At 71.7% G+C, this 50655-nt stretch carries 49 protein-coding genes and 1 pseudogene; 35 read left to right on the top strand and 15 right to left on the bottom strand.

Annotation, left to right across the window (positions count from 1 at the left end; all coding sequences use genetic code 11):
• Nucleotides 1–127 precede the first annotated feature (127 nt).
• The 5 genes from ACFP3U_RS31185 to ACFP3U_RS31165 all read left to right on the top strand — a co-directional run bounded on the left by ACFP3U_RS31185 (nucleotide 128) and on the right by ACFP3U_RS31165 (nucleotide 5555).
• Complete coding sequence (locus ACFP3U_RS31185; RefSeq protein ID WP_380229090.1) at nucleotides 128–964, top strand: ABC transporter ATP-binding protein; 837 nt, start codon at nucleotides 128–130, stop codon at nucleotides 962–964.
• On the top strand, nucleotides 961–2172 hold the full coding sequence (locus tag ACFP3U_RS31180; protein WP_380229089.1) for an ABC transporter permease: 1212 nt from the start codon (nucleotides 961–963) through the stop codon (nucleotides 2170–2172). The genes ACFP3U_RS31185 and ACFP3U_RS31180 overlap by 4 nt, the downstream gene beginning before the upstream one ends.
• A 17-nt stretch (nucleotides 2173–2189) precedes the next feature.
• Nucleotides 2190–2846 (top strand): hypothetical protein, encoded by a 657-nt coding sequence (locus ACFP3U_RS31175; protein ID WP_380229088.1) that lies wholly within the window; start codon nucleotides 2190–2192, stop codon nucleotides 2844–2846.
• A 336-nt stretch (nucleotides 2847–3182) separates the two neighbouring features.
• Nucleotides 3183–3938, top strand: a complete 756-nt coding sequence (locus ACFP3U_RS31170) for a response regulator transcription factor (protein ID WP_380229087.1) — start codon at nucleotides 3183–3185, stop codon at nucleotides 3936–3938.
• Between the two features lie 24 nt (nucleotides 3939–3962).
• Nucleotides 3963–5555 (top strand): sensor histidine kinase, encoded by a 1593-nt coding sequence (locus tag ACFP3U_RS31165; protein WP_380229086.1) that lies wholly within the window; start codon nucleotides 3963–3965, stop codon nucleotides 5553–5555.
• Between the two features lie 35 nt (nucleotides 5556–5590).
• Here ACFP3U_RS31165 and ACFP3U_RS31160 read toward each other — a convergent pair whose 3' ends face one another.
• Nucleotides 5591–6274 carry a DNA-binding response regulator gene (locus ACFP3U_RS31160; protein WP_380229085.1) on the bottom strand — a complete coding sequence of 228 codons (684 nt, stop codon included), beginning with the start codon at nucleotides 6272–6274 and terminating at the stop codon, nucleotides 5591–5593.
• A gap of 57 nt (nucleotides 6275–6331) precedes the next feature.
• Here ACFP3U_RS31160 and ACFP3U_RS31155 point away from each other — a divergent pair, with 57 nt between their 5' ends.
• A complete protein-coding gene (locus ACFP3U_RS31155; protein ID WP_380229084.1) occupies nucleotides 6332–7249 on the top strand; it encodes an oxidoreductase in 918 nt (305 codons plus the stop codon).
• Nucleotides 7250–7349: 100 nt separating this feature from the next.
• Nucleotides 7350–8723 (top strand): oxygenase MpaB family protein, encoded by a 1374-nt coding sequence (locus ACFP3U_RS31150; protein WP_380229083.1) that lies wholly within the window; start codon nucleotides 7350–7352, stop codon nucleotides 8721–8723.
• A 9-nt stretch (nucleotides 8724–8732) separates the two neighbouring features.
• On the opposite strand, the gene ACFP3U_RS31145 is transcribed toward ACFP3U_RS31150, so the two are convergent.
• Nucleotides 8733–9557 carry a nucleotidyltransferase domain-containing protein gene (locus tag ACFP3U_RS31145; RefSeq protein ID WP_380229082.1) on the bottom strand — a complete coding sequence of 275 codons (825 nt, stop codon included), beginning with the start codon at nucleotides 9555–9557 and terminating at the stop codon, nucleotides 8733–8735.
• Nucleotides 9558–9906: 349 nt separating this feature from the next.
• Between ACFP3U_RS31145 and ACFP3U_RS31140 the strand changes: the two genes are divergently transcribed.
• The 6 genes from ACFP3U_RS31140 to ACFP3U_RS31115 all read left to right on the top strand — a co-directional run bounded on the left by ACFP3U_RS31140 (nucleotide 9907) and on the right by ACFP3U_RS31115 (nucleotide 17868).
• Entirely contained in the window at nucleotides 9907–11451 is a 1545-nt protein-coding gene (locus ACFP3U_RS31140) for a cytochrome ubiquinol oxidase subunit I (protein ID WP_380229081.1), read from the top strand.
• A 31-nt stretch (nucleotides 11452–11482) separates the two neighbouring features.
• Complete coding sequence (cydB, locus tag ACFP3U_RS31135; protein WP_380229080.1) at nucleotides 11483–12526, top strand: cytochrome d ubiquinol oxidase subunit II; 1044 nt, start codon at nucleotides 11483–11485, stop codon at nucleotides 12524–12526.
• 4 nt (nucleotides 12527–12530) lie between these two features.
• Nucleotides 12531–16007 (top strand): thiol reductant ABC exporter subunit CydD, encoded by a 3477-nt coding sequence (cydD, locus tag ACFP3U_RS31130; protein WP_380229079.1) that lies wholly within the window; start codon nucleotides 12531–12533, stop codon nucleotides 16005–16007.
• A gap of 71 nt (nucleotides 16008–16078) precedes the next feature.
• The gene (locus tag ACFP3U_RS31125; RefSeq protein ID WP_380229078.1) at nucleotides 16079–16726 is read left to right on the top strand and encodes an AAA family ATPase; all 648 of its coding nucleotides are present in this window, start codon (nucleotides 16079–16081) and stop codon (nucleotides 16724–16726) included.
• Nucleotides 16727–16834: 108 nt separating this feature from the next.
• Nucleotides 16835–17284 carry an AAA family ATPase gene (locus tag ACFP3U_RS31120; RefSeq protein ID WP_380229077.1) on the top strand — a complete coding sequence of 150 codons (450 nt, stop codon included), beginning with the start codon at nucleotides 16835–16837 and terminating at the stop codon, nucleotides 17282–17284.
• On the top strand, nucleotides 17281–17868 hold the full coding sequence (locus ACFP3U_RS31115; protein WP_380229076.1) for a DUF4276 family protein: 588 nt from the start codon (nucleotides 17281–17283) through the stop codon (nucleotides 17866–17868). Before ACFP3U_RS31120 ends, ACFP3U_RS31115 begins: the two co-directional genes overlap by 4 nt.
• Nucleotides 17869–18197: 329 nt before the next feature.
• Here ACFP3U_RS31115 and ACFP3U_RS31110 read toward each other — a convergent pair whose 3' ends face one another.
• Entirely contained in the window at nucleotides 18198–18419 is a 222-nt protein-coding gene (locus tag ACFP3U_RS31110; protein ID WP_380229075.1) for a DUF397 domain-containing protein, read from the bottom strand.
• Nucleotides 18416–19273, bottom strand: coding sequence for a helix-turn-helix domain-containing protein (locus tag ACFP3U_RS31105; protein ID WP_380229074.1), 858 nt, complete (start codon nucleotides 19271–19273; stop codon nucleotides 18416–18418). The genes ACFP3U_RS31110 and ACFP3U_RS31105 overlap by 4 nt, the downstream gene beginning before the upstream one ends.
• Nucleotides 19274–19628: 355 nt before the next feature.
• Here ACFP3U_RS31105 and ACFP3U_RS31100 point away from each other — a divergent pair, with 355 nt between their 5' ends.
• The 5 genes from ACFP3U_RS31100 (at nucleotide 19629) to ACFP3U_RS31080 (ending at nucleotide 22828) form a co-directional block, all read left to right on the top strand.
• On the top strand, nucleotides 19629–20150 hold the full coding sequence (locus ACFP3U_RS31100; RefSeq protein WP_380229073.1) for an ATP-binding protein: 522 nt from the start codon (nucleotides 19629–19631) through the stop codon (nucleotides 20148–20150).
• A 523-nt stretch (nucleotides 20151–20673) separates the two neighbouring features.
• Nucleotides 20674–21144 carry an NUDIX domain-containing protein gene (locus ACFP3U_RS31095; protein ID WP_380229091.1) on the top strand — a complete coding sequence of 157 codons (471 nt, stop codon included), beginning with the start codon at nucleotides 20674–20676 and terminating at the stop codon, nucleotides 21142–21144.
• Nucleotides 21145–21210: 66 nt separating this feature from the next.
• Nucleotides 21211–21348, top strand: coding sequence for a hypothetical protein (locus ACFP3U_RS31090; RefSeq protein ID WP_380229072.1), 138 nt, complete (start codon nucleotides 21211–21213; stop codon nucleotides 21346–21348).
• A gap of 133 nt (nucleotides 21349–21481) precedes the next feature.
• Nucleotides 21482–21646: a hypothetical protein gene (locus tag ACFP3U_RS31085; protein WP_380229071.1), complete on the top strand. Its 165-nt coding sequence runs from the start codon at nucleotides 21482–21484 to the stop codon at nucleotides 21644–21646.
• Complete coding sequence (locus tag ACFP3U_RS31080) at nucleotides 21647–22828, top strand: methyltransferase domain-containing protein (RefSeq protein ID WP_380229070.1); 1182 nt, start codon at nucleotides 21647–21649, stop codon at nucleotides 22826–22828.
• A 133-nt stretch (nucleotides 22829–22961) separates the two neighbouring features.
• Here the strand turns inward: ACFP3U_RS31080 and ACFP3U_RS31075 are convergent, their stop codons facing one another.
• Nucleotides 22962–23222: a GntR family transcriptional regulator gene (locus ACFP3U_RS31075; RefSeq protein ID WP_380229069.1), complete on the bottom strand. Its 261-nt coding sequence runs from the start codon at nucleotides 23220–23222 to the stop codon at nucleotides 22962–22964.
• A gap of 162 nt (nucleotides 23223–23384) precedes the next feature.
• Between ACFP3U_RS31075 and ACFP3U_RS31070 the strand changes: the two genes are divergently transcribed.
• From ACFP3U_RS31070 to ACFP3U_RS31010, 13 genes are all read left to right on the top strand, one after another.
• Nucleotides 23385–23849 (top strand): hypothetical protein, encoded by a 465-nt coding sequence (locus tag ACFP3U_RS31070; RefSeq protein ID WP_380229068.1) that lies wholly within the window; start codon nucleotides 23385–23387, stop codon nucleotides 23847–23849.
• The gene (locus ACFP3U_RS31065) at nucleotides 23849–23995 is read left to right on the top strand and encodes a hypothetical protein (RefSeq protein ID WP_380229066.1); all 147 of its coding nucleotides are present in this window, start codon (nucleotides 23849–23851) and stop codon (nucleotides 23993–23995) included. The genes ACFP3U_RS31070 and ACFP3U_RS31065 overlap by 1 nt, the downstream gene beginning before the upstream one ends.
• Before the next feature lie 108 nt (nucleotides 23996–24103).
• On the top strand, nucleotides 24104–25918 hold the full coding sequence (locus tag ACFP3U_RS31060; RefSeq protein WP_380229065.1) for a sensor histidine kinase: 1815 nt from the start codon (nucleotides 24104–24106) through the stop codon (nucleotides 25916–25918).
• Between the two features lie 234 nt (nucleotides 25919–26152).
• A complete protein-coding gene (locus ACFP3U_RS31055; protein WP_380229064.1) occupies nucleotides 26153–26611 on the top strand; it encodes a YegP family protein in 459 nt (152 codons plus the stop codon).
• Nucleotides 26601–27008 carry a hypothetical protein gene (locus ACFP3U_RS31050; RefSeq protein ID WP_380229063.1) on the top strand — a complete coding sequence of 136 codons (408 nt, stop codon included), beginning with the start codon at nucleotides 26601–26603 and terminating at the stop codon, nucleotides 27006–27008. Before ACFP3U_RS31055 ends, ACFP3U_RS31050 begins: the two co-directional genes overlap by 11 nt.
• A gap of 419 nt (nucleotides 27009–27427) precedes the next feature.
• On the top strand, nucleotides 27428–28489 hold the full coding sequence (locus ACFP3U_RS31045; protein ID WP_380229062.1) for a PstS family phosphate ABC transporter substrate-binding protein: 1062 nt from the start codon (nucleotides 27428–27430) through the stop codon (nucleotides 28487–28489).
• A gap of 203 nt (nucleotides 28490–28692) precedes the next feature.
• On the top strand, nucleotides 28693–29292 hold the full coding sequence (locus tag ACFP3U_RS31040) for a hypothetical protein (protein WP_380229061.1): 600 nt from the start codon (nucleotides 28693–28695) through the stop codon (nucleotides 29290–29292).
• A 315-nt stretch (nucleotides 29293–29607) separates the two neighbouring features.
• On the top strand, nucleotides 29608–32277 hold the full coding sequence (locus tag ACFP3U_RS31035; protein ID WP_380229060.1) for a hypothetical protein: 2670 nt from the start codon (nucleotides 29608–29610) through the stop codon (nucleotides 32275–32277).
• A 161-nt stretch (nucleotides 32278–32438) separates the two neighbouring features.
• Nucleotides 32439–33458, top strand: a complete 1020-nt coding sequence (gene pstC, locus ACFP3U_RS31030) for a phosphate ABC transporter permease subunit PstC (RefSeq protein ID WP_380229059.1) — start codon at nucleotides 32439–32441, stop codon at nucleotides 33456–33458.
• A gap of 83 nt (nucleotides 33459–33541) precedes the next feature.
• On the top strand, nucleotides 33542–34831 hold the full coding sequence (gene pstA, locus ACFP3U_RS31025) for a phosphate ABC transporter permease PstA (protein WP_380229058.1): 1290 nt from the start codon (nucleotides 33542–33544) through the stop codon (nucleotides 34829–34831).
• A gap of 38 nt (nucleotides 34832–34869) precedes the next feature.
• Complete coding sequence (locus tag ACFP3U_RS31020) at nucleotides 34870–36801, top strand: phosphate ABC transporter substrate-binding protein PstS (RefSeq protein WP_380229057.1); 1932 nt, start codon at nucleotides 34870–34872, stop codon at nucleotides 36799–36801.
• Nucleotides 36798–37706: a sortase gene (locus ACFP3U_RS31015; RefSeq protein WP_380229056.1), complete on the top strand. Its 909-nt coding sequence runs from the start codon at nucleotides 36798–36800 to the stop codon at nucleotides 37704–37706. The genes ACFP3U_RS31020 and ACFP3U_RS31015 overlap by 4 nt, the downstream gene beginning before the upstream one ends.
• A 23-nt stretch (nucleotides 37707–37729) precedes the next feature.
• Nucleotides 37730–38647 carry a phosphate ABC transporter ATP-binding protein gene (locus ACFP3U_RS31010; protein ID WP_380229055.1) on the top strand — a complete coding sequence of 306 codons (918 nt, stop codon included), beginning with the start codon at nucleotides 37730–37732 and terminating at the stop codon, nucleotides 38645–38647.
• Nucleotides 38648–38680: 33 nt separating this feature from the next.
• On the opposite strand, the gene ACFP3U_RS31005 is transcribed toward ACFP3U_RS31010, so the two are convergent.
• Nucleotides 38681–39520 (bottom strand): HAD family hydrolase, encoded by an 840-nt coding sequence (locus ACFP3U_RS31005; RefSeq protein ID WP_380229054.1) that lies wholly within the window; start codon nucleotides 39518–39520, stop codon nucleotides 38681–38683.
• Nucleotides 39521–39685: 165 nt separating this feature from the next.
• Here ACFP3U_RS31005 and ACFP3U_RS31000 point away from each other — a divergent pair, with 165 nt between their 5' ends.
• Nucleotides 39686–39862, top strand: coding sequence for a hypothetical protein (locus ACFP3U_RS31000; RefSeq protein ID WP_380229053.1), 177 nt, complete (start codon nucleotides 39686–39688; stop codon nucleotides 39860–39862).
• A 25-nt stretch (nucleotides 39863–39887) separates the two neighbouring features.
• On the opposite strand, the gene ACFP3U_RS30995 is transcribed toward ACFP3U_RS31000, so the two are convergent.
• The 7 genes from ACFP3U_RS30995 to ACFP3U_RS30965 form a co-directional block, all read right to left on the bottom strand.
• Nucleotides 39888–40325 (bottom strand): hypothetical protein, encoded by a 438-nt coding sequence (locus ACFP3U_RS30995; protein WP_380229052.1) that lies wholly within the window; start codon nucleotides 40323–40325, stop codon nucleotides 39888–39890.
• A 133-nt stretch (nucleotides 40326–40458) separates the two neighbouring features.
• Nucleotides 40459–42108 carry an alpha/beta hydrolase gene (locus ACFP3U_RS30990; RefSeq protein WP_380229051.1) on the bottom strand — a complete coding sequence of 550 codons (1650 nt, stop codon included), beginning with the start codon at nucleotides 42106–42108 and terminating at the stop codon, nucleotides 40459–40461.
• Nucleotides 42105–42410 (bottom strand): WXG100 family type VII secretion target, encoded by a 306-nt coding sequence (locus ACFP3U_RS30985; RefSeq protein WP_380229050.1) that lies wholly within the window; start codon nucleotides 42408–42410, stop codon nucleotides 42105–42107. The genes ACFP3U_RS30990 and ACFP3U_RS30985 overlap by 4 nt, the downstream gene beginning before the upstream one ends.
• Nucleotides 42411–42828: 418 nt before the next feature.
• Complete coding sequence (locus ACFP3U_RS30980; protein ID WP_380229049.1) at nucleotides 42829–44055, bottom strand: hypothetical protein; 1227 nt, start codon at nucleotides 44053–44055, stop codon at nucleotides 42829–42831.
• A gap of 151 nt (nucleotides 44056–44206) precedes the next feature.
• Nucleotides 44207–45019, bottom strand: coding sequence for a hypothetical protein (locus ACFP3U_RS30975; protein WP_380229048.1), 813 nt, complete (start codon nucleotides 45017–45019; stop codon nucleotides 44207–44209).
• A 94-nt stretch (nucleotides 45020–45113) separates the two neighbouring features.
• Nucleotides 45114–45989, bottom strand: a complete 876-nt coding sequence (locus ACFP3U_RS30970; RefSeq protein ID WP_380229047.1) for a hypothetical protein — start codon at nucleotides 45987–45989, stop codon at nucleotides 45114–45116.
• Nucleotides 45986–46531 (bottom strand): RNA polymerase sigma factor, encoded by a 546-nt coding sequence (locus ACFP3U_RS30965; protein WP_380229046.1) that lies wholly within the window; start codon nucleotides 46529–46531, stop codon nucleotides 45986–45988. The genes ACFP3U_RS30970 and ACFP3U_RS30965 overlap by 4 nt, the downstream gene beginning before the upstream one ends.
• An 87-nt stretch (nucleotides 46532–46618) precedes the next feature.
• On the opposite strand from ACFP3U_RS30965, the gene ACFP3U_RS30960 reads away from it, so the two are divergent.
• The 3 genes and pseudogenes from ACFP3U_RS30960 (at nucleotide 46619) to ACFP3U_RS30950 (ending at nucleotide 48956) form a co-directional block, all read left to right on the top strand.
• Nucleotides 46619–47536 carry a serine/threonine-protein kinase gene (locus ACFP3U_RS30960; protein WP_380229045.1) on the top strand — a complete coding sequence of 306 codons (918 nt, stop codon included), beginning with the start codon at nucleotides 46619–46621 and terminating at the stop codon, nucleotides 47534–47536.
• 57 nt (nucleotides 47537–47593) lie between these two features.
• Nucleotides 47594–47833 (top strand): annotated as a pseudogene (locus ACFP3U_RS30955) (LLM class flavin-dependent oxidoreductase); the annotation flags it as partial.
• A gap of 190 nt (nucleotides 47834–48023) precedes the next feature.
• Nucleotides 48024–48956 carry a hypothetical protein gene (locus ACFP3U_RS30950; protein ID WP_380229044.1) on the top strand — a complete coding sequence of 311 codons (933 nt, stop codon included), beginning with the start codon at nucleotides 48024–48026 and terminating at the stop codon, nucleotides 48954–48956.
• Nucleotides 48957–49072: 116 nt separating this feature from the next.
• Here ACFP3U_RS30950 and ACFP3U_RS30945 read toward each other — a convergent pair whose 3' ends face one another.
• Complete coding sequence (locus tag ACFP3U_RS30945; RefSeq protein ID WP_380229043.1) at nucleotides 49073–49798, bottom strand: nucleotidyl cyclase domain-containing protein; 726 nt, start codon at nucleotides 49796–49798, stop codon at nucleotides 49073–49075.
• 14 nt (nucleotides 49799–49812) lie between these two features.
• Nucleotides 49813–50343, bottom strand: a complete 531-nt coding sequence (locus ACFP3U_RS30940; protein WP_380229042.1) for a Pycsar system effector family protein — start codon at nucleotides 50341–50343, stop codon at nucleotides 49813–49815.
• Nucleotides 50344–50655 lie beyond the last annotated feature (312 nt).

Here is a 50655-nt window from a genome sequence, read left to right as displayed (position 1 = left end):
CGCCCCGGCCATCAGGGCCATCCGGACGCGGTTGCGGCGCGGAGGTGGGCGGCGCCGGCGGCGGTGGCGGCGGTGGCGGCGGTGTCGGCGGTGGCGGCGCGGGCGGCGGCCGGGGCGGTGGCCGCTGATGCCCCGCCGCTCCCTCCCGGCCCACGCGGCGCGCCCGGCCCCTCCGGGCCCGGCCCGCCCGGAGGCGGTCCCGCCGGTGATCCGGATCCGCCGCCTCACCAAGTCCTACGGCCACGGCGACGCCACCGTGCACGCGCTGCGCGGCCCGTACGACCCGGACACCGGCGCCCCGCTGGGCGTGGACCTGGACATCGAACAGGGCGACTACGTCGCCGTGATGGGCAGCTCCGGCTCCGGCAAGTCCACGCTGATGAACATCCTCGGCTGCCTCGACGTGCCGACCGGCGGCCGCTACCTGCTGGACGGCATCGACGTCGGCCACCTGGACGAGCAGCAGCTCTCGCTGGTGCGCAACCGCAAGATCGGCTTCGTCTTCCAGTCCTTCAACCTCGTCCCCCGCACCACCGCGCTCGCCCAGGTCGAGCTGCCGCTCGCCTACGCGGGCGTCCGGGCCGGGGAGCGCCGCCGGCGGGCGCTGGCCGCGCTCTCCCTGGTCGGCCTGGCCGGACGCTCCGGGCACCGGCCCAACCAGCTCTCCGGCGGCCAGCAGCAGCGCGTCGCGGTGGCCCGGGCGCTGGTCACCGCGCCCGCGATGCTGCTCGCCGACGAGCCCACCGGCAACCTCGACAGCCGCTCCACCGAGGAGGTGCTCGCGCTGATCGACGGCCTCAACGCCACCGGCCGCACGGTCGTGCTGATCACCCACGAGGACGAGGTCGCCCGGCACGCCAAGCGGGTGCTGCGCCTGGTGGACGGCGTGATCGTCTCGGACGTCCGGCAGGCCCCGGTGGACGGGCCGCCGCCCGCCGCGGACCGGGCGGAGGTGCCCGCGTGATCCTCTGGCAGATCCTCCGCTTCGCTGTCGGCGGCCTGGCCGCCAACAAGGTGCGGTCCGCGCTCACCATGCTGGGGGTGCTGATCGGCGTCGCCTCGGTGATCCTGCTGCTGGCCGTCGGCAACGGCTCCTCGGCCGCGGTCAAGGAGTCGATCACCTCGCTCGGCACCAACGCGCTGACCGTCACCTCGGGCTCCTCCCTCGGCGGCGCGCGCTCCGCGAGCACCACCAAGAAGCTGACCGTCGCCGACGCCAAGGCGGTGGCCACCGAGGCCGACCCGCACGCCGTCCGGTCGGTGGCGCCGGTGGTGACCACCAGCGGCACCGTCCTGTACGGGGACATCGCGTACAGCCCGGGCTCGATCGTCGGCACCTACCCGGCGTACTTCGAGACCGCCAACCAGCGGATCGACCACGGCGAGTACTTCACCCAGGACGACGTGCTGGGCTCCCGCAAGGTGGCGGTGCTCGGGGCGACCACCGCGAAGCAGCTGTTCGCCGACGCCGACCCGGTCGGCAAGTCGATCACCGTCGGCGGTACCCCGCTCACCGTGGTCGGCGTGCTCAAGGCCAAGGGCGGCACCGGCTTCACCGACCCGGACGACGTGCTGATCGCGCCGCTGCCGACCGTGCAGAACGCGTTCACCGGCTTCGGCTCGGTCAACCAGATCCTGGTGCAGGCGGCCTCGGCGGACAGCACCGCGGCGGCCCAGTCGGAGATCACCCGGATCCTGCTCGGCACCCACGCGATCACCGACCCGACCAAGGCGGACTTCCGGATCAGCAGCCAGGCCTCGCTGCTCAGCGCCCGCGAGTCGACGACGAAGACCTTCACGGTGCTGCTCGGCGCGGTGGCCGCGATCTCGCTGCTGGTCGGCGGGATCGGCATCACCAACATCATGCTGGTCACCGTCACCGAACGGACCAGGGAGATCGGCATCCGCAAGGCGCTCGGCGCCCCGCGCGGCGTCATCCTCGGGCAGTTCCTCACCGAGGCCACCCTGCTGTCGGTGGTCGGCGCCGGGCTCGGCGTACTGGCCGGGATGGCCGGCTCGCACTTCCGGATCGTCGGCATCGAGCCGGTGGTGATCCCCGAGTCGGTGTTCGGCGCGTTCGGCATCGCCGTCGCCATCGGCCTGTTCTTCGGCAGCTACCCCGCCAACCGGGCCGCCTCGCTGCGCCCGATCGACGCCCTCCGCCACGAGTGACCAAGGACCGCAGACCCATGAGCGACGAGATCGATCCGCGCACCCCCGCCGAGCAGGTCGCCCTGCTCTCCACCGCGCCGGACGCCCGGGACGTCACCGCCGAGCTGGCCGCGCCCCCGCGCCGTCGGCTGCCCTGGGTGCCGCTGGTGCTGGCCGGCGCGGTGATCGCCACGGCGGCCTTCGCCGGCGGCGCCTGGTACCAGCGGGACCAGGCCCCCGACCGGGCGGCCGGCCGTTCCGGCCGCACGGCCGCCGACGGGACGCAGCAGCCGCGGGCCGGGGCGACCGGCTTCGGCGGCGGTGGCAACGGCAGCCGCCGCAACGGCCAGGGCGGCGCGGGCCAGGGCGGTGGCGCCGGCCAGGGCGGTGGCCAGGGAGGCTTCACCCGGGGCACGGTCAAGGCCGTGGACGGGACGACCGTCTACCTGACCGACGCCAACGGCAACACGATCAAGGTGACCACCGGCGACTCCACCAAGGTGCAGCTCAACAAGGAGGGCAAGGTCGGCGACCTCCAGCCCGGCCAGAGCGTCACCGTGGTCGGCACCCCGGCCGACGGCGGCTACGCCGCGACCCAGCTGGTCGAGGGCGGGGCCGGCGGTTCCGGTGGGGCCGGGTTCGGCGGCTTCGGGGGTGGCCCCGGTGGGGGCTCCAGGACGGCGTCCGGCGGCTGAGGAGCCGCCCGGACGTCCGCGCGGCCCGGCCCCGTTCCCCCGGGGGGCCGGGCCGCGCATCCCCCCGCCGACCTGCGCCGGAGCACCACTGTCGACCCGCGCCGGAGCACCGCCGCGGCCGTACGCAGACCCGCGCCGGAGCACCGCCGCGGCCGTGCGCACACCATCGAGGCCGGGCCTGTGGGTCTCTCCGTACAAAACCGCCCGATAAGGTGTTAATCCAACATTCATCGATGGCCCATAGCCTCCCCGAGCTAGCCTCAAGCTGAACGCCATCGTCCGACCGGGAGGCGAACCCCCGTGCAAGGCACTGTGTCGACACCAGGAACATCGGCGGTGAACAGCGGCGGCCAGGGGGAGGCCTACCTCCTGGTTGTCGACGACGAACCGAACATCCGCGAGCTGCTGTCCGCCTCGCTGCGCTTCTCCGGCTTCCGGGTGGCCTCCGCCGCCAGCGGCGCCGAGGCGCTCGAACTGATCGCCGCCGACCGCCCCGACCTGGTCGTCCTGGACGTGATGCTCCCCGACCTCGACGGCTTCACCGTCGTCGAGCGGCTCCGCGAGCAGACCAGCCGCGGCCTCATCTCCGGCCCCGGGCACGGCCACCCCGGCGACCACCTGCCGGTGCTCTTCCTCACCGCCAAGGACGGCGTCGGCGACAAGGTCCAGGGCCTCGCCGCGGGCGCCGACGACTACGTGACCAAGCCGTTCAGCCTGGAGGAGCTGATCGCCCGGATCCGCGCCATCCTGCGCCGCTCCGGCGGCCCGGCCGAGGACGGCCGGCTGATCGTCGCCGACCTCGTCCTCGACCCGATCGCCCACGAGGTCACCCGGGGCGGCATCGTCGTCGCGCTCTCCCCGACCGAGTTCAAGCTGCTGCACTACCTGATGGCCAACGTCGGCCGGGTGGTCTCCAAGGCGCAGATCCTCGACCACGTCTGGGCGTACGACTTCGGCGGCGACCTCTCGATCGTCGAGTCCTACATCTCCTACCTGCGCCGCAAGCTCGACTCCGGGCCCAGCCACGGGCCCAAGCTGATCCACACCGTGCGCGGCATCGGCTACGCCCTGCGCCGCCCCCCGCAGAGCTGACCGCCCGACCCCCCCGCCGCCCGGATGCCACTCCCGTTCCCCCGCCGCGCGACCGCGCGCCCCGCCGCCCGCCCGTTCGGCCGCCCGTTCGGCCGCCTGTCCGGCCGTCTGTCCGGCCGCCCGCTCAGCCGGCTGTCGCTGCGCGCCCGGCTGCTGGTGCTCGTACTCGCCCTGGTCACCACCGGGCTGGTGGTCAGCGACACCGTGGTGCTCGGCACCGTCCGGCACCAGCTGGTCCAGCGGATGGACGAGCAGCTGGAACGCTTCGGCGAGCCGCTGGCCCGCCGCGCGCCCAGCCGGCTCAGCTGGTCGGAGACCAGGCCGCAGCCCTCGGTCACCGGCAAGCGCGCCCCGCAGTACCTGGCCACGCTGCCCAGCCAGTACCTGGTCCAGTACCTGTCCGCCGACGGCAAGGTGCAGTTCGTGGTGCGCCAGCCGATGTCCGAGACCGACCCGGCGCCGCAACTGGACGGCTTCGACCCCGCCACCGTCGACCCCGACAGCCCCATCGACCTGCCCGACCAGCGCGGCCGGCGCAACTGGCGGGCGATCGTCCTGCCGGTCCAGCGGCAGACCGCGCCGGCCAGCGTCTTCGCCGCGCCCGTCGCCACCCCCGCCTTCGTGATGGTCGCCGTCTCCCGCGAGGACATCGACGGCACCGTCTCCCGGCTGCGGACGGCCTTCCTGGCGATCGGCGGCGCCGTCCTGGTGCTGATCGGCGCGCTCGGCTTCTTCGCGGTCCGCACCGGGCTGCGGCCGCTGCGCCGGATCGAGGAGGGCGCCCAGCGGATCGCCGCCGGCGAGCTCTCCCACCGGATGCCGGTGCTCCCCGCGCACACCGAGGTCGGCCGGCTCTCCGTCGCGCTGAACGGCATGCTGGCGCAGATCGAGGCCGCGTTCGCCGCCCGGGCGGAGTCCGAGAGCCGGATGCGGCGGTTCGTCGCGGACGCCTCGCACGAGCTGCGCACCCCGCTGGCCGGGATCCGCGGCTTCGCCGAGCTCTACCGGATGGGCGCCCTGCCCACCGACGCCGACGTCCGGCGCACCATGGGCCGGATCGAGAACGAGGCGGTCCGGATGGGCGCCCTGGTCGAGGACCTGCTGGTGCTCGCCCGGCTGGACGAGGAGCGCCCGCTCGACCTCGCCCCGATGGACCTGCGCACCCTCGCCGCGGACGCCCTGCACGACCTCACCGCGCTCGACCCGAGCCGACCGGTCGCCCTCACCGGCCCGGCCGGCAGCGGCCCGCCCGGCCCGGCGCCCGTCCTCGGCGACGAGGCCCGGCTCCGCCAGGTGGTCACCAACCTGGTCGGCAACGCCGTGAAGCACACCCCGCCCGGCACCCCGGTCCGGATCGGGGTGGGCGCCGAGGGCGGCCTCTGCCTGCTGGAGGTCGCCGACTCCGGCCCCGGTCTCACCGCGGACCAGGCCGCCCTGGTCTTCCACCGCTTCTACCGGGTCGACGCCTCCCGCAGCCGCCACGACCAGCGCGGCGGCGCCGGCCTGGGCCTCGCCATCGCCACCGCCCTCACCCACGCCCACGGCGGCGCCCTCACCCTCCACACCACCCCCGGCACCGGCGCCACCTTCCGCCTGGAACTCCCCCACCAGCGCTGAAACCCCGTACGGCGAGGAGGCGGTGGTGCCGGGGATCACCGGGGGGCGGCGGGGGTGACCTCCTCCTCGGCCAGGAGGCGCTGGGCGAGGAGGCCGGCCTGGAAGCGGGAGCCGGCGCCGAGGGTGGTCATGAGGTCGGCGACGCGGCGGCGGTAGGTGCGCAGGGAGACGCCGAGGAGGCGGGCGCCGGTCTCGTCGGTGTGGCCGGCGGCGAGGGCGCGCAGGGTGTCGCGGGCCTGGTCGGACAGCGGGGGCGGCGGGGCGGTGCAGTCGGCGAGGTCGGTGGCGGTCTCCCAGGTGGCGCGGAACAGCGAGCGCACGCCGTCGACGACCTCCGGCGTCCGCACCACGGTGTACGTGCGGACGCCCCGCACCGGTGCGCCGGCCAGGATCGCGGTCTGCCGGTCGATGATGATCGCCTCGCGGGTGATCGGCCCGTCGGAGATCCGGACCTCGATGCCGGAGGCGGCGATCCGCCGCAGCCGCCGGTGCGACTCGGGGTCGGCGAGCGCCCGCCGGGTGTACAGCTTGCGCATGGTCAGGCCGGGGACGAGGTGCGGCCGCTTCCCCTCGCTGAAGGCCGCGTTGACGCCCGCGGACCAGGTCATCAGATCGGTGGCGGCGACCAGGAACTCCTCGTGGGAGGCGACGAAGAGGTGCCCGGCCCGCTGAACGAGCTCGCGCTCGCCGTGCAGAGTGATGATCCGATCAGTACTCATGGCAGCAAACTGCCAGATCGGTCGGCGCCCGGGCGAGTCGGGCCGAGGCTTGGGGCCATGACGACGACTCCCGCATCCCCCGCGTCCCCGGCATCCCCCGCCTCCCCCTCCGCCGCGGCGGCCGGCACCTTCCTCCTCGGCGGCGAGCTGCCGGTGTCCCGGATGGGCTTCGGCGCGATGAAGCTGCCCTCCCGCGACTGGGACGGGCCCGCCTGCGACCCCGAGCAGAGCCTGCGGGTGCTGCGCCGGGCCGTCGAGCTGGGCGTCGACCACATCGACACCGCCTGGTTCTACTTCTTCCGGGACGTCTCCGCGAACGGCCTGATCCGCCGGGCCCTGCACCCCTACCGGGACGAGCTGGTGATCGCCACCAAGATCGGCCCCGGCCGCGACCCGGAGGGCGGGTGGCTCGACCCGGCCGACCGGGACGCGCTGCGCGCCGCCGTCCACCGCAATCTGCGCGAGCTCGGGGTGGACCACCTGGACCTCGTCTACCTGCGCCGGATGCCCAGCCAGTCCTCGATCGCCGAACCCTTCGCCGCGCTGGTCGAGCTGCGCGAGGAGGGGCTGATCCGGCACCTGGGCGTCAGCAACGTGACCGCCGACCAGCTCGCCGAGGCCGAGGCGCAGGCCCCGGTCGTGGCGGTGCAGAACAAGTTCAGCGTGCTGGACCGCACGGCGAACCAGGACCGGCTGCTGGCCGACTGCACCGAGCGGGGCATCGCCTTCGTCCCGTTCTTCCCGCTCGGCGGCACCGGGGTGCCCGACCACCCGGCCCTGCGCCGGGTCGCCGAGCGGCACGGCGCCACCCGGGCCCAGGTGATGGTGGCCTGGCTGCTGACGGTCTCGCCGTCGGTGCTCGCGATCCCGGGCACCTCCTCGCCGGCGCACCTGGAGGAGAACATCGCCGCCGCCGCGCTGCGCCTGGAGGCGGCGGATCTGGCGGAGTTGGAGAAGCTGACAGCCACTGCCTAGTAGGACTGTCTGATGACTACTGCTTCTGGTTTCCCCGTCGGCCCGCCGGGAAGGGCCTCGCCCGTACCCGAAGGTTCCCCGACTTCCAGGAGCGGTCCGGATGGCAGCGTCAGCAGCAGGGCCCGAGGCGTCCTTCCGGCGGGACCTCTCGGAGTGGCGGATCGTGCTCGTCGCCTGGCGGCTGGTGGTGCTGCAGGCCTCCCACCCGGTGGTCGCGGCCGGGATGGCCGAGCACTCCACCTACCGCGGCCACCCGTGGCGCCGGATCGAGCACACCATGGCCAGCGGGCGCCGGCTCTTCCAGGCCGACGAGGAGCAGCTCTGGCGCGAGGTCCAGCGCCTCGACCGGGCGCACCGGCGGATCCGCGGCACGGCGGACGGACGCCCGTACGACGCCCAGGACCCGGCCGGCCGCCGCTGGGTGCTGCTCACCCTCTTCGAAACCGTCGTCGCGATGCGGGAGTTGAGCGGCGAGCCGTACACGGCGGACGAACTGGAGGCGTCCTACCGGGAGTTCGCCGGGATCGCGACGGTGATCGGGCTGTCCGCGGGGGAGCTGCCCGCCACCGCCGCCGAGCTGCGCGGGCAGTTGCGGCGGACCACCGTCGAGGAGCTGGAGTTCACCGAGACGGCGCGTCACCTGCTGTACGACGTCCTGCGCGAGGCGCCCTGCCCGCGCCGGCTGCGGCTGCTCGGCCCGACGGGTTGGCGGGTGCTGAGCTCGGCCGTGGCGCGGGTGGTCGCCGAGCTGACCGTCGCCGACCTGCCGGCGGTCTACCGCGAGCGGTTCGGCCTGGTGCCGACCCGCCGGGCGCGGCTGCTCTCCGCGGCGCTGCACCGCGGCGGCCGGGCGGTGGCGACCAGGCTGCCGGACCGCCTCCGCTACCGCGCCCCCGGGGCCGGCTCGTCGAGCCGGCCCCGGCGGCCGCCGCGGCAGGACACCCGGCCGCCCCGGCTGGACCGGTTCTTCCGGGAGGTCCTGGACCAGACCGGGGACGGCCACCTCACCGCCCACGACCTCCGGGCGATGGCGCACAACGTCTGCTGGCAGCTGGAGCTCTCCGAGGAGGGCGAGGCCCGGGTGTACGCCGCCTTCGAGGCCTGGTGGGAGCAGTTGCGGGCGGGCATGGACGCCGACGGGGACGGCCGGATCAGCCGAGCGGAGTACATCGCCGCGACGCTGGCCGGCTGCGACCGCGACCCGGCGTACCTGGAGGGCGGACTGCTGCCGGCGCTGCGGGCGGTGTTCGAGGCCGCCGACACCGACGGGGACGGGCTGCTGGACTTCGCCGAGTACCGGGTGCTGTTCGACGGGCGGCGGGTGCACCCGGCGGAACTCTCGTACGGCTTCCGCCAGTTGGACACCGACGGGGACGGGGTGATCACCGGGGCGGAGTTCCTGCGCGGCTTCGTCGACTTCTTCACCGCCCGCGCCGCCTCCGCCCCGGGCACCCAACTCCTCGGCCGGGCCTGACCGCCGGCCTCAGTCGGTCCGCCCCGGGTCGGCCCGCAGGGCGGCCTCGGTCTCCTCGACCAGGGCGCGGGCGGCGGCCACGGTGGCGGTGAGCGCCGCCGGGTCGCCGCCGGGCGCGGCGAGCAGGGCGCGGGCGCGCGGACCGAAGCCGGCCGGCGCGGTGGGCAGGGTCTCGGCCACCGCCAGGGCGCCCTTCTCGTTGAGGCACCAGCGGCGGTCGGCCGCGTACAGCGCCTGCACCAGGACGCCCACGGCGCGGGCGAGGCAGAGCGCCACGTAGAGGGTGTCGCCGCGCGCCGCGCCCTTCGCGGCGCCGTCGAGCAGGAAGCCGGCCTCCCAGGTGCTGCCGGTCAGGGCCGCCCGCAGCGCCTCCGGGTACCCGGCGTACGCGGCCCGGCGCTCCGTCAGCTCCCCGGCCGGGTCGGCCAGGACCACGCCGAGCGCCAACTCGCCGACGTAGCAGGGCGACCAGAAGCCGAGCGGGTGCCCGGCCTGGACGCCCACCTCGTAGCGCCCGGCGAGGCAGTCGGCGCGGACCCGGTCGACCCGGTCGAGGTCGCGCAGGATCCAGTCGACCCGGCCGAGGCCCTCGACGGTCAGCCAGGCCCCGCCGTCGACCCAGGGGCCCCAGCCGCCCGGCCCGGCCACCTCGACGCCCGGGCCGGCGACGGCGCGCAGCGCGTCGAGGTCGAGGCCCTCGCGGTAGTAGAGGCCGAGGTCCCAGTCGGACCCGGGCGTGTGCTCGCCCCGGGCCCGGCTGCCGCCGAGCATGACACCGACCACACCCGGCACCCCGGCCAGCCGGTCGGCCATCGTTTCGATGATCGTTCGCACAGGGCGGAGTCTGGCACACCCCCGGAGGGGCGTCCTCGAACAGGCCGTGATGGCCGAACGACCGGCTGTCAATGCTACGGATCGTCCAGCTTCCGGGGCCCACCCGCCGGGCTGCCCGTGGTGGCCCGGCGGCCCGCTTCGCAGACTGTGCGCACGGCATCACCGCCGGTCAACCGCCGGTCAAGCCCCACCCCCTTGCTTTTCCCACATAAGGGTGGTGGATACTGATGCTTGTGAACGTGTTCACGTTCACAAGCGGACAAGTGCGCCCGCTCGGGCGGCGAGCCCCGGCGGCAGATCAAGTCTGTTCGGACCATGACCTCGACAGGTCGGCTGGAGAGAGGGCGACGTGGAACTGGCAATCGCTCACGAAACCATCGCGCGATGGCAATTCGGCATCACCACCGTCTACCACTTCCTCTTCGTCCCGCTCACCATCAGCCTCGCCGCGATCGTGGCGGGACTGGAGACCGCGTGGGTGCGGACCGGTAGGGAGAAGTACTTCCACGCCACCAAGTTCTGGGGGAAGCTCTTCCTGATCAACATCGCGATGGGCGTGGTCACCGGCATCGTGCAGGAGTTCCAGTTCGGCATGAACTGGTCCGACTACTCCCGCTTCGTCGGCGACGTCTTCGGCGCCCCCCTCGCGATGGAGGCGCTGATCGCCTTCTTCTTCGAATCGACCTTCATCGGCCTGTGGATCTTCGGCTGGGACAAGCTGCCGAAGAAGCTGCACTGCGCCTGCATCTGGATGGTCGCGCTCGGCACCGTGCTCTCCTCCTACTTCATCCTGGCGGCCAACTCCTGGATGCAGCACCCGGTCGGCTACGCGATCGACCCGGCCACCGGCAAGGCACGGCTCACCGACATCGTCCCGGTGCTGTTCCAGGACACCACCGTCACCGTCGTCCTGCACACCCTGACCGCGGCCTTCCTCACCGGCGCGGCGTTCATGGTCGGCATCGCCTCCTTCCACCTCTGGAAGGCCAAGCGCAAGCCGGACGCCGTCGCCCCCGAGAAGGTCGCCGTGATGCGCACCTCGCTGCGCCTGGGCCTGGTGCTCGCGGTGGTCTTCGGCCTGGGCACCGCGCTCAGCGGCGACGAGCTGGCCAAGGTCATGTTCCGCCAGCAGCCGATGAAGATGGCCGCCGCCGAGGCGCTCTGGGACACCAAGGCGCCGGCGCCGTTCTCGGTCTTCGCGATCGGCGACGTCGGCGCGGGCCGCAACTCGGTCGAGCTGGAGGTCCCCGGGGTCCTGTCCTTCCTCGCCAACAGCGACTTCAGCTCCTCCGTCCCCGGCATCAACGACACCGCCGAGGCCGAGGCCGCCAAGTACGGCGGCGAGCCCAAGGACTACATCCCGAGCATCTTCGTCACCTACTGGGGCTTCCGCCTCATGATCGGCTTCGGGATGACCTCCTTCGTGGCCGGGGTGATCGGCCTCTGGACCACCCGGAAGAAGCGTTTCCTCGCCCCGGAGTTCCGCACCGGGGACGCGGAGGTGCCGAGGCTGATGCTCACCCCGAAGCGGGAGCTGGGCCCGTTCCTCACCCGGTGGAGCTGGCGGATCGGCGTCCTCACCATGGGCTTCCCGCTGATCGCCAACAGCTTCGGCTGGATCTTCACCGAGATGGGCCGGCAGCCCTGGGCCGTCTTCGGACTGATGACCACCGCCAGTGCCGTCTCGCCCAACGTGGGCGTCGGCACCCAGATCGGCGCACTGGCCACCTTCACCACGCTGTACGCGATCCTCGCCGTCGTCGAGGTCAGGCTGCTGGTCAAGTACGCCAAGGCCGGCCCGGCCACCGAGGAGCGGCCGCCGGCGAAGGACCCGTCCCTGCGCGGCCCCGCCCCGGACGAGGACGCCGACAAGCCGCTCGCCTTCGCCTACTGAGGCCACCGAGGATCGATAGGACCGACACACCATGGAACTTCACGACGTCTGGTTCGTCCTGATCGCCGTCCTCTGGATCGGCTACTTCTTCCTGGAGGGCTTCGACTTCGGCATCGGCGTCCTCACCAAGCCGCTCGCCCGCGACACCGCCGAGCGCCGGGTGCTGATCAACACCATCGGCCCGGTCTGGGACGGCAACGAGGTCTGGCTGCTGACCGCCGCCGGCGCCACCTTCGCGGCCTTCCCGGACTGGTACGCCACCCTGTTCAGCGGCTTCTACCTCCCGCTGCTGGTGATCCTGGTCTGCCTGATCGTCCGCGGCGTGGCCTTCGAGTACCGGGCCAAGCGGCCCGAACCGCGCTGGCAGCGGAACTGGGAGGAGGCGATCTTCTGGACCTCGCTGATCCCCGCCTTCCTCTGGGGCGTCGTCTTCGCCGACCTCGTCCACGGCGTCGACATCGACGCGCGGAAGAACTACGTCGGCACGTTCTGGGACCTCCTCAACCCGTACGCGCTGCTCGGCGGCCTGGTGACGCTCAGCCTGTTCACCTTCCACGGCGCGGTGTTCGCCGCGCTCAAGACGGTCGGCGACATCCGCGAGCGGGCCCGCGCCGCCGCGCTGCGGGCCGGTCTGGCGGCGGCGGCGCTGGCGGTGGTCTTCCTGAGCTGGACCCAGGCCGACCGCGGCACCGGCTGGAGCCTCGCCGCCCTGGTGACCGCCGTGCTCGCCCTGCTCGGCGCGCTCGCGGCCAACCAGGCGGGCCGCGAGGGCTGGGCCTTCGTCCTCTCCGGGGCGACGATCGTGGCCGCGGTCGCGATGCTCTTCCTCGCGCTCTTCCCCGACGTCATGCCGTCCACCCTGAACCCGGAGTGGAGCCTGACCGTGACCAACGCGGCCTCCTCGCCGTACACGCTCAAGCTGATGACCGTGGTGGCCGCCGTGTTCACCCCGCTCGTGCTGCTCTACCAGAGCTGGACGTACTGGGTGTTCCGCAAGCGGATCGGCGTCCAGCACATCCCGGGGCACGCCGCTCCCGTTGCCCCCGCCGCTCCCGCCCCGCTCGACCAGGCCTGACGCCGTGAAGCCGGTCGACCCCCGACTCCTCGGCTACGCCCGCACCACCCGGGCCTTCCTCGCCGGATCCGTCCTGCTCGGCACGGCGAACGCGGCCCTGGTGGTCGCCCAGGCGGGCCTGATCGCCGAACTCGTGGTCCGCGGCTTCCAGCAGCGGGCCGGGCTCGACGAACTCACCGCGCCGTTGGCCCTGCTGGCGCTCACCGCGCTCGGACGCGGCCTGGTCGGCTGGCTCACCGAACTGACCGCGCACCGGTCCGTCGCCCGGGTGAAGTCCACCCTGCGGCTCCGGCTGCTCGACCACGCCACCGCGCTCGGCCCGGCCCACCCGGCGGGCCGGCGCACCGGCGAACTCACCGCGCTCGCCACCCGGGGCGTCGACGCGCTCGACGACTACTTCGCCCGCTACCTGCCGCAGCTGGCGCTCGCCGTGGTCGTCCCGGTCACCGTGCTGCTGCGGATCGCCGGCGCGGACGTCGCCTCGGCCGCGATCGTGGCCGGCACCCTGCCGCTGATCCCGCTGTTCATGGCGCTGATCGGGATGGCCACCCAGGCCCGGATGGACCGCCAGTGGGCGGGGCTGTCCCGGCTCTCCCACCACTTCCTGGACGTGGTCGCCGGACTCCCCACCCTCAAGGCGTTCAACCGGGCCCGGGCCCAGGCCGCCACCATCGCCCGGATCACCGACGACTACCGCCGCGCCACCCTGCGCACCCTGCGGATCGCCTTCGTCTCCTCCTTCGCGCTGGAACTGCTCTCCACCCTCTCGGTCGCGCTGGTCGCCGTCTCGATCGGCTTCCGGCTGGTGGACGGCACCCTCGACCTGGAGACCGGGCTGCTGATCCTGATCCTGGCCCCCGAGGTCTACTTCCCGATCCGTCAGGTCGGCGCGCTCTACCACTCCAGCGTCGAGGGCCTCACCGCCGCCGACGAGATCTTCCGGGTGCTGGAGACGCCGCTGCCCGCCTCGGGTACGGTGCCCGCGCCCGCCCTGGCCGGGGCCGTGATCGACGCCGAGGGACTCGCCGTCACCTTCCCCGGCCGGAGCACGCCCGCCCTGGACGGGGCGTCGGTGCTGCTGCACCCGGGCGGGACGGTGGCGCTCACCGGCCCGTCCGGCGCCGGCAAGTCCACCCTGCTCGCCGTCCTGCTCGGCCTCACCGCCCCGGACGCCGGCACCGTCCGGATCACCGCGGCCGACGGGCGGACGTACGACCTGGCCGAGCTGGATCCGGCGAGCTGGCGGCGGCAGATCGCCTGGGTGCCGCAGCACCCGCACCTGTTCGCCGGCACCGTCGCCGAGAACCTGCGGCTCTACCGGCCCGAGGCCACCGACGAACAGCTGTGGACGGCGCTGCGGTCCGCGCACGCCCTCGACTTCGTCACCCGGCTGGACGCCGCGCTCGGCGAGGACGGCGCCGGACTCTCCGCCGGACAGCGCCAGCGGCTCGCGCTCGCCCGGGTGCTGCTCGCCGACGACCGGCCGCTCGTCCTGCTCGACGAGCCGACCGCCAACCTGGACGGCGCCTCCGAGGCGGCAGTCGTGGACGCCGTCCGGGCACTGGCCGCCGACCCGGCGCGCACCGTGCTGCTGGTCGCCCACCGGCCGGCGCTGCTCGCCGCCGCCGACCGGCGGGTCCGGCTGGCAGGGCCGGCCGCCGTCGCTCCTGACGTGGACGTCCCGCTCCTCGCCCACAGCGGGCGCCCGACCCCCGCCGCGCCCGAGGAGGCTCCGTCGAGCTCCGAGGTGGCCAAGCCCCGGCTGGCGCTCTCCGTCCTGCTCGGCGCGCTCGCCCTCGGCTGCGCCGTCGCGCTGATGGCCACCTCCGGCTGGCTGATCTCCCGGGCCTCCGAGATGCCTCCCGTCCTCTACCTGATGATGGCCGTCACCTCGGTGCGCGCCTTCGGCATCGGCCGCAGCGTCTTCCGCTACGCCGAGCGGCTGGTCTCGCACGACGCGGTGCTGCGCACCCTCGGCACCCTGCGCGCCGCCGTCTACCGCCGGCTCACCGTGCTCGCCCCGGCCGCGCTGCCCGCCTTCCGGCGCGGCGACCTGCTCTCCCGGCTGGTCGCCGACGTCGACGCCGTCCAGGACCACTACCTGCGCTGGCGGCTCCCGGCCGCGGTGGCGGCGGTGGTGTCGCTGGCCGCCGCGGTCGCCATGGGCGCGTTCCTGCCCGCCGCCGGGCTGGTGCTCGGACTCGGTCTGCTGCTCGCCGGCCTGGTGGTGCCCGCGCTGACCGCCCGCTGGTCGGCCGGCGCCGAGCGGCGGCAGGCCCCGGCGCGCGGGCGGCTCGCCACCGCCGTGCTGGACGTGTTCGGCGGCACGGCCGAACTCACCGTGGCCGGCGCGCTGCCCGCCCGGCTGGCCGCCGTCCGCACCGCCGACGCCGCGCTGACCGGCCTGGCCGCCCGTTCGGCCGCCACCGCGGCGCTCGGCACCGGCCTGATCACCCTGCTCACCGGCCTCACGGTGACCGCCGCCGCGGCCGTCGGCCTGCGCGGCGTGTCGTCGGGGGCGCTCGCCCCGGTCTGCCTGGCCGTGGTGGTGCTCACCCCGCTGGCCGCCTTCGAGGCGGTCACCGGCATGCCGCTCGCCGTCCAGGCCCGCCGGCGCAGCCAGGCCGCCTCGGCGCGGCTCGCCGAGGTGCTGGACGCGCCCGCCGCCGTCGCCGAACCGGCCGCTGCTCAGGCACTACCAAAACAACCACTACCGATCGCCGTGCGCGGCCTGACCGCCCGCCACCCCGGGCAGACCGTGGACGCGCTGGCGGGCGTCGACCTCGACCTCACGCCCGGCCGGCGGATCGCCGTGGTCGGCCCGTCCGGCTCCGGCAAGACCACCCTCGCCCAGACCCTGCTCCGCTTCCTGGACCAGGACGCGGGCAGCGTCGTCCTCGCCGCCGGTCGTCCACAGGCTGTGGACAGCCGTGCGCTCGCCGGGGACGACGTCCGCCGGGTGATCGGCCTCTGCGCCCAGGACGCGCACGTCTTCGACAGCTCGCTCCGGGAGAACCTGCGCCTCGCCCGGCCTTCGGCGAGCGAGGACGACCTGCGCGCCGCACTCGCCGCCGCCCGCCTGCTGGACTTCACCGACACCCTCCCGGACGGCCTGGACACCATGGTCGGCGAACACGGCGCCCGCCTCTCCGGCGGCCAGCGCCAGCGGCTCGCCCTCGCCCGCGCGCTGCTCGCCGACTTCCCGGTGCTGATCCTCGACGAGCCCGCCGAACACCTCGACCTCCCCACCGCCGACGCCCTCACCACCGACCTCCTCACCGCCACCGCCGGCCGCACCACCCTCCTGATCACCCACCGCCTGGCCGGCCTGGACGACGGAACGGTGGACGAGGTCCTGGTCCTGGAGGCCGGCCGGGTGGTCGAACGCGGGCGCTGGTCGGAGCTGTTGGCCACCCCGTCCGGTCACCTCCGCGCGATGCACGAGCGCGAACGGGAGGCGCACGGCGTCCTGGTGCCCTGACCGGCTCCGCCGGTCCCTCGTGGAGTCCGATTGCACGCAGGGCGTGCGGTCCGAGATGCCAGACTGGCTGCATGCAGGACAACCCCTTCTCCCTCACCCGCGTCAGGCTCAGGCACTACCGGAGCATCGCGGAGGCCGATGTCGAACTGGGCCGTCTGCTGTTGCTGGTAGGGCCCAACGGGTCCGGCAAAAGCAACTTCCTGGATGCGCTCCGCCTGGTGGCCGAGTCGCTGCAGACCTCGCTGGACCAGGCGCTCAGGAGCCGTGGCGGGGTGGGCGAGGTCCGGAGGAGGTCGACTGGACATCCGACGCACTTCTCGATCGATCTCAACTATCGGGGGAGCGATTACGAGGGAGAGTACGGATTTGAAGTCGCTGCCGTGCGCGGCGGTGGCTTCCGGATCTCCCGTGAGTACTGCGGCGTCTGGTTCGACTCGCGAGGCCGGGACGGCAATCGACCTGCCGACGCCCGCTTCCGGGTCGAGAACGGCCGGCTCGTGGACCAGAGCGAGTCGGTGATGCCACCGGTCAGTGAGCAGCGCCTCTACCTGGTGTTCGCCGCAGGCCTTGAAGGATTCCGGCCGGTGTTCGACGGGATCGCGGGAATCAGCGTATTCAATCTGAATCCTGATGTTATGCGGCAACCGCAGACACCGGATTCCGGAGAATTTCTGCACAGGGATGGATCCAATATCGCCAGTGTCCTGCACCGTCTGTAGCGCAGTCAGGGCGGCAAGGCGGACAAGTCTCGCATCGAGGACTACCTGCAGCTGATTGTTCCTGGAATGCATGGAGTTTCCCGCTCAGAATTGGGAAACTGGGAGACATTGGAGTTCGCCCAGGAGGTGCCCGGGGCCAGGAACCCGTGGCGCTTCCAGGCGCACTCGGTGTCCGACGGTACGTTGCGGGCCTTGGGTGTTCTGGTGTCGCTATTCGCGGGAACCGGGCAGACCCTGAGCACAGTCGGGATCGAGGAGCCGGAGAGTGCGCTCCACCCGGCGGCGGCCGGAGTTCTGCTCGATGCTTTGCGAGATGCCAGCGAACGGCGTCAGGTGATCGTCACAAGCCACAGCCCGGATCTCCTGGATCGTAGCGACTTCGACCTGTCCGAGCTGCGGGCTGTCCGTTCAGTCGGGGGCGAGACGCGTATCGGCCAGTTGGACGCGGCAGGAGCGCTCGCCCTGCGCGAAGGACTCTATACACCCGGCGAGTTGTTGCGGTCGGACCAACTACTGCCGGTCTCTGTCGCAGGACCGGCGGCCAAGGCGGATCGATGAACTCTGCACCGGTCGTCGCTCCCATTGTCGAAGGGCACGGAGACGTCAAGGCCGTGCGTGAACTCGTCACCCGAATCGCGGCCGAGTTCTGTGGGGTTTGGACCGATGTCGCGCAGCCATTCCGGCTCGATTCCGGGAAGATGCGCAAGCCGGAGGAGCTGGGAAAGGCGATCCGGGTCCAAGCGGCACGGGTGACCGGGCGGGGCGGTGTGCTCGTCCTGCGGGACGGGGACGACAGCGACGTGACCTGCCCGGTCGAGCTCGCTCGTATGATCACCCCACGGCCGGAGCTGGTCGAGGTTCCGGTACAGATCGTCATCGCCAGACATGAGTACGAGTCCTGGTTCCTGGCCACTGCCACGTCGCTGGCCGGCCATCCGGCCGTGCGGGACGACGCGGCGACGCCGGCCGATCCCGAGGCACGGCGCGGTGCCAAGAGCCAGCTGGAAAGCATGATGCATGAGTCGTACAAGGAGACCTTGCACCAGGCCAGATTCTCCGCGGTCATGGACTTGCGCGCTGCTGCACAGAACAGCAGGTCGTTTCGCCGGATGGTCCATGCGGTGGAGCAGCTCATGGAGTAGGTATCAGATCACCGGACCGGCCGCCCCGGCTTGCCGGTCTGAGCACTGGGCGGGTGTCCCCGGGAAGGCTTCCGACCGACCGCCGATCACGTATCGGCGGTCGGTCGCGCCGTGTATCGGTAGAAATCCGCACAAACCACGCTCATCATCATGGACCCCACGCCAGACCTGCCCGCCTTCGCCGCCTCGGGGCCGGAGCCCGACCAGGCTCCGCACCGTGTGCCCGAGATCTCGTCGCTCGGGCTGGACACGCTGGTCACCGAGGTGGGTAGAACAGCAGGCACGGTCCGGCGCACTTCGTCTGCGCCGGACCGTGGTTGTGCCCGAGGTCAGACGAGGCCGAAGTCGAACTCGCCCTGTGCGACGGCCTTGATGAAGGCGGCGTGGCCCTCGGCGGTCAGTGCCAGGGCGGGCCCGCCGGGGTCCTTCGAGTCACGGACGAACGACCCCGGCGCGTCGGGGAAGGCGAACTCGACGCAGTTGTCGCGTTCGTTGCTCCGGCTGGACTTCCTCCAAGTCACGGGCAGGGAGGATGCGTTGGTGATGGTCATGTGAGTTCGTCCCTCTTTCCGATGATGAAATCGAGGGAGTCGTCCACGTTCAGGGCCGCAGCCATGATCTCGTGGAAGCCCCCTCGGTAGATATCCACCTCCGTCGGATCCTCGACCCAACTGCTGCGGACCGTAGCGCCGGTCAGCACGACGTCGAGGGCGCGTTGTGGAAACTCAAGGAGCGTGAACGCCCCGTTGAGCCCAGGGTTCGGGCGGGTGTTCGCCGGCATGACCTGGATCTGGATGTTCGGGAGCCGGCTCATCTTGGCCAGGCGGTTCAGCTGCTCACGCATGACGCCCTCGCCGGCGTTTATCGCCAGGGCGGCTTCGTGGACGACCGCGCAGAGCTTCACCGGGTTCTCCCGGGTGAGGACGCGCTGCCGTGCGATTCGCACGTCGACCATCGCCTCGACGCCTGTGGGCACGGCAGAGAGCCTGGAGATGATCGCGGCTGCGTAGTCCGGAGTCTGGAGAAGGCCGGGAACGAAGCCCAGCTCGAATGCCTTCACCTCCACGGCCTGCGATTCCATCGAGATCAGGTCGGTGTAGATCGGATTGATGGTGTCGCTGTAGCCCTTCCACCAACCGCGTTGGTCCTTCTGCCCCGCGATCTTCAGCAGAACCGTCCGCAGCCCCTCGTCGCACCCGTAGAGGTCGAGCAGGGCCTCGACGATCTCGGGCTTGGCGCCGGATCTGGCGTTCTCGTACCGGCTGAGCTTGGGCAGGTTGAGGATGCCCGGGAACTTGCTGACGACCTGTTCGGCCGACAGCCCCTTCGCTTCGCGCAGGCGTCGAAGATCTGCGGCGAGTCGACGCTGACGGACTGTCGGCACGCGTGGCTCGGCTGTAGCCATGATGATCGCCCCTCCTGAGTGTCGCTGGACCAGTGTGCCCGCCCCGTGAGCCTGCTCGCCACCATTCGCTCATGCTTCAACTGGCCGAAATCAGGTTCGAATTGAATGTTTTCATTTCCTTCTTCGTATGGCTTGCGCTGATGGGTGAGGAGGCGACATCCTGTGAGTGCCGGGCTGCGAAGAGCTAGCTGGATGGCTTCGCTGGCCCGTGTCCGTCGTGCTCTGCATGCACCTGTGAACCAGCAATTGGCCGTCGGGCGGCAGTTCGCTGCCGCCCGACGATCACCTGCGACCACTGCGGTCGCTCCCCTGGAAGCACCCTCATGCCGTCTGATCGGCCGCGGGAGGAACTGCCATGTGCGAGACCAGCTTCAATCTTTCGGCCGTGCCCGAGAGCGTCGGCGTCGCCCGGCGTCGGCTCCGGGATGTCCTGCGCATAGCTGGAGTCGGCCTGCCGGAGGACAGGGCGGACAGCGCCGAGTTGCTCGTCTCCGAGCTGGTCACCAACGCGCTGCGGCACGCGGTGGGCGAGATCGGGGTCGAGGTGGCGATCGGCGTGGCCGTGCTGCGGGTGTCGGTCAGGGACCGGAGCGACCGGGCGCCGCAGCTCCGTACGGCGGGCGACCTGGATACCGGTGGACGTGGGCTCGCGCTGGTCGAGGCGCTGGCCTCCCGGTACGGCTGGGGGCCGGCCGAGGGCGGCGGCAAGGTCGTCTGGTTCGAACTGCCGCTTGCCGGCCCGACCGCGACCGGCCCGGCGGGTGCCACGGTGGCTACCGCCGGGGTCGCCCTGTGGATGGTCGCCCTGGGCGCGCACACGCTGCTGCGGGCAGCGGGCCGTCGTCCGCAGTTGCGCGATCCGGTGGTTGCGGCGTGAGCGCCGTCTCGGTCCGCCGCCGACCCACGGGCTTCGGCGGTTGGTCGGCGGCGGCGCGCCGGATGCGCGCCGCCGCCGTCCGGCACTCGGTTCGGGCCCATGTCCGCCGGGAGGACCGCCGATTCGATCGGATCCCCGTCCAGGGGGCGAAGGGCAGGGCATGGACCGGCTGTTGTCCCTCGCCAGCTTCACCTTGCTGTTCCTCGGCGGTCTCGGCTGGGACCAGGGCGACCAGGAGCCCGACCGTCTGTGGTGGGTACGTGTGAGCTCCCGCCGAACGGTCGAGATCTGGCGACGCGGGCGCCTCGGCGTGCACGTCGTGATCAGCGATCGGAACTGGCCCAACCACCGAACTGGCCACCCAGTTGGCCGAACTGATCCTGCATGGGTGAGAAGAAGGCCGCCCAGGTCGCCCGTGCGGAGCCCCCTTTCCCCACGCACCGACACCCAACCCCGGCGTGGTGGCCGGACCCCTCACTCAAGGAGCGTGAGCATGTAGTCGCAGGCTTTCGGAGACACCCGCATCCTCCACAACCCGCCCGTTCGCCGCATCGGCTGTGTCGTGGTGCTCACGGACATGGAGGGCCGGGTTCTGCTCCTCGACCCGGTCTACAAGGACGGGCTGATTCTCCCCGGCGGCAGCGCCGAGGCGAACGAGCCGCCCCACAAGGCGGCTATCCGGCACCTCCACGCCGAGACCGGCCTTACCCGCCACATCACCCACACCCTCACTGTCGACTGGGTCCCGGCCGACCGGTACCCCGAGGGTCTGAACATCATCTTCGACGGCGGGCTCATTGCCGAGCGGGACAAGCCGTACATCACGGTGCCCCCCGTCGAAGTAAGCGGCCTTCGCGGGCACCGATGGGCCGCCATGAACGAGCTGCACAGCCTCATGCAGCCGGACCAGGCCCGGCGGGTCGAGGCCGCGCTGAACTCCAAGCTCTCCCAGCGGTCCAGCCCGGTCCTGGTCGGCGGGCGACCCGTTCGCTGACCCCGATACTCCCCACCGAAGGAACAGTGCAGATGAGCAACCCCTGACTTCGACGACGACGCCGCGTTGGACTTCGCCGCCAACCTCGGAGCCGTCGCCAATCTCGCCCGGGACGACAGCGCCGACCCCGTGCTGCGAAGCATGGCGCAGTCCGCCGCGGAGAACGTGCGCTACGACCAGCACGGGCAGGTCTCGCCGGACTGACCCCTACAGCTCCCGTCCCGGCGGTCGGAAAGCGGCGGTCCGTCGGGACGGGGTTCCACTAGGCAGCAACCAGGGCGGGCACCCCGGCCGTCACTGGCACAGCCAACTGACAACCCACACAGGAGGATTGACCATGGCTTGGGGAACGGGCAAGGGCGGAAGCAGCGGGGGCGGATCGGGCTCCAACGACGGCGGCCAGGGTAAGCACGGGGGCAAGAAGGACCCGAGCGACTCCAAGACGACCGCCGACCACCAGAGCGGCAAGGTCGACAACAAGCACAAGAAGGACGAGAAGTAGTTGACCGTTGAGCACGAGACGGGGCAGGCCGCCACGCGCGGCCTGCTCCGGGCTGTCGCGGAGTACCTCGGCCACGATGTGGCCCCCGAGTGGGAAGCCGCTGCCTACGCAGTCCCCCGGCACCGCTTCATGCCGGAACTGATCTGGGACGCGGACACACTCAAGCCGATCAGCAGGACCACCGACCCCGCCGACTGGTGGGCTTCCGCGTACGCGGAAGCCCCAGTGGTCACCCAGATCAACGACGGCCGGGAGACCGACGACGACCCGGTCCCCACGTCGTCACTGTCCGATCCGGGGATCGTCTTCCGCATGCTCGACATGCTCGACCTTCGGGACGGGATGCGGGTGCTGGAGATCGGCACCGGACCGGGTTGGAACGCGGCTCTGCTGTCGCACCGTCTCGGATCGGACCTGGTCACCAGCATCGAAGTCGACCCCGACGTGACCGCAAGGGCCCGAACCACCCTGCACGACCTCGGCTTGTCCCCTGTGGTGGTGTGCGGTGACGGTAGCCGTGGATGGGGCCCGGGTTCCCCGTACGATCGCGTGATCGCAACTTGCGCGGTCCGGTCCGTGCCGCCGGACCTGGTCGCACAGACCGCACCCGGCGGCCTGGTCCTGCTGCCGTGGGACAGCCCGTGGGTGGGGTGGGGCCTGTTGCTGCTGACGGTCGGCAAGGACGGCAGCGCGTCCGGGTGGTTCAGCCCGCACAGCGCGTTCATGCTCAATCGGAAGCACCGATCCGGGGTGCGCCTCTACCGGGACGTGGTCCGCGATGAGCACGTTCCCGACGAGTCACACACTGACCTGCCCGCGTTCGAGATCGCGGAGGATCGGGGGGATCTCGCGTTCACCATCGGCATGCGCCTCGGCGACGTCTGGCAGGCATGGGACAACGATCCCGACGTGGACGGCGTCGCTCGCCGGCTCTGGCTCGCTACCACGGACGCGAAGTCGTGGGCGGCCGTGGACTGGGCGGGGGACGGCGCTACCGGGTTCACGGTCTGGCAGCACGGCCCCCGGCGCCTGTGGGACGAGGCGGCCGGGGCGCATGCCTGGTGGCTCGACAACGACGAACCCGGACCCGACCGCTTCGGGCTGACCGTGGCCCCCGACGGGTCGCACAGCTACTGGCTCGACCTTCCGGGGAAGGCCGTACGAGTCCCGCACCCCCGATAGCGTGAGACCGGGGCGCGAGCGTCGCTGAACCTCGTACAACGGCAATGGGTCGTTTGTCTGACTTTCCAAGCGGCCCATGCCTACCCGCGCCCCTTCGGCCCCGTCCCGCTGGTGAACTCCGGCAGGGCGGGGCCTACTCGATTTCCGGGGCCGGACGCTCGGCCGGTGGCACAACCGCCGATCCCTTGCCCCACCGGGTGGTGATCAGACCTTGTTCCTCGCGCAGCACTTCGAGCGCCCGTCGGATGGTCATGGTCGCCATGCCGAACCGAGCACACAGAGCCGACTCCGAAGGGAACGGCTCGCCCTGGTCGTAGATGCCACTCCGAATCTCGGCGGCCAACTCGGCAGCCGCGAGACGGTACGGCGGTATGCGCTTCGGGCGATCAGACATGACAGCAGCCTAGAGAGGCAGCCCGATCCGCTCTACTTAGATGAGTAGGTGGGTAGATAACTTAGATGAGTTGCCCTATGTTGGGGTCGCAACGAAAAACCCCCGAAAGCCTGGCCGGGCCTTCGAGGGCAATGCCGAACAGCTTTAGGGAGCTGAATCGACATGCGCCACTTTATCGTCCTCGCCCTACGGGCCCTCCTTCGCTTGGTTCTGCCGGCTCGGGGCCGGCACCGCCGCCTCCGTCCTCTGGTCGTGGTCTGCGCCCCCACCGAGCCCGTAGAGCTGGCCAAGCCGAGGCGCATCATCTGCGCGCCCACTCGGCCCGTCTCGGTGCTCGACCTGCGCGAGACCGTGCACCAACAGCCGTCCAGCCTGGCGCCCGCCTACCTGGTCGCGTTCGAGCGCATGACCGCCTCGCAGCAGGACCAAGCAAGGCGGCGCGGCGCGAACGAAATGGCCGATCGGTGGGCGAAGATCATCGAGTTTGAGTTGAAGCGGAATGCGGATGATCAGCGGCGCCGCAGGGCCGCATTGTTCGCCGCCGCGCTCGACCTGCCCGACCCGGAGCATTGGCTCGACAGCATCACGACCGGTGTCCCGCACACCCTCGCCGGGAAGGTGGCGTAATGGCTCAGGAAAAGACCAGGAAGCCCGCTGCGCGGCGCTGCACCCGTTGTCACCGGCTCACCGCGAGCCCCGTACTGGTCGGTTCCATCGCCCACCGCTGTGTCGCCTCGGTGCCGTACGCGCAGGAGCTCGTCCCGGCGGGCTGACCACGGGGCGGGTGTCCCCGGGGACGTTTCCGGCCGACCGCCGATCACGTATCGGCGGTCGGTCGTGCCATCCATCGGCAGAAATCCGCACAAACTACGCTCATCATCATGGACCCCACGCCATCGCTGCCTGACCCCGTCACTCCCGGTGAGCCGAAGGGCGACGAGCAGGCGCCCCACCGTGTCCCCGAGATCTCCTCGCTCGGGCTGGACACGCTGGTCACCGAGGTGTCGGAACGACTGCAGTCGGCCGCCGCCGTCACGGACCGGATGCAGCGGTTGTTGGAGGCGGTCGTCTCGGTCGGGGCGGGGCTGGACCTGCATGCCACCCTGCACCGGATCGCCACCGGCGCCGCCGAGCTGGTGGGCGCCCGGTACGCGGCGCTCGGGGTGATCGCGCCGGGTGGGCATGGGCTGTCGGACTTCATCCACGTCGGGGTGGACGACGCCACGGCCGCCGAGATCGGGGAGCTGCCGGTCGGCCGGGGCATCCTCGGGGCGCTGATCGACCGGCCCGAGCCGTTGCGGCTGAGCGACCTCACAGCCGATCCGCGCTCGTACGGCTTCCCGCCGCACCACCCGGGCATGAAGACCTTCCTCGGCGAACCGATCCGGGTTCGCGACGAGGTGTTCGGCAATCTCTACCTGACCGAGAAGCGCGGGGGAGGCGCCTTCACGCCCGAGGACGAGCAGGTGGTGCACGCGCTCGCCGCGGCGGCCGGCGTCGCGATCGAGAACTCCCGCCTCTACGAGGAAGGCCTGCGCCGGGAGCGGTGGATCGCCGGTGCGGCGGCGGTCACGACCGCGCTGCTCTCCACCGACCAGGCGGAGTCCGCGCTGACCGTCGCCGCCGAGCAGGTGCGGGAGCTGGCGGACGCCGCGCTGGGCATGATCCTGCTGCCGACCGTGGACGGTCAGATGCGGGTCGCCCACGCGTCCGGGGAAGTGGCGGAGTTCCTTCAGGGTGAGTTGATGCCGCGCAACAGCGTCGCGGCCAAGCTGCTCCTGGGGGAGAGCGTCCATCTCGACGACATGTCCACCGACCCGACCGTGGTGATCCGGCTCGCCCGCAGTTTCGGCCCCTCGCTGGCGGTGCCGATGGTCGCCGCCGGACGGGTGCTCGGCGGTCTGTGCGTCTGGCGTCCGCGCGGGGCGCAGCCGTTCACGGACGCCGAGAAGCAGCTCGCCGAGACCTTCGCCTCGCAGGCCGCGCTCGCGCTGCGGCTCGCGGAGGGCCAGCGCGACCAGCAGCGGCTCGCCGTCTTCCAGGACCGCGACCGGATCGCCCGCGACCTCCACGACCTGGTCATCCAGCGGCTGTTCGCCACCGGGATGATGCTGGAGGGGGCCGCCCGGCGGGCCATCGTCCCCGAGGTGAAGGTCCGGATCGGTGAGGCGGTCGACGAGCTGGACGCCACCATCCAGGAGGTCCGCACCACCATCTACGCGCTCCAACACGACGACCACGGCGACGCGCCCGACACCCTGCGCACCCGGGTGCTGCGCGAGTGCAGCCAGACCGCGGCGGCGCTCGGCTTCAAGCCCTCGGTCTCCTTCGTCGGCCCGGTGGAGAGCCTGGTCGGCGAGAAGACCGGGCGTCAACTGCTGGCCGCACTGCGGGAGATGCTCTCCAACGTGGCCCGGCACGCCAGGGCCTCCCGGGTCGGCGTGGAGGTCGACGCGATCGTGCACCTGGACGACGAGGGGCGGCCGGTCGGCGGCGACCCGGAGTCGCTCGACCGGGGCGGGCGCCCGGGCGTCCTGCTGACCGTCACGGACGACGGCGTCGGCATCCCCGAGGGCGGTCGGCGCAGCGGCCTGCGCAATCTGGCCCGGCGCGCCGAGGCGCTCGGCGGCGACGCCTGGCACGAGCCCGGGCCGCACGGCCGGGGCACCCGGGTGCGGTGGACGGCCCGGCTCTGAACACCCGTGCAGGTGGTGGGTCTGTCCCGGGGGAGCCGTCGAACGGTCGGTGAACGAGGCCCGGCGCCCGCGCGGGTGGTTGGCGCGCGGTTGGTGTGCAGTCGGTGAAAGTTTAACGAGGGAGAACTTCGCGGCCAACGGAGCAAGTTGTGCAATTCGTGGCCTTCCGGTGCTCTCGTCAGCACACATAGCTTTACTCCCGTCTCGGAGAGCAAACCGGACTGTGGGGGAGCAGTGGACGCGTCAAGTCGCGGTCACACCGCAGCAGGGGCAGGGCGCGGGGGGTTCCGGGTCGAACGGGCACCGGACGGGCGGTACCGCTGGCAACTGAAGGCACCGAACGGACGCGTCGTCGCCGTCACCCAGGCCGCGTACGAGACGGCCGGGGAGGCGGAGCGCGGCTTCGACGGCTTACGGGCCGGCGCCGAGGGGCTCACCGCCCGGATCACGCACGTCCGGGACGGCATCGGGTGGATCTGGGTCGTCCCCGGCACCCGCGCCATCCCGGAGGTGCGCTCCAGCCGCGCGTACGAGCGGTACGCGACCTGCCAGAACGCCTTCCGGCGCTTCGTCGTGCTGCTGGCCAAGCAGCCCGCCCTCGAACGCCCCGAACGCATCGAACGCCCCGAGCGCCCAGAACGCCCCGAACTGCCGGAGAGAGGACCGTCGTTGAGAACATCCGATGTCCGCTGAGCGGCGCGGTCCGCGGCTGCTCGGCGTCCCGGTCGGCGACCGTTCGCTGTCCTGGGCGCTGCGCGCGGCGAACGGCCGGCAGCTCGGCGTCGGCGTGCGCACCTACCGCACCGAGGCGGAACTCGCCGAGGCGGTCCGTGAGTTGATCATCGAGCGGGCCGCGCTGCGCTGCACCGTCGGCCAGTCCGAGGCCCGGCTCTGGGTGTGGACGGCGTACCTGCCGGTCCGCACCACCCGCCCGGGCGCCGCCGGCGCGGCCGGCCCGGTGGCGCGCAGTGCCCGCGGCTACCTCCGGCGGGACCAGTGCCAGGCCGGGGTGGCCGGCTTCCTCGCCGGACTCCAGCGGCTGGGCCAGGAGTCGCGCCGCCCCGGCCGGGACGACGCCTGGCCGTTCTGACGGCCCGTCCGCCGAAGCGCAGCCGCCCTCGGGCGGCTTCTCGCGCTGCCCCGGCACCGCCCCGGCGCTGCCCCGGCACCGCCCCGGCGCTGCCCCCGTGCGGGGCCCCGTTTCCCCCTCTTCCGGTGAAGCACAGGTATCCGGCAACCCCCCGAGCCGCCACCTGGAGAAGAACGTCACCGGCCTCCCACCTGCGGCTTTTCCCCCCTCCACGGCCGGGCTGACCTGTCGCTAAACCTCTCCGAACCGAGAAATCGACAATCGCCCTCCGCTCCGCTCCGCCCTTCCGACGGAACCGCGCCGACCGACAGGATCGGCACTGCCGGAGCGGCCGCCGCGGACGTGGCCACCGGTCCCGGGCCTGACCACCAGCACCCGGGCACAGCGATGTACGTCTCTCCCACCGGAGGAAGAGGAACATGCGCAAGACCGCTGCCAAGCTGCTCGCCGCCGCCGCCATCGCCACCTCGGTCGCCACCGTCGCCGCCGGCACCGCCGCCGCCGACCCGTCGACCCTGCCCACCCTGCCGGCCGCGAAGGACATCGTGGGTGTCGGCTCCGACACCACCCAGTCCGTCCTGAACGGCCTGTCGGTCGGCTACAATGCCGCCCTGACCGCCGCGGGCAACACCACCTCGCCGCGTCTGTACAGCTGGGACGCGACCGGCTCCTCCCCGATCACCACCAAGACCGGTGCCACCTCGATCGCCCGCCCGAACGGCTCGGGCGCCGGCATCGCCGCCCTGGACGCCAACACCAGCGCCACGGTCGACTTCGCCCGCTCCTCGCGCGCCCCGCAGACCGGCGACCTGACCACCGACCTGTTCGTCGCGCTCGCCAAGGACGCCGTGTCCTGGGCCGCGAAGAGCGGCGGCAACGCCCCGGCCAACCTCACCACCGCCCAGCTCAAGGGCATCTACGAGTGCACCATCACCAACTGGCAGCAGATCGACCCGTCGCTGACCAACGCCACCATCAAGCCCTTCCTGCCGCAGACCAGCTCCGGCACCCGCACCTTCTTCCTGAAGACCATCGGTAGCGGCACCCCGGTCGTCCCGGGCGCCTGCGTGGTCTCCGGTACCCAGGAGAACCAGGGCAGCGACCCGGTCCTGAACGACAGCAACGCGGTCGTCCCCTACTCCGTCGCCCACTACGTCGGCCAGGTCTACTACGGCCAGGGCGCCGGAAGCGACGTCCAGGGCCCGCTGACCGTCCGCAACGTCAACGGCGTCGCCCCGGTCGACACCGTCAACAAGACCATCGCGTCCGCCTTCGCCGGCACCACCTACGGCCGCGTGGTCTACAACGTCGTCCGCAGCGCCGACTGGAACGCGACCGACGCCCACGCCGCGGCCCTGAAGGCGATCTTCGGTGTCGGCGGCTGGATCTGCACCAACGGCGGCGCCGGCTCCAACATCATCAAGAGCTACGGCTTCCTCGCCCTGCCGAACGGCGCCTGCGGCTCCACCACCCACATCTGATCCACCCCGCCGCACCCGCGTCACCAGCGCCACCAGCACCACCAGCGCCACCCGCACCGACCGGCGGCCACGGGCCTCGCGCCCGTGGCCGTCGGCTGCCCGCCACCCGCCGTCGGCCGCCCGCCGACCGCGTGGCCACCCGCCGCCCGCGTGGCGCGCCCGCTCCACCCAGCACCGCCTCCACCTCTCCCAAGGAGTCCAGCATGTCCCGTACCCGCGCCCGCCTCGCCGCGACCGGTGCCGCCGTCGTTCTCGCCGTCACCGGCATGAGCGGTGCGGCCGTCGCCGACGCGGCTCCGGCGAGCACGCCGCCCACCGGCAGCGCGGTGGTCACCTCCAGCACCGCCTTCCTGAAGGACCAGGCGCTCAACGGCATCGTGGTCATCCCGCTGCCGGCCGCCGCCCCCGCGTACGACAGCGCCACGGGCATCACCACCACCTTCCCGGTGACGGGTGGCTCGGGCGACCTGTCCGCCTACTACGGCGACATCGACCTCGGCGGCGGCCTGCTCTTCGTCAACGTGTTCACCGGCAGGAGCGCCACCTTCAAGCAGCTGCACTTCAGCGTCGGCAACTGGCAGATCACCGGCGTCCCGGTCGGCGGCACCGCCCCGGTCGCGCTGCTGGACCCGGCCGGCGACAGCCAGGTCTCCCGGGCCGGCGGCGTTCAGACCCTGGCCTCGTCCGACCTCCAGGTGGACGCGGCGGGCGCGCAGTACCTGGACTCCAAGCTCAACACCTCCTTCTTCAAGGGCGGCCAGTCGGTCGGCTCGCTCGCGGTGTCCTTCACCCCCGGCAGCTGATCCAGCGTCAAGAAGGCGTCGCCGCAGCACCGCGGGCCCGCGCTCCGGCGCGGGCCCACCGGCATGTGGAGTTCCCAACTCCGGTACGGAGTCGTCGCGTTGTGGCCTCGTACATCCGGTCGACCGGATCCGGCCATGTCGGGCTGGCCGAATAGTAGGCAACCGGAGCCGTCAGCCCGAGCGCGACATCCCCTCGTGCCGCCCCCGGGCGGCTCGCCACTCCCGGAGGTGCCAGTCATGAGATTCCGCGTACCCGAACCGAGAGCGCGAGGGCGGTGGCGTCGGCGACTACCCTCGCTGACTCTCGTCCTGGCCGTGGTGGGTGCCCTGGTGACGGTGCCGGTCGGGCTGGGCACCGTGACCGGGGCGAGCGCGGCCTCGTCGGTCACCGTGACGGGGCCGAAGGTCTGGCAGCCGGCGCCCGTGTCGGCCTACGGGCCCAACGGGAGCGTCACCGTCTCGCAGACGGACAACCTCACGGACCAGGTGGTCCAGGTCTCCTGGAGCGGTTTCACCCCGAGCGTCAGCCGGGTGGACGGGCACTTCCCCACCGCGGTGAACCAGCGGAACGACGAAGTCCTGTACCCCGTCCGGATCTACCAGTGCCGGGGGGCCGATCCCAAGGTCACCGACTGCTACGGCAGCACGCTGTTCAACGCCGATCCGGCGAAGGAGTTCGAGCAGCCGACCCCTCGGGAGGGCACCACCACGCCGGACTTCCCGTCCAACATGCGGATCGCGGTGACCGGCGCGGACGGCTCCGGCGCCGCCGCGATCGAGCTCTGGTCGAAGAAGCTGAGCCCCTCGCTCGGGTGCGACGCCCAGCACGCCTGCTCCATCGTGGTCGAGGCCAACTACGGCGGCGACCCGCTGGACTTCTACCAGCTGCGGGGCGGACAGCCGGACTGCGCGGACCACTCGGTCGACAACGACGGCTTCTTCATGTTCACGGCCTCGGACGCGATCGTGGACGGGACGTACGACAACCCGACCACCGGCAACCGCGGCGGCGAGCTGTGCGCGTGGAACAACCGGACGGTGATCCCGATCCACTTCGCGGCCACCCCGGACGAGTGCCGGGCGGCCCAGAACCCGGACATCGTCGCGGCGGGCCTGGAGATGGCCAACCGCGCCATGCAGCAGTGGATCACCGGCCTCTGCCTGGAGAAGTCCCCGCTCGCCGTCCAGTACACCTCGGCCGGCGGCGAGCCCCAGGCCAGGCGGTCCTTCCTGAGCGGCACCCGGGTGAACCTCGGCCTGACGGCCCTCCCGGACCGGGACACGCCCACCCGGCCCTATGTGTACGCGCCGATCACCAACACCGGCATCTCGGTCGTGTACTGGGTGGACGACCCGAAGACGGGGCGGCAGTTCCGGGACCTGCGGCTGAACCCGCGCCTGCTCGCCAAGATGCTCACCCAGACCTACGCCTCGCCGGGCATCGTGCTGCCCACGGTCGCGGGCAATCCCGTCTGCCTCTTCGACGACGGGGAGTTCAGGAAGCTGAACCCGCTGCCGGCCGCGAGCGGCCAGAGCTGGCCGGAGTGCTCCGGCACGGCCCCCAGCCTGCCGATCGTGCTCGGCACCTCCACCGACATGACCTCGCTGCTGACCACCTGGATCGCGAGCGACCCGGACGCCGCGCGCTTCCTGGAGGGCGAGCGCGACCCGTGGGGCACCCGGATCAACACCCGGTACCTCCGGCCGGGCTTCACCGGGTTCCCGGTCGACCAGCTGATCAGGCAGGACGACAGCGGCATCGTGGTGAAGCCGGGCGAGCCGCACAACTCCGAGGACGTGGAGCACTGGAAGCAGTACGAGTGGAACCCGCTGCAGACCAGCCTCAGCGACCTGATCCGGTGGGTGCAGCAGGGCCAGCCGACCGGTAGGCAGCCCACCATCGAGGCCGACGGCACCCACAAGAAGATCCCCGCGCAGGCGATCGGGCAGCGCACCATCTTCGCGATCCTGGACAGCGCCCAGGCCAAGGCCTACAGCCTCCCCGAGGCGGCGCTGCTGAACGCCGCGGGCGCCTATGTGTCGCCCACGGCCAACGCCTTCCAGGCCGCGGTGGCGGACATGCCGGTGGACCCCGCCACCGGTACCCAGCTGCTGCCCTACGGCCAGGCGGACAGCGGCTACGGGCGGGACCAGCGGGCGTACCCGCTGACGGTCGTCCAGTACGCGATGGCGCCGACCGGCGGGCTCGGCGACCGGACGGCCGCGGTCACCCGCTTCCTGAAGACCGTCACCGACACCGGCCAGCTCTACGGCGTGGAGCCGGGGCGGCTGCCCGAGGGCTTCCTGGCGCTGACCAAGGACCAGCGGGCGCAGGCCCAGGAGGCGATCCGGCACGTCGAGGCGCAGGACGGCAGGTGGCCGGGCAACCAGAAGCCGCCGGCCGAGCCGGGCGGCGGTGAGCACGAGCCGGAGCCGGGTGCCGGCGGCTCGGGCGGCTCCGGCAGCGGTGGCACGCCGGCCGAGGGGACCGGCGGTTCCACCGGGGGCGGCACCGGCGGTGCGGGGACGACGGGCGGTACGGGCGGTACGGGTTCCACGGGCGGTACGGGGACGACCGGCGGCACCGCCACGGGGACCGACGGCGGCACCGGCGGCACCGGCGGGAGCAGCGGTTCCGGCAGCGGCGGCCTCGGGTCCACCGGCACGACCGGTGGCGGCGCGGCCCCCGCGGCGGGTGCGCCCGCCGCGCAGCCGGCCGCCGAGCCCGCCGCGGCCGCAGGCACGGGTGCCGGCGCGACACCGGGCCGGGGCACCGGCCCGGCCGCCGCCGCGCCGAAGGCGGCGGGTTCGCCCGCCCCGGACCGGTCCGGCGGAGCGCGCCTGCTGCTGCCGATCGCGCTGATCGCGGGCCTGGTGCTGCTGGTCGGCGGTCCGGCCGCGCTGCTGCTGGGCGGCACCGCGGCCGGTGCGCGGGTGATCGGCGCCACGCGCACCGTGTGGGCGCGGATCCGCCGCCGGCCCTGACACCGCCCGACCGGTGAGGACTCGGCGGGGCCGCCGTCCCGGCCCCGCCGAGTCCCCTTCCCGGGGGCGGGTACCCCTGTCCCGGCGTGCGCGCCGGGGCGGCGGCGCCCGTCCACCGATCCCTGGACCGAGCAGTTCCCACCGAGCGCGCCGGAGAGCAGATGACAGCCGCCGCCGAGCCTGCGGCACCCCACGCCGAGGCTCCACGCCAGCCCGACCCCGACGTACCCCGCACCATCACCTCCCCCGCCACCAAGGGCGACCGCGTGTTCCGCGGCCTGCTGCGGGCGGCCGGCCTCTCGGTCTTCGCGATCATGGGGCTGATCGCCTTCTTCCTGCTGCTGCGCGGCGCCCAGGCGCTCCGGGCGGTGGGCGTCGACTTCTTCACCGAGACGAAGTGGCAGACGCAGGCGCACAACTTCGGCATCGCCGCCGTCCTGCCGAACGGCATCCTGATCGCGGTGATCGCGCTGGTCATCGCCGTTCCGGTGGCGATCGCGGCGGCGGTCTTCATCTCGGAGTACGCGCCGGTGCGGCTGCGCGCCGCGCTGATCTCGCTGGTCGACCTGATGGCGGCCATCCCCAGCATCGTCTACGGACTCTGGGGCCTGTTCTTCCTCCAGCCGCGGATCATCGGCTTCTCCCGCTGGCTGACCAACCACGTGGGCGACACCGTCCCCTTCCTGAAGGTGCGGACCGGCGACATCGGCACCTCCTACACCTCGTCCACCTTCATCGCGGGTGTGGTGGTCTCGCTGATGATCATCCCGATCATCACCTCGCTGAGCCGCGAGGTGTTCTCGCAGGCCCCGCAGGGCGAGCGCGAGGGCGCGTACGCGCTGGGGTCGACCCGGTGGGGCATGGTGCGCACGGTGGTGCTGCCGTTCGGGCGCGGCGGTGTGATCGGCGCGGTGATGCTCGGCTTCGGGCGCGCGATGGGCGAGACCATCGCCGTCGCGCTGATCATCTCGCCGAGCTTCAAGCCGATGACCCACATCCTGGAGAACGGCGGCAACTCGATCTCAGCCCTGATCGCGCTGCGGTTCGGCGAGTCGGACTCGCTGTCGCTCTCCGCGCTGATGGCGGCCGGCCTGGTGCTGTTCGCGCTCACCCTGCTGGTCAACGTGGGCGCGGGCTTCGTGATCAACCGCTCGCGCTCCGGCACGGCGACGGCGGACTGACCCGTGGCCGCTCAGAGAACCCGTCACCGGGGCCGCGGGCCCCGACCGCTGCCACCGCTCCGCCGCCGTGAAGGGACGCACCGATGACCACCCTCGACAAGGCGCCCGCCGAGCCGTCCGCCGAGCCGTCCGCCGAATTGTTCGCGGAGCCGTCCGCCGAATTGTTCGCGGAGCCGTCCGCCGAATTGTTCGCGGGCCCCGAACGGAAGCTGAAGCTGGGCGGAGTCACCCGGGAGGACGTGTTCACCGTCCTCGGCGCGCTCGTCGGCTCGTTCGGGCTCGACTGGGTGCTGTACGAGCGGGTGCTGCCGTTCAGCGGCGCGCTCGGCTTCCTGCTCTGCTGGTACCTGCTCTTCCTGGTCGGCTACTACGGCCTCGGCCGCCTCCAGTGGGGCGGGCTGATGGTGCGCGAGCGGCTGGCCTCGGTGGTCGCCTGGAGCTCCGGCGCGCTGGTCGTCGGGCTGATCGCCGACCAGATCGGCTACGTCGCCTCGCGCGGCTACGAGGCGGCCCAGCACGCGAACTTCCTCACCGAGACGATGGAGCGGACCGCCTCGCTGTCGCCGATCACCTCCGGCGGCGCGATCCACGCGGTGGTCGGTTCGCTCGAACAACTGGGCCTGGCCACGCTGTTCGCCGTCCCGCTGGGCATCGCCGCGGCGGTCTTCATGTCCGAGGTGGGCGGCCGGATGGCCCGCCCGGTGCGGACCCTGGTCGAGGCGATGACGGCGCTGCCGTCGATCGTCGCGGGCCTGTTCATCCTCGGGATCGTCATCCTCACCTTCGGCTTCGACAAGAGCGGCTTCGCCGCCTCACTGGCGCTGACCGTGATGATGATGCCGATCGTCACCCGGGCCGCCGAGGTGGTCATCCGGCTCGTCCCCGGCACCCTGCGGGAGGCCTCCTACGCGCTGGGCGGCAGCCAGTGGCGGACGGTCTGGAACGTCGTCCTGCCGACCGCCCGGCGCGGTCTGGTGACGGCCGTGGTGCTGGGCATGGCCCGGGCGGTCGGCGAGACCTCGCCCGTCCTGCTGACCGCGGGCTTCACCTCCCGGATGAACGCCAACCCCTTCGAGGGCCACCAGATCTCGCTGCCGCTCTACATCTGGAGCTACGTCAAGCTGCCGGTCGACGAGATGGTCGCCCGGGCCTTCGCGGCCGGTCTGACCCTGATGGCGGTCGTGCTGATCCTCTTCGTCACCGCCCGGATGCTCGGCGGCCGGGCGGCGGGGGAGCCGAGCCGCCGTCAGAAGCGCCGGCTGGCGCGGGCCGAGCGGGAGGCCCGGGCGCTCCGTCCGGTCCCGGTCGCCGCTCCCGCTTCCGCCACCGCTCCCGCGCCGCTCCGGCCGGCCGTCGCCACCGGGGAGCACTGATGTTCCCCGCCACCACCCTCCGCACCAGAGGAGTTCCCATGTCGCGGGAGGCCGAACGCCGCCCCCTGAAGCGCCCCTTGGGCGTGCTGCTGTCCACCCTGCTCGCGGTCGGCTCGGCGCTGCTGGGGCAGGCCACCCCGGCGCACGCCGCCGTCGCGCTCACGGCCAGCGGTTCCAGCTGGGCCTTCCCGGCGATCGACCAGTGGCGCCAGGACGTCGGCCCGCAGGGCATCCAGATCGACTTCAACGCCGTCGGCTCGGCCGTCGGCCGGCAGGACTGGAACACCGGCCGGAACGACTTCAGCGCCTCCGACGTGCCGTTCCGCACCCGGGCGGACACCGGTGCCGGCGAGGCCGCCCAGCGCGCCGGCCAGGCCGGCGTGGAGAAGGTCGTCTACGGCTACTCCTACGTGCCGATCACCGCCGGCGGCACGGCGCTGATGTACCACCTGACCGTCGGCGGCAAGCAGGTCCGCGACCTGCGGCTCTCCACCCAGACGATCATGGACATCTTCACGAACAAGATCACCAACTGGAACGACCCGAAGATCACCGCGGACTACGGCAAGGCGCTGCCGAACATCCCGATCACCCCGGTGGTCCGCTCCGACGGCTCCGGCGCGACCGCGCAGTTCACCCGCTGGATGAGCCACTCCTTCCCGTCCCAGTGGGAGGAGTACTGCAAGGCCGTCAACGGCGTCAGCTGCGGCGACTACACCGAGTTCTTCCCGCCCTCCGGCCGGATGACCGCGCAGAGCGGCTCGGACGTCGTCGCCACCTACATCAAGGCCAGCTCCGGCGAGGGCACCATCGGCTACGACGAGTACGCCTTCGCCAAGCGCAGCGACTGGCCGGTGGTGAAGGTCCTCAACCCGGCCGGCTACTACACCCTGCCGACCGCCTCCAACGTCGCCGTGGCGCTCACCGCGGCCAGGATCCGCGGCGTCGACGACAGCACGCCGCCGGACGACCCGAACTACCTCCAGCAGAACCTCGACGGCGTCTACACCAACGGCGACAAGCGCTCGTACCCGCTGTCCAGCTACAGCTACCTGATCGTGCCGCGCAGCAACTCGCTCCAGGCGCTGCCGAAGTTCTCCAACGACAAGGGCTCGGCGCTCAGCCGGTTCCTCTCCTACGTGCTCTGCCAGGGCCAGGGCGAGGCGGACGACCTCGGCTACTCGCCCATCCCGCGCGGCCTGGTCCGCGGCGGCCTGCTCCAGACCCAGCACATCCCCGGCAACGCGAGCACCGTCAACCCGGACACCCTGGCCGGCTGCGCCAACCCGACCCTGAACGCGGCGGGCCAGCTGACCATCCTCGACAGCGCCCCGCAGCCCAGCGCGTGCGACGCCAAGGGCACCCCGCTGGACTGCAAGGTGGAGAACGGCCAGCCGGTGAAGACCGGCTCGGGGGGCTCAGGTTCGGCCTCCGGCGGCGCGGCGGCGGGCGGCTCGGGCTCCGGCTCGGGCGGTTCGGCCTCCGGCGGCGCTGCCGCGGGCGGCACCGGCGGCACCGGCGGCGCGGCCACCACGGGCGGCGCCGGGACCATCGGCAAGACCGGCACCGGCCAGGGCGCCGGCGCCAAGACCCCGGGTGCGGCCGGAACCGGCGGCGGCACGGGCGGCGCCGGGACGACCGGCGGCGACCCGGCCGCCGGCACCGGAGCGGCGGGCGACCCCAACGCGCCGGCCGGCGAGGCCACCGACCCGAACGCGGCGGCCGTCGAGGGCGACGGCCAGGCCGGCGAGCAGGTCGTCGACCCGCAGACCGGTCAGGTGGTCGCGCGCGGTCGCGGCGGCGGCACCGCCACCGAGGTGGCCGCGGACGTGGTGAACGTCGGCGGCCGGCCCGAGGACTGGACGCTCACCGTGCTCACCGCGCTCGAACTGCTCGCGGTCGTCGTCGTGCCGCCGCTGCTCGGCCGGCGCCTGCTGCGCCGCCGCCACGACAACGGGGGCCGGTCGTGACCGCCCCGGTGCTGGAGAAGCCGTCCCCGGCCGCCGCCCCGGTCCCGGTCCCGCATCCCGCTTCGACCGGGGACGGGGGCTCCGGCCGGACGGTCGGGCGGGTCCGCTTCCTCCAGGCAGCCTGGGCGGTGAGCCTGCTCGCGGCGCTCACCCTGGGCTTCGTCGGCTACCTGTTCACCCTCTCGCACGTCCAGCAGAAGCACTTCCAGTCCACCGCCTACAAGTCCTACCGGGACCAGCTCGGCAAGGCGACCGCCCCGACCGGCCGGGCCGCCGACGGCGCCCCCGTCGCGCTGCTGGACATCCCGGCGATCGGGCTGCACCGGTCCGTCGTGGTGGAGGGCACCACCGGCCGGGACCTCATGCGCGGTCCCGGCCACCGCCGGGACACCGCGCTGCCCGGGCAGACCGGGGTCGCGGTGCTGTTCGGCCGCGGGGCGACCTTCGGGGCGCCGTTCGGCCGGCTCACCGAGCTGCGGGTGGGCGACAGGATCCAGGCCACCACCGGCCAGGGCACGTTCACCTACACCGTCAACGTGTACGGCGACCAGGACCACCCGATCGCCGACCCGGCCCGCAACCGGCTGGTGCTGGTGACCGGCGACTCCGACTGGATCCCGGGTTCGACGGTGATGATCGGCGCCCGGCTGGACGGCGACCCGGTGGCCAACCCGGGCGGCCGCCCCGCCACCGTGCCGTACGACAAGGCGCTGGCCGCCGACAAGGGCGCGCTGGCCGCGCTGCAGCTGTGGACGCTGGGACTGCTCGGCGCGGTGGTCGCCGCCGTCGTGCTGGCCCGGCACTGGCACCGCTCCGCCGCCTACCTCAGCCTCGCGCCGGTGGTCGGCGCGCTGCTCTGGGCGGTCTACGAGAACGCCGCCGCCCTGCTGCCCAACCTCTACTGACGCGCGCCCGGAGGACCGTACCGATGACCGACGCACCGATGACCGACGCACCGATGACCGACGCACCGCTGACCGACGTACCGCCCGACCAGGCCCCCGGGGCCTCCGGGCAGCAGTTGCTCTACCCGCAGGACGCGCACTACCAGGGTTACCCGGACGAGCCCGGACTGGCCGGTCTGGAGACCCGGGAGGTCTCCGCCTGGTTCGGCACCCGCAAGGTGCTGGAGCGGGTCTCGCTCGCCATGCCCGCCGGGGAGGTGACCGCCCTGATCGGCCCCTCCGGCTGCGGCAAGTCCACCTACCTGCGGATCCTCAACCGGATGCACGAGATGGTCCGCGGCGCCGCGCTCTCCGGCGAGGTCCTGCTGGACGGCGACGACGTCTACCGCCCCGGCCGCCGCCCGGCCGAGGTGCGCCGCCGGATCGGCATGGTGTTCCAGCGGCCCAACCCGTTCCCGGCGATGTCCATCAAGGACAACGTCTCCAGCGGGCTCAAGCTCGCCGGCATCAAGGTCGCCAAGGACCAGCGCGACCACCTGGTGGAGACCAGCCTGCGCCAGGCCGGCCTCTGGGACGAGGTGGCCGGCCGACTGGACGCCCCGGGCGGCTCGCTCTCCGGCGGCCAGCAGCAACGCCTGTGCATCGCACGGTCGTTGGCGGTCTCGCCGGACATCCTGCTGATGGACGAGCCCTGCTCGGCGCTCGACCCGACCTCCACCCGCCGGGTCGAGGAGACCATCGCGGAGCTGCGCGGGCGGCTCACCGTCGTGATCGTCACCCACAACATGCAGCAGGCCCAGCGCGTCTCGCAGAGCTGCGCGTTCTTCCTGGCCACCCACGACACCCCCGGCCGGATCGTCGAGGCCGGGCCGACCGAGCAGGTCTTCCAGGACCCGCGCGACCAGCGCACCTCGGACTACGTCAACGGCCGCTTCGGCTGACCGGGTCCGCCGCGAGACGGTTCGCCGCGCCCGTCACTCGCCGCGGTGCCGGAGGATCTCCTCCAGCACCGCGGCGACGCCGTCCTGCTCGTTGCTCACCGTGTGCTGCGCCACCGCCGCCAGCACCTGCGGGTGGGCGTTGGCGACGGCGTACGCCGTCCCGGCCCAGGCCAGCATCTCCAGGTCGTTCGGCATGTCGCCGAAGGCCACCACCTCGCTCCGGTCGATCCCCCGCCCGGCGCACCAGCGGGCCAGCGTGCTGGCCTTGGTGACGCCGGGCGCGCTGATCTCCAGCAGCGGGATCGGCGCCGAGCGGGTGATCTCGGCGAGGTGGCCGGCGGCCTCCCGGGCCTCGGTGAGCAGCTTGTCCGGATCCAGGTCCGGGTGCTTGGCGAGCAGCTTGAACAGCCCGCGCATCGGTCCGCCGGCACCGAGCAGCTCCTCCGCCGGGCCGACCGGGTGGTTCTCGTCCTGCCCCCACATGCCCACCTCGTACCCGGGCTCGCGGGCGAACCCGGCCGGGTACTCGAAGGCGAACGCGGTGCCCGGCAGCTTGGCCCGCAGCCGCTCGACGACGGCGAGCGCGTCCTCGGCCGCCAGCGGCGTCGACTCCAACAGCTCGCCGCGCCGCACATCCACCACGGCGCCGCCGTTCGAGCAGATCGCCACCCCGTGGCCGCCGATGTGCGGACTCACCTGCTGCATCCAGCGCGGCGGCCGACCGGTCACGAACACCACCTGGATCCCCGCCGCCTCGGCCGCCGCCAGGGCGGCGGCGGTGCGCGCCGTGACGGTTCCGCCGGAGCAGAGCAGAGTGCCGTCCAGGTCGGTGGCGATCAGCCGGATCGGGGGAGCGGTGCGCGGTGTGGTCACCGCTCCATCTTCGCCCACCACCACCGGGAGGTCGCCGCGCGGGTCGCCGCGGCCCCTTTCGGCCCCCACTGCACCGGTTTCCGGCCGATCAGCCCGCCCCCGGGGTGTCCCGCCCGCCCCGACCGGGCAGAACTTCCCCCGGCCACCCCGTCGGCAGGAAGAGCCATGCCCACTCGCCAGGTCCGAGACGAGAGCCCCCCGACCGCCCCCGAGGACGCCCCACCCCCCTCCCGCGAGCCGGTCCTGCTCGGCGACATCCTCTTCGAAACCCTCGCCGACCTGGCCCGCCGCACCACCCCCACCCACCCCCTCCCCCACCCCACCCAACGCCCCCACCCCTGACCCGCGGGGGCACTGCTGCCCGGCCTCAGCCGGTGGGCGGCATGAGGCAACGCGTGCTGATCCGGAACATCAGGTCACCACCGGCCATCGTCTCGACGGTCGCGAGATAGCGCCCGGAGGGCTGGAACGCGTCGAGCAGGGCCTGAACCTTGCCGTTCAAGGTCTCGCGATAGCCGCTGACCTGGAACTCCTGCTGTTCCAGCATGGTGCGGATCCGACGGGCGGCCTCGGGATGCTGCTCCAGCGGAATCGGACTGTAGGCGGCGTACGACATCGTGTACCGCCCGTCCTTCGCGACCTCGTCGTTCTTGCCGACACACTCCCTGAACGACGGCCTGACCGTCTCCGCTGTGATGGCTCCACCCGCGATCTGAGCCATGTACTCCGTCATGTGCTGCGCCCAGGCCTGGGCATCCTGACGCGCCATGACAGGGATCGGGTCGGCCGGGCCGGTGCGGGACACACATCCTCCTAGGAACAACGGCATAACAAGGGCCACCACGACAACAGCCCGCGAGCCCCCGAACCGGCGCACGGAGCCCCGAAGCACGGCGGCCGACCTAGGCACCCCTGACGGCCGGGGCCCGAGAAAGAGGTCAGATTCCGGGCGCGACATTGGGATCGACCTCTGCTTCCTTGGGAACGGTGTTCGGCGGTTGCCCGGCGATGATGCGACCTTGGTTGGCAAGGCTCTGGGAGTTCTCGTCCCAGTAGCCGCTGTGGCCGGAGGTGTCGATCTGGATGTTGTTGCCGCCGAACCCCTCGAACATCGGATCGTCGCCAAGCGTGAGACCGGCCACCTTCCGAATATTGTCGTCGTCTGCGGCGCCGACCCAGAAGTGGCTGGGGTCGATGTGCAGTTTCTCGGCCTCGGTCACCGTCATCCCCGGACTGGCGATGGCCACGATGTCATCGGCGCCCAGGCCCTGGCCACCCGCAGCGGCGGCGCCGACGGCCGTGGTGCCGTAGCTGTGGCCGATAACGGTGAGATGGCTGTGGTGATCCCCTTGGGCGACCCTCGTTCCCGTGGTGAATCGGCGCATCGCCTCGGCGCCGTCATTGGCACGGCCCGTTCCCATGACCCCCAGACTCTCCGGAGGGATCTCGGGAGCGTCGTAGCCCAGCCACGAGATCACGGAAACGTTCTTGTTGCCGTGGCCTGCGTCGATGGCGGAATCCTGGAGCGCGGTGACCCGCGTGATCTGGCCGGGCATGCTCGCCAGCGTGGTGCCGGTACCCGGAACCATGACGGCGGTGTGGTCGGCGGTATCGGGGTTGCCGAGGGCGACAATTGCCTTGCCGTCGCCCTTCGCGTCGAGGCCGAGCAGGAAGAGCTGCTTCTCGGCGGATTCACCGTCCTGCTGGTCGAGCCGCTCCTTGAGTTCGCGAAGGGCGCCTTCGCGCTTGTTGTACTCCTCGAACGTCAGCCCGCTTCCGCGCGCATCCCCCGACTTCAGCTCGTCCAGTTGCTGTTCGAGAACCAGCCGGTTGGCTTCGTCTCGAACGGTGGATGGCAGGCCGTCCAGCTGTCCGACCTGGTCCGGGTGGAGCGCCAGATAGCCGGCCTGCTGCTCGGGAGTGAGGGATTTCCACCAGTCAGCAGATTTCTGCGGGTCGGTGTTCTCCGGGATGTATGGACTGGTGAGGCCGAGGTCCTTCTCGACGTCCCTCACATCGCGCGCTGTCTCGGCGGCCGCACCGAAGACCCGGGGTCGTGTCAGGATGTCCGCGTCGAGTCGGCTGAGTGCCAAGTCGCCCTTGTCGCTGGCTTCGCGGGCATCGGTGAGGGCCTTGTTCACCCGCTCCTGCGCTTCTCCTCGCAGGGTCACGAGGGCTTTGCGGTCTGCCTGGCCGTCCGCGTCGTGCTGGTCCGCGTAGCTTTGCACGGGCAGGTTGACCGTGCCGTCCGAGGCGATGGAAAGCCCCCATTCCTCGGCTCGGTGGACGGCGTTCCTGAGGTTCGTCTGCGCTTGGTACATGCGGTCGGCGACGGTGTCGAGTGCGAGTGCCACGGCAGCGGACTCGACTCGTACGATCTCCAGGATCTGCTCGGTGCGCTCAAGTGTGGAGAAGGCGTACTCGGCGTCCTTGCCGGACCATTTCATGTGGCGTAATGGACCGTTGACCTGGCTGCGGTGACGAATGTCGGCCTCGCGTACGGAGCTCGACAGTCCGCGCCAGGACTTTGCCGCATCGCGCAGCCCGTTCGGATCGAACCGGAGCAGCAGCTCGAAGTAACTGCTCACATCGGCCCCTGCTTCTGCCACACTGATGAGATCGCGTTCTCATTGCCGTTGTACGCCTGCGCGGTGGCATCCAGATTGTCCGCGGTCTTGGTGAATCGATCCCGGACTGTCGTCAGAGCCGGTGCCCAGCCGCTTGCCAGTCGATCCAGTCGGGTGGCGATCGACCACCCGGTGAGTTCGCCCGCAGCCTTGTGGCTGGCGGCCACGGCAGCCTCGACCGGCGCCTTCAACTCACCGCCTATCGCCCGTGCTGCTGCGCCTGATGTGCGTATCTCACCCGGATTCACCTTGATGTCGCCCATGTTCCCCTCCCCTTGGCGATGCCAGCAGGCATCGTGCGAAGGCTATTCGGCTTGCAGCGTGGTTCCTATCCGTACAGATACTCAGATCGGGAGAGCGGTCGCCATCGTCCCGGCACCACCAGTGACCGGTGTCAGGCGGGCGGCGGCAGGAGGCAGCGGACTTCGGGGCGGTCGAGAGTGTGGGCAGCCGACCCGCAGGCTCGGGGCGCCCAGAGTGATCGGCTCGGCCGGCTCGCTGGACGAGCAACTCGCCGAGGCAGCCCCCGAGGGCGTCGACGCCTATCTCGACAGCGTCGTCGGCGACCACCTGCGGGCCGCGATCGCCGCGGTGCGCACCGTGGGCCGGACCGACCTGGTCTGCGCGGTCAGCACCTACAACGCGACTGCCCCGGTACCGGGTCCCGACAACGGTGTGCGGTTACTGGTGATCGGGTCGGCGCGGTATGCGCCGTGCTCTGGTGAGTTTCGGGCGTCGGCCGCCGGCGGTGAGTTCGCTGAGGCGTTCGCCGATTACGGAGACGCCGGGGCGGGGCTCGGTCGCGTAGTACCGAGGCTTGCGTCGGCGCAGCAGGTCGTCGCCGTGCTCGGTCCAGGTGAATCCGGGCTTCCGGAGCAGGTTGCGGAAGACCGTGTCGACGGTCTCCGGGTGGGTGGCGGCCAGGCGGCGGATCGGGAGTGGTGCGATCGACTCCTCGCGGAGGTACGCGCGCAGTAGGTCCTGGTGCTGTTTGCGGCCGGAGAGGGCCGGGTCGGCGAAGAGGTCTCGCAGCATCCCGTAGTCGGCGTAGAAGTTGAGTCCGTCGACCTCGTCGTAGATGACGCCGATCGTGTCCGAGTCCGCGAGGGTTTGCGGCAGTTCGAAGGCCGGGAAGGCCGCGCCCCTGGCCCGGTCGGGACGCTCGGCGGCGGCCTCCTGGCGGTGCCGGTAGTAGGCGTTGAGCCGTTCCTCGGCTTCGGCCGGGGGGAGGAGCAGTTCGTCGCTGCCGCAGAACTCGATGAACGCGGCCCGGTCCTCCCGCATCGACTTCCAGCCCTGTTCGATCTTCTCGGGGTTGCGGAAGACCAGTTCGGGGTGGGTGGTGGCCAGTTGGAGTGCGGCCTGGGCGATTTCGGTGGCGCTGGTCTTCGGGTAGGAGGACATCGCCCCGGAGACCAGCCACACCCCGTCGGCCGGGTGGACGGGCACCAGGCAGGCGAGGAGGAATCCGCCCTTGGAGACTCCGCGGAAGGCCGCCCGCCCGATGTTCGAGTATGTGCGGTACTCCAGGTCGTCGACCAGGTTCAGCAGGACGACGGCGTCGCCGTCCTTGCGCTGGATCTCGAAGACGCCCTCGACCGGGTCGCGCCAGCCGAGCAGCAGTTCCCGGTCGGCCTCGCTCAAAGCCCGCCGCCCGGCGACGAACCGGTCCACCACGGTCGCGCCGTCCGGTAGGCGGTAGCGGAGGATGAAGTTGTCGATGATCCGGATGGCCGCGCCCTCGTCCAGCAGCCGCTCAGGGCCTGCTGCCTCCAACAGGAGGGGCGTCAGCCACCGGTCGAACCGCGCGCTCTGGGCGAACTCGACGAGTTCGCCCTTCAGTTCGGCACAGTGCTCGATCAGATCTCGCAACGACGCCTCGTCCTCGCTCCGTGCGACGTCAGCCATGGAACCCATGACGCCACGCTAGCCGACCTGCCCGTGCCGTTGGGCGAGCGGTGCGAAGGTCTACCGAAAGGCGCCCGCTCCGCCCGGGGGTGCGTGCGGGCGGAGCGGGGCTGCCGTTCAGGAGGGGAGGCCGTTCAGGAGGGGAGGCGGTTCAGGAGGGGAGGCGGTTCAGGGCCGCGGTGGTGATGCCCTCGACGTAGGCCTGGGGGTTGGCGGGGCGGCCGGTGAGCTCGACGATGGCGACCTTGGTGCCGCTGCGCAGGACCGCGACCCCGCCGCTGACGGCGCCGTCGCCGTTGTAGGCCGGGTACCAGCGGGCGGTGCCGCCGGCGGCGGTCAGGGTGTGGGCCGCGCCGTAGTGCCAGTGGCCGGCGGGCTCGTTCTGGCAGTTCTCGACGAGCGTGACGAGCTGCTTCTCCCAGGTGTCGGCCGCGGTCCCGGTGGGGGCGCTCGCGGCCGACTCGGTCAGCAGGCCGTCGGTGTCGAAGGTCCAGTTCACGGACGCGTACGCGGTGGCCTTGCCCTTGGTCAGGTCGCGCATCGTCTGCTCGCCGGAGCACGCGGACAGCGCCTGGCGTCCGGTCAGCGCGATGGTCGCGCCGACCGGGTTCAGACCCGGCCGGAAGTCCTCGCTCTGGACGAGGTCGGCGGAGCCGAGTCCGGGCGCGGCGACCGCGGCCGGCTGGGCGGCGGTGACCGGCTGAGCGGCGGCGACCGGGGCGGCGGCGACCGGGGTGGCGGCGACCGGGGTGGCGGCGACCGGGGTGGTGGCGACCGGGGTGGTGGCGACCGGGGTGGTGGCGACCGCGGTGCGGGGTGCGGCGTCGCGCGCAGCCCCGTCGGCGGTGGCCGACTGGGTGCCGACGACGCCGACCGTGATCAGTGCGGCGGCGAAGCAGGCCGCGGCGGCGGCGACCCGGTTGCGGCGAACGGACTTCTGCTGGACGGCCTGGTTCTCGGTCATCTGGTCCCCCTGCTGGTCGGGACGCCTGCTGCGTCCTCGTACAACTGGGGAGATGCCGCCGGAGGACGGAAAGTCGGATCCCTGAGCGGCTGTTTCAGAGCCGTGACAGAGCGGCCCTGACGACGCGGTCCATCGCGGCCGTCCCCAGGCAGGCGTAGACCTCCAGCACCCCGTAGTGGCTGCCGCTGCGCAGCACGGCGATGCCGCCGCAGGGCTCCTTGCCCTCGGGCGCCGTGCCGGTGGTGTTGAGGGATCCCTGGTAGGAGCCCATCCAGCTCGCGGTGACGTCCGGGGCGAGCTGCAGCGTCTTGGTCTTTCCGTAGACCCAGTGCCCTGGCGTCTCCTCCTGGCAGGGCACCTGCTCCAGCAGCAGGAGCTCGGCCCTGTTCTGCGCCAGGGAAGGGCTCCGGCCTTCGGCGACGACCTCGCGGGCGACCTGGGCGCCGCTGACGCCGGCCACCGTGGGGTCGTCAGGGCTGGTGTGGGTGGTGGTCATCAGTCCGCGGAAGTGGGCACCGGGCCCGCCCAGGGTCTGCTGGAGGGTCTTCTCGCCGGAGCAGGCCGCGTTGGCGTAAGTCCCGTCGCCGTACCGGTCGGTGACGTGGATCTGCCCGATGCCGATGTCCGGGCTGAACGCCGCGGGTTCCAGAAGGTTCGCGGTCGTCACCGGCCCGGTCGCACCGGTCGCATCGGTCGTACCGGTCGCACCGGTCGGCGAGCCGGAGCCGGAGGACGAGGACGAGGCCGTCGGGACGGACCCGCCGGGCGTCGCGGGAGCGGACACGCCCGGGGACGCCCCGTCGACCGCGGCACTCGACGGCGGTGCCGGGTGCGCGGCGGCGCCGGAGGGCGCCGGCAGGACGAACCGGCCGGTCGCCAGCCCGAGCGCGGCGGCCGCCACCAGGGCGGCGACGGCGGACCGGCGCCGGACGACGGGGCGGCCGCCGCCCGCCGCGCCACCGCCGTTCACAGACCGGTGACCAGGCGCTCGCGCATGAAGCGGCGGGCCTGGTGGATACGGTCCTTGACCGTGCTCAACGGGGCGTCCAGCTCCTCGGCCACCTGGGCGTAGGTCAGGTCGCCCAGGTCGCGCAGCACGAAGGACTCCACCAGCGCGGGGTGCTCCTGCTCCAGCGCGGCCAGCGCCTCCATCACGTCGAGCCTGGTCCCGGCGATGACGCTGGTGGTGCGCGGGTCGACGGACTCGGGGAGGTCGTCGTGGCTGTCCTCGGCGCGCCGGCGCATCGAGCGGTAGGTGGACCGGGCGGCGTTCGAGGCGATCACCGTCACCCAGCCCAGGAAGGAGCCGCGGCCGCCGTACGTGCCCAGGCGCGTGCTGATGGACAGCAGCGCGTCCTGCGCGGCCTCCTCCGCGTCGGCGTGGTGGGGCAGGAAGCGCGAGCAGCGGCGCAGCACCAGCGGCCGCAGCTTGGCCAGCAGGTGCTCCATCGCCCCCGGGTCCCCCGCCTGAGCGGCCGTCACGAGCCGTTCCAGCTCGCCTTCCTCGAACACCCGAATCCCCCTGTTTCGTCCCGCTTGGTATCGCACCCGCCGAACGGGAGTTCCGCACTCCCCCCGACTCCGGCAGAATGCTGCCATATGCGCAAGCTCGGCCGTTACCTCCTCCTTGAGCGGCTCGGAGCCGGCTCCTTCGCGACGGTCTGGAAGGCCTACGATCCGGAGCTCGACACCGAGGTCGCGGTGAAGGTGCTGGCCGAGAACTGGGCCGCCAACGCCGATGTGCGCGAGCGGTTCCTGGCGGAGGCGAGGCTGCTGCGCCGGATCGCCAGCCCGCGGGTGGTCCGGGTGCATGACGTCGGCGTGCAGGAGGACCGGCCCTACTTCGTCATGGACTACGTGCGCGGCGGCACCCTGGCGGAGCGGGTCGGGGAGTGCGACCCGCAGGAGGCGCTGCGGCTGGCCGCGGAGGCGGGCTACGCCGTCCAGGTCCTGCACGAGGCGGGCGTGGTGCACCGTGACGTCAAGCCGTCCAACCTGCTGCTCGCCACCGGCCCCGCGCCCGCCGCGGTGCTGGTGGCGGATCTGGGCAGCGCGAAGCAGCTGGCCGACGCGTCCGGGCTGACGGTGACCACGGGCACGCCCGCGTACATGGCGCCGGAACAGGCCTTCCAGACCGGCGGGTTCGACCAGCGGGCCGACGTGTACGCGCTGGCCGTCGTGGCCTACGAGCTGCTGACCGGGAAGAAGCCGTTCGGCCCGGGCGGACGCGCCACCGCCCTGATGACCGACCAGCCGACCGCCTCGACGCTGCCGGCGCTCCCGGCCGGAGCGGAGCTCCCACCGAACCTCGCCCTGCTGCTACGGGCCGCGATGTCCGTCGAGCCGGCGGACCGACCGCCGACCGCCCAGGCCTTCGCGGACGCGCTGCTGGCTCCGGTCCCGCAGTCCCAGCCCCAGCCCCTGGAACGCCGCGGGTGGCTGACCCCGCGCGCGGTCTGCCTGGCGGCGGGCGCGGTGTTCACGGCGACGACCCTGCTGAGCTGGCTGCGGCGTTGAAGGCGTTGAAGTCGTCAAGTCGCGTCCGCCGCTGACGGCTCCCGTAGGGTCGGCGGTATGCGACTGAGCACGGTGATCCTCCCCATCCACCGGTGGAGCGAGGGGCAGAAGACCTGGCGGCGGGCCGAGGACCTCGGGTTCCACGCCGCGTACACCTACGACCACCTGAGCTGGCGGAGCTTCCGGGACGAGCCGTGGTTCGGCTCGCTCCCGACGCTGACGGCCGCCGCGACGGCCACCGAGCGGCTCCGCCTCGGCACGCTGGTGACCTCGGTCAAGCCTCGTTCGCCCATCACGGCCTGATTCCAACGGTGCTGCATTCGACGGGCGACGCCCGTTCGAAGATGAAGCGCTGAATATCGCGAAGGTCCAGGTCCCCGTCCTGTTGATTGATCCGGGGCCCGCCGACGCGGGGGCCGTGCTCGCCCAACTTTGTCAGACCCCTCCCGTACCGTAGGAACAGCACCGGCGAGTGGGAGGGGTGTCCGTGACTGAGGTAAGACTCGAGGACCTGTTCAAGGACCTCGACCAGAAGGCGAAGGACGAGTTCGCTTCCACCCCAGAAGTGGTGGACAAGGGGGACAACCTCGATGTGTCGGCACTGCCGATCACGGCGAGGAAGTGGCACAAGGTAACCGACGCGGTCGCCGTGGTCGCGGACTTGAAGGGCTCGACCAAGTTGGGCACTGGAAAATGGGCTGCGAGTACGGCCAGTATCTACGAGGCCAGCACCGGCGGAGTGGTAAGGATCTTCGACGAGTTCGAGGCCAACTTCCTGGCGATTCAGGGGGACGGCGCGTTCGCACTCTTCTGGGGGGACCTCCGATACGAGCGTGCGCTGGCCGCCGGGATCACCGTCAAGACGTTCAGCGTCGACTTGGTGGAACGTCTTGAAGCTCGGTGGCCGAACGACCCCCAACTGCCCAGCACCGGATACAAGGTCGGCGTCGCCTCCAGCCGTCTCCTCGTCAAGCGGGTCGGTACGCCTCGCAACCTCAACCAGCAGGAGCCGGTTTGGGCGGGCAAGGCTGTCAACTACGCAGCCAAGGCGGCGCAGTCGGTCGATCGACACCTCATGGCAGTCACTGGCAGCGTATGGGACCGGGTCGAGAAGAATGACTACCTGGCTTACACCTGCCCTTGCGGCGAGGGACCGTCTGACACCCTCTGGGGAGACCACGCCATCGATCGACTTCCTGACGGAGACCCAGAGGCTCAAGGGCGCGTACTGTCCTCCGCTTGGTGCGCCACCCACGGGGAGGAATATTGCGCGGCCGTTCTGCGTGGCGACAAGAAGCGTGACGACGTCGATCATCTGAAACGAGCGGCCTCGTCGGCTCAGATGCGTCAGGCGATCTGGGTGAAGGCGCAGCAGGAACGTCACGCGCTGCGAGCGCGACGTGCTGGGTTGTCTTCGTGATGCTGATCGGGCGAGACCCAGCTTCACATCTGCTGTACCTCTCAGGAGCCGGCTGGTAGCTGCAAGTGCACGGCGGGACGCGTCTGGCCGCCGAACGTCGCAGCTGGGGGCAACAACTATGTGCAGTTTGCCTGGCGCCAGGCCTCCATCGCACTATCAACCACGTCTGCGGTATAGCACTCGCGATTACGGTCATACTGGCAGAAGCCTTGATTGTCCGAGTTAAGGTTGAAGTGGAAATCCTCAGACAGTACGAGCGGCGGAATAAATGGCTGGCCCCCATAGTTGGCGAGCTTCGCCGCTTCGTTGACCACGTCACCCATATAGACGACATCGTTGATGCCGCTGCCGTTGTATCCCGCCTTCACCATGAGAGCCCGGCCGTAGGACATGCCGACCCCGATCTTGATCGGAGTGCCATAGCCAGCCTTCACCATGTAGTGGTTCATGAGCTTGACCATCGAGTTCGCCTTGTATCCCATCGCGAATACCGCGTCGATGTTGGGCTTCGATGGCGTGTTCACAACCGCCCAGGCTGCGTCTCCTGCGATGTTGATCTCGCGAGTGAACGGGCTGTCGTTGAAGATGGCAACAAGCTCGGAGAGGTAGGCTCGGTAGATCCGGGCCAGGCGCGGTCGCTTGTATTGGCCGGGAAGCTGGGAAGAGCTACGGATGTCGACAAAGATCGCCGAGCAGTTGGCGTAGAAGCCGTTTGTGAAGGTTAGCTTGTCCCGATTCGGAAGCGCGCTCGCCTCCTCATAGCTGTTCTGGGCACTAGTCAGGTAATCCTTGATCCGGCTGGCGCTCGCAATGTGGTCATACGGCTTGTAGTTGCTGTCCAAGTCTCTCTCCAGGGCTAGTCGAGGACACGAAGGAGGGCAGTCGCGGCAAGAAGGAGGAGTGCCAGCAGGAGCAAGCGAATTGCCCGGCCGCCCCACATGTACTTGTCGTGGGCCACTTTGGAGTTCGCCCAACTTTGGGCGGCAATTTCGGCAACGAGGGCCTCCATGTCCTTGGTCAGGGCAACCAGAGAGACGGCGTAGGAGTCGCTGGCAGCATGGCCGCGCGCGATGTGGTGGAAGTAGAGGAGGCTGGCGGGATCTTCCTTCATCCTCAGCCGAGGCCAGAGCACCATCCCAGTGCAGAGGCCCGCCATCAGGACGGTCAGTCCGCACAGGGCCGCGCTGGTGATGAGCCAGGCCGTCGGTTCCGCGACGTCCTTGATGATGTTGAAGAGCAATCCGCCCGTGACCCCGGTGGCTGCGAGAGTGGCTCCAGCCTTGGTCTCAGCGTGTTTGATCCAATCTATGACCAGGCCCAGCGTCTTCCAGGCGTGGTCAGGATTCGGCGGCTGCTCCGACCCAGGCGTCGAGGATGCTTCAGTCACCCCGCCATCTTCCACCGCGCCACCGACAATGGTCCGGGGAATACCTGGAGTGCCCCTCGGGTAGGGCTTTGCGTGGGCTCGAACGCCTTCGCCGAGAGACGAAGCGCGTCTACAACCACAGCCGTGAGGCGTTCGGAGGGGCCTCAACCTCCATCGCACGAGCAGTGTTGGTGACCTTGTGTAAGGCAACCAACACTGCTCGTTGCGCCTTCCAGGGCATACCAGGTACCGAGGACACGTCGGCTATCACTCAACCGAGCTGGGCGAGGCCCTCGGTGGCGATCTTCTCGAAGACGGCGAGGTCGTTCGCGA

The organism is Kitasatospora misakiensis, assembly GCF_042656005.1.
Lineage (GTDB): Bacteria > Actinomycetota > Actinomycetes > Streptomycetales > Streptomycetaceae > Kitasatospora > Kitasatospora misakiensis.
Note: the sequence above shows the minus strand (reverse complement) of the source record. Positions and strands in the feature narration are given on the sequence as shown.

Excerpts from the sequence above, each read along its gene's own strand:
- ACFP3U_RS31085 (WP_380229071.1), top strand. The coding sequence starts at position 21,482 with ATGGCTTGGGGAACGGGCAAGGGCGGAAGCAGCGGGGGCGGATCGGGC.
- ACFP3U_RS31045 (WP_380229062.1), top strand. The coding sequence starts at position 27,428 with ATGCGCAAGACCGCTGCCAAGCTGCTCGCCGCCGCCGCCATCGCCACC.
- cydB (WP_380229080.1), top strand. The coding sequence starts at position 11,483 with ATGGAACTTCACGACGTCTGGTTCGTCCTGATCGCCGTCCTCTGGATC.
- ACFP3U_RS31160 (WP_380229085.1), bottom strand. The coding sequence starts at position 6,274 with ATGAGTACTGATCGGATCATCACTCTGCACGGCGAGCGCGAGCTCGTT.
- ACFP3U_RS31165 (WP_380229086.1), top strand. The coding sequence starts at position 3,963 with ATGCCACTCCCGTTCCCCCGCCGCGCGACCGCGCGCCCCGCCGCCCGC.
- ACFP3U_RS31000 (WP_380229053.1), top strand. The coding sequence starts at position 39,686 with ATGCCCACTCGCCAGGTCCGAGACGAGAGCCCCCCGACCGCCCCCGAG.
- ACFP3U_RS31175 (WP_380229088.1), top strand. The coding sequence starts at position 2,190 with ATGAGCGACGAGATCGATCCGCGCACCCCCGCCGAGCAGGTCGCCCTG.
- ACFP3U_RS31065 (WP_380229066.1), top strand. The coding sequence starts at position 23,849 with ATGGCTCAGGAAAAGACCAGGAAGCCCGCTGCGCGGCGCTGCACCCGT.
- ACFP3U_RS31050 (WP_380229063.1), top strand. The coding sequence starts at position 26,601 with ATGTCCGCTGAGCGGCGCGGTCCGCGGCTGCTCGGCGTCCCGGTCGGC.
- ACFP3U_RS31125 (WP_380229078.1), top strand. The coding sequence starts at position 16,079 with ATGCAGGACAACCCCTTCTCCCTCACCCGCGTCAGGCTCAGGCACTAC.
- ACFP3U_RS31155 (WP_380229084.1), top strand. The coding sequence starts at position 6,332 with ATGACGACGACTCCCGCATCCCCCGCGTCCCCGGCATCCCCCGCCTCC.
- ACFP3U_RS31040 (WP_380229061.1), top strand. The coding sequence starts at position 28,693 with ATGTCCCGTACCCGCGCCCGCCTCGCCGCGACCGGTGCCGCCGTCGTT.
- ACFP3U_RS31100 (WP_380229073.1), top strand. The coding sequence starts at position 19,629 with ATGTGCGAGACCAGCTTCAATCTTTCGGCCGTGCCCGAGAGCGTCGGC.
- ACFP3U_RS31150 (WP_380229083.1), top strand. The coding sequence starts at position 7,350 with ATGGCAGCGTCAGCAGCAGGGCCCGAGGCGTCCTTCCGGCGGGACCTC.
- ACFP3U_RS30960 (WP_380229045.1), top strand. The coding sequence starts at position 46,619 with ATGCGCAAGCTCGGCCGTTACCTCCTCCTTGAGCGGCTCGGAGCCGGC.
- ACFP3U_RS31185 (WP_380229090.1), top strand. The coding sequence starts at position 128 with ATGCCCCGCCGCTCCCTCCCGGCCCACGCGGCGCGCCCGGCCCCTCCG.
- pstC (WP_380229059.1), top strand. The coding sequence starts at position 32,439 with ATGACAGCCGCCGCCGAGCCTGCGGCACCCCACGCCGAGGCTCCACGC.
- ACFP3U_RS30980 (WP_380229049.1), bottom strand. The coding sequence starts at position 44,055 with ATGGCTGACGTCGCACGGAGCGAGGACGAGGCGTCGTTGCGAGATCTG.
- ACFP3U_RS31115 (WP_380229076.1), top strand. The coding sequence starts at position 17,281 with ATGAACTCTGCACCGGTCGTCGCTCCCATTGTCGAAGGGCACGGAGAC.
- ACFP3U_RS31060 (WP_380229065.1), top strand. The coding sequence starts at position 24,104 with ATGGACCCCACGCCATCGCTGCCTGACCCCGTCACTCCCGGTGAGCCG.
- ACFP3U_RS31070 (WP_380229068.1), top strand. The coding sequence starts at position 23,385 with ATGCGCCACTTTATCGTCCTCGCCCTACGGGCCCTCCTTCGCTTGGTT.
- ACFP3U_RS31110 (WP_380229075.1), bottom strand. The coding sequence starts at position 18,419 with ATGACCATCACCAACGCATCCTCCCTGCCCGTGACTTGGAGGAAGTCC.
- ACFP3U_RS31020 (WP_380229057.1), top strand. The coding sequence starts at position 34,870 with ATGTCGCGGGAGGCCGAACGCCGCCCCCTGAAGCGCCCCTTGGGCGTG.
- ACFP3U_RS31010 (WP_380229055.1), top strand. The coding sequence starts at position 37,730 with ATGACCGACGCACCGATGACCGACGCACCGATGACCGACGCACCGCTG.
- pstA (WP_380229058.1), top strand. The coding sequence starts at position 33,542 with ATGACCACCCTCGACAAGGCGCCCGCCGAGCCGTCCGCCGAGCCGTCC.
- ACFP3U_RS30985 (WP_380229050.1), bottom strand. The coding sequence starts at position 42,410 with ATGGGCGACATCAAGGTGAATCCGGGTGAGATACGCACATCAGGCGCA.
- ACFP3U_RS31105 (WP_380229074.1), bottom strand. The coding sequence starts at position 19,273 with ATGGCTACAGCCGAGCCACGCGTGCCGACAGTCCGTCAGCGTCGACTC.
- ACFP3U_RS30975 (WP_380229048.1), bottom strand. The coding sequence starts at position 45,019 with ATGACCGAGAACCAGGCCGTCCAGCAGAAGTCCGTTCGCCGCAACCGG.
- ACFP3U_RS31075 (WP_380229069.1), bottom strand. The coding sequence starts at position 23,222 with ATGTCTGATCGCCCGAAGCGCATACCGCCGTACCGTCTCGCGGCTGCC.